The organism is Shimia sp. (assembly GCF_041624275.1).
Classification (GTDB): Bacteria; Pseudomonadota; Alphaproteobacteria; order Rhodobacterales; family Rhodobacteraceae; genus Shimia.
Genome location: NZ_JBFJVE010000002.1, coordinates 1 through 51,201, shown reverse-complemented (window position 1 = coordinate 51,201; position 51,201 = coordinate 1). Strand labels below are relative to the sequence as shown.

At 66.1% G+C, this 51,201-nt stretch carries 50 protein-coding genes; 32 read left to right on the top strand and 18 right to left on the bottom strand.

From position 1 onward, the window contains the following. The 6 genes from ABZD10_RS00525 to ABZD10_RS00500 all read left to right on the top strand — a co-directional run. Window positions 1-1,188, top strand: a 1,188-nt coding sequence (locus ABZD10_RS00525) for a glutamate synthase-related protein (protein ID WP_372884143.1), incomplete at its 5' end; no start/stop codon positions are given. Window positions 1,189-1,344: 156 nt separating this feature from the next. Further along, window positions 1,345-1,704, top strand: a complete 360-nt coding sequence (locus ABZD10_RS00520; protein ID WP_372884142.1) for a DUF4189 domain-containing protein — start codon at window positions 1,345-1,347, stop codon at window positions 1,702-1,704. A gap of 67 nt (window positions 1,705-1,771) precedes the next feature. Then, a complete protein-coding gene (gene mtgA, locus ABZD10_RS00515; RefSeq protein WP_372884141.1) occupies window positions 1,772-2,491 on the top strand; it encodes a monofunctional biosynthetic peptidoglycan transglycosylase in 720 nt (239 codons plus the stop codon). A 60-nt stretch (window positions 2,492-2,551) separates the two neighbouring features. Then, complete coding sequence (locus tag ABZD10_RS00510) at window positions 2,552-3,217, top strand: glutathione S-transferase family protein (protein ID WP_372884140.1); 666 nt, start codon at window positions 2,552-2,554, stop codon at window positions 3,215-3,217. A 101-nt stretch (window positions 3,218-3,318) separates the two neighbouring features. After that, window positions 3,319-4,371 (top strand): tRNA epoxyqueuosine(34) reductase QueG, encoded by a 1,053-nt coding sequence (gene queG, locus ABZD10_RS00505; RefSeq protein WP_372884139.1) that lies wholly within the window; start codon window positions 3,319-3,321, stop codon window positions 4,369-4,371. A 48-nt stretch (window positions 4,372-4,419) separates the two neighbouring features. After that, window positions 4,420-6,426 (top strand): hydantoinase/oxoprolinase N-terminal domain-containing protein, encoded by a 2,007-nt coding sequence (locus ABZD10_RS00500; protein ID WP_372884138.1) that lies wholly within the window; start codon window positions 4,420-4,422, stop codon window positions 6,424-6,426. Window positions 6,427-6,429: 3 nt separating this feature from the next. On the opposite strand, the gene msrA is transcribed toward ABZD10_RS00500, so the two are convergent. From msrA to ABZD10_RS00480, 4 genes are all read right to left on the bottom strand, one after another. Then, window positions 6,430-6,930 (bottom strand): peptide-methionine (S)-S-oxide reductase MsrA, encoded by a 501-nt coding sequence (gene msrA, locus ABZD10_RS00495; RefSeq protein WP_372884137.1) that lies wholly within the window; start codon window positions 6,928-6,930, stop codon window positions 6,430-6,432. Next, window positions 6,927-7,376, bottom strand: coding sequence for a peptide-methionine (R)-S-oxide reductase MsrB (gene msrB / locus ABZD10_RS00490; RefSeq protein WP_372884136.1), 450 nt, complete (start codon window positions 7,374-7,376; stop codon window positions 6,927-6,929). The genes msrA and msrB overlap by 4 nt, the downstream gene beginning before the upstream one ends. Window positions 7,377-7,460: 84 nt before the next feature. Then, window positions 7,461-8,474 (bottom strand): GlxA family transcriptional regulator, encoded by a 1,014-nt coding sequence (locus ABZD10_RS00485; RefSeq protein WP_372884135.1) that lies wholly within the window; start codon window positions 8,472-8,474, stop codon window positions 7,461-7,463. 20 nt (window positions 8,475-8,494) lie between these two features. Next, window positions 8,495-10,960, bottom strand: coding sequence for an FAD-dependent oxidoreductase (locus tag ABZD10_RS00480; RefSeq protein WP_372884134.1), 2,466 nt, complete (start codon window positions 10,958-10,960; stop codon window positions 8,495-8,497). A 152-nt stretch (window positions 10,961-11,112) separates the two neighbouring features. Here ABZD10_RS00480 and ABZD10_RS00475 point away from each other — a divergent pair, with 152 nt between their 5' ends. After that, window positions 11,113-12,039 (top strand): LysR substrate-binding domain-containing protein, encoded by a 927-nt coding sequence (locus ABZD10_RS00475; protein ID WP_372884133.1) that lies wholly within the window; start codon window positions 11,113-11,115, stop codon window positions 12,037-12,039. 2 nt (window positions 12,040-12,041) lie between these two features. Here the strand turns inward: ABZD10_RS00475 and ABZD10_RS00470 are convergent, their stop codons facing one another. The 6 genes from ABZD10_RS00470 to ade form a co-directional block, all read right to left on the bottom strand. Further along, window positions 12,042-12,452, bottom strand: a complete 411-nt coding sequence (locus ABZD10_RS00470) for a thioredoxin family protein (protein WP_372884132.1) — start codon at window positions 12,450-12,452, stop codon at window positions 12,042-12,044. 16 nt (window positions 12,453-12,468) lie between these two features. Further along, a complete protein-coding gene (locus ABZD10_RS00465) occupies window positions 12,469-13,182 on the bottom strand; it encodes a cytochrome c biogenesis CcdA family protein (RefSeq protein ID WP_372884131.1) in 714 nt (237 codons plus the stop codon). Between the two features lie 56 nt (window positions 13,183-13,238). Next, complete coding sequence (locus ABZD10_RS00460) at window positions 13,239-14,114, bottom strand: DMT family transporter (protein ID WP_372884130.1); 876 nt, start codon at window positions 14,112-14,114, stop codon at window positions 13,239-13,241. A gap of 131 nt (window positions 14,115-14,245) precedes the next feature. Then, the gene (locus ABZD10_RS00455) at window positions 14,246-14,533 is read right to left on the bottom strand and encodes an HU family DNA-binding protein (RefSeq protein ID WP_372884129.1); all 288 of its coding nucleotides are present in this window, start codon (window positions 14,531-14,533) and stop codon (window positions 14,246-14,248) included. Between the two features lie 165 nt (window positions 14,534-14,698). Then, window positions 14,699-16,177, bottom strand: a complete 1,479-nt coding sequence (locus ABZD10_RS00450) for an AMP nucleosidase (RefSeq protein WP_372884128.1) — start codon at window positions 16,175-16,177, stop codon at window positions 14,699-14,701. Further along, window positions 16,174-17,982 (bottom strand): adenine deaminase, encoded by a 1,809-nt coding sequence (gene ade / locus ABZD10_RS00445; RefSeq protein ID WP_372884127.1) that lies wholly within the window; start codon window positions 17,980-17,982, stop codon window positions 16,174-16,176. The genes ABZD10_RS00450 and ade overlap by 4 nt, the downstream gene beginning before the upstream one ends. A 104-nt stretch (window positions 17,983-18,086) precedes the next feature. On the opposite strand from ade, the gene ABZD10_RS00440 reads away from it, so the two are divergent. Continuing rightward, window positions 18,087-18,506, top strand: a complete 420-nt coding sequence (locus ABZD10_RS00440; RefSeq protein WP_372884126.1) for a glyoxalase — start codon at window positions 18,087-18,089, stop codon at window positions 18,504-18,506. Between the two features lie 183 nt (window positions 18,507-18,689). Beyond that, window positions 18,690-19,445, top strand: a complete 756-nt coding sequence (locus ABZD10_RS00435) for a class II aldolase and adducin N-terminal domain-containing protein (RefSeq protein WP_372884125.1) — start codon at window positions 18,690-18,692, stop codon at window positions 19,443-19,445. Between the two features lie 36 nt (window positions 19,446-19,481). Here the strand turns inward: ABZD10_RS00435 and ABZD10_RS00430 are convergent, their stop codons facing one another. Next, window positions 19,482-20,429 (bottom strand): GlxA family transcriptional regulator, encoded by a 948-nt coding sequence (locus ABZD10_RS00430; protein ID WP_372884124.1) that lies wholly within the window; start codon window positions 20,427-20,429, stop codon window positions 19,482-19,484. A 75-nt stretch (window positions 20,430-20,504) separates the two neighbouring features. On the opposite strand from ABZD10_RS00430, the gene ABZD10_RS00425 reads away from it, so the two are divergent. From ABZD10_RS00425 to ABZD10_RS00405, 5 genes are all read left to right on the top strand, one after another. Continuing rightward, complete coding sequence (locus tag ABZD10_RS00425; protein ID WP_372884123.1) at window positions 20,505-21,668, top strand: acyl-CoA dehydrogenase family protein; 1,164 nt, start codon at window positions 20,505-20,507, stop codon at window positions 21,666-21,668. A 3-nt stretch (window positions 21,669-21,671) separates the two neighbouring features. Beyond that, window positions 21,672-21,968: a SelT/SelW/SelH family protein gene (locus ABZD10_RS00420; protein WP_372884122.1), complete on the top strand. Its 297-nt coding sequence runs from the start codon at window positions 21,672-21,674 to the stop codon at window positions 21,966-21,968. Between the two features lie 226 nt (window positions 21,969-22,194). Beyond that, entirely contained in the window at window positions 22,195-24,234 is a 2,040-nt protein-coding gene (locus ABZD10_RS00415) for an acetate--CoA ligase family protein (protein ID WP_372884121.1), read from the top strand. Beyond that, entirely contained in the window at window positions 24,231-25,016 is a 786-nt protein-coding gene (locus ABZD10_RS00410) for a carnitinyl-CoA dehydratase (RefSeq protein WP_372884120.1), read from the top strand. The genes ABZD10_RS00415 and ABZD10_RS00410 overlap by 4 nt, the downstream gene beginning before the upstream one ends. Then, complete coding sequence (locus tag ABZD10_RS00405) at window positions 25,013-25,438, top strand: DUF1810 domain-containing protein (RefSeq protein WP_372884119.1); 426 nt, start codon at window positions 25,013-25,015, stop codon at window positions 25,436-25,438. Before ABZD10_RS00410 ends, ABZD10_RS00405 begins: the two co-directional genes overlap by 4 nt. On the opposite strand, the gene ABZD10_RS00400 is transcribed toward ABZD10_RS00405, so the two are convergent. Further along, the gene (locus ABZD10_RS00400; RefSeq protein ID WP_372884118.1) at window positions 25,428-26,072 is read right to left on the bottom strand and encodes a class I SAM-dependent methyltransferase; all 645 of its coding nucleotides are present in this window, start codon (window positions 26,070-26,072) and stop codon (window positions 25,428-25,430) included. The genes ABZD10_RS00405 and ABZD10_RS00400 overlap by 11 nt on opposite strands. A gap of 78 nt (window positions 26,073-26,150) precedes the next feature. Here ABZD10_RS00400 and ABZD10_RS00395 point away from each other — a divergent pair, with 78 nt between their 5' ends. The 7 genes from ABZD10_RS00395 to ABZD10_RS00365 all read left to right on the top strand — a co-directional run bounded on the left by ABZD10_RS00395 (window position 26,151) and on the right by ABZD10_RS00365 (window position 34,467). Further along, window positions 26,151-27,005, top strand: coding sequence for an SDR family oxidoreductase (locus tag ABZD10_RS00395; RefSeq protein WP_372884117.1), 855 nt, complete (start codon window positions 26,151-26,153; stop codon window positions 27,003-27,005). A gap of 232 nt (window positions 27,006-27,237) precedes the next feature. Continuing rightward, window positions 27,238-28,980, top strand: coding sequence for a heparinase II/III family protein (locus tag ABZD10_RS00390; RefSeq protein WP_372884116.1), 1,743 nt, complete (start codon window positions 27,238-27,240; stop codon window positions 28,978-28,980). A gap of 19 nt (window positions 28,981-28,999) precedes the next feature. After that, complete coding sequence (gene purH, locus ABZD10_RS00385) at window positions 29,000-30,589, top strand: bifunctional phosphoribosylaminoimidazolecarboxamide formyltransferase/IMP cyclohydrolase (RefSeq protein ID WP_372884115.1); 1,590 nt, start codon at window positions 29,000-29,002, stop codon at window positions 30,587-30,589. Window positions 30,590-30,696: 107 nt separating this feature from the next. Continuing rightward, complete coding sequence (gene lspA, locus ABZD10_RS00380; RefSeq protein ID WP_372884114.1) at window positions 30,697-31,167, top strand: signal peptidase II; 471 nt, start codon at window positions 30,697-30,699, stop codon at window positions 31,165-31,167. 52 nt (window positions 31,168-31,219) lie between these two features. Then, window positions 31,220-31,732 (top strand): DUF3035 domain-containing protein, encoded by a 513-nt coding sequence (locus ABZD10_RS00375; RefSeq protein ID WP_372884113.1) that lies wholly within the window; start codon window positions 31,220-31,222, stop codon window positions 31,730-31,732. Window positions 31,733-31,831: 99 nt separating this feature from the next. Beyond that, entirely contained in the window at window positions 31,832-33,172 is a 1,341-nt protein-coding gene (locus ABZD10_RS00370; RefSeq protein ID WP_372884112.1) for a M16 family metallopeptidase, read from the top strand. Continuing rightward, a complete protein-coding gene (locus ABZD10_RS00365) occupies window positions 33,169-34,467 on the top strand; it encodes a M16 family metallopeptidase (RefSeq protein WP_372884111.1) in 1,299 nt (432 codons plus the stop codon). Before ABZD10_RS00370 ends, ABZD10_RS00365 begins: the two co-directional genes overlap by 4 nt. Before the next feature lie 67 nt (window positions 34,468-34,534). Here the strand turns inward: ABZD10_RS00365 and ABZD10_RS00360 are convergent, their stop codons facing one another. Beyond that, window positions 34,535-35,803 carry an RsmB/NOP family class I SAM-dependent RNA methyltransferase gene (locus tag ABZD10_RS00360; RefSeq protein ID WP_372884110.1) on the bottom strand — a complete coding sequence of 423 codons (1,269 nt, stop codon included), beginning with the start codon at window positions 35,801-35,803 and terminating at the stop codon, window positions 34,535-34,537. A gap of 82 nt (window positions 35,804-35,885) precedes the next feature. Here ABZD10_RS00360 and ABZD10_RS00355 point away from each other — a divergent pair, with 82 nt between their 5' ends. Continuing rightward, window positions 35,886-36,074 carry a DUF1674 domain-containing protein gene (locus tag ABZD10_RS00355; protein WP_372884109.1) on the top strand — a complete coding sequence of 63 codons (189 nt, stop codon included), beginning with the start codon at window positions 35,886-35,888 and terminating at the stop codon, window positions 36,072-36,074. 108 nt (window positions 36,075-36,182) lie between these two features. On the opposite strand, the gene ABZD10_RS00350 is transcribed toward ABZD10_RS00355, so the two are convergent. The 4 genes from ABZD10_RS00350 to dapB all read right to left on the bottom strand — a co-directional run bounded on the left by ABZD10_RS00350 (window position 36,183) and on the right by dapB (window position 41,266). Then, complete coding sequence (locus tag ABZD10_RS00350; protein WP_372884108.1) at window positions 36,183-38,231, bottom strand: ABC transporter permease; 2,049 nt, start codon at window positions 38,229-38,231, stop codon at window positions 36,183-36,185. Beyond that, window positions 38,228-39,280: a glycine betaine/L-proline ABC transporter ATP-binding protein gene (locus ABZD10_RS00345; RefSeq protein ID WP_372884107.1), complete on the bottom strand. Its 1,053-nt coding sequence runs from the start codon at window positions 39,278-39,280 to the stop codon at window positions 38,228-38,230. The genes ABZD10_RS00350 and ABZD10_RS00345 overlap by 4 nt, the downstream gene beginning before the upstream one ends. 3 nt (window positions 39,281-39,283) lie before the next feature. Then, window positions 39,284-40,249, bottom strand: a complete 966-nt coding sequence (locus ABZD10_RS00340) for an ABC transporter substrate-binding protein (RefSeq protein ID WP_372884106.1) — start codon at window positions 40,247-40,249, stop codon at window positions 39,284-39,286. Between the two features lie 207 nt (window positions 40,250-40,456). Next, on the bottom strand, window positions 40,457-41,266 hold the full coding sequence (dapB, locus tag ABZD10_RS00335; RefSeq protein ID WP_372884105.1) for a 4-hydroxy-tetrahydrodipicolinate reductase: 810 nt from the start codon (window positions 41,264-41,266) through the stop codon (window positions 40,457-40,459). 93 nt (window positions 41,267-41,359) lie between these two features. On the opposite strand from dapB, the gene rbfA reads away from it, so the two are divergent. The 6 genes from rbfA (at window position 41,360) to rpsO (ending at window position 45,559) form a co-directional block, all read left to right on the top strand. Further along, window positions 41,360-41,761 (top strand): 30S ribosome-binding factor RbfA, encoded by a 402-nt coding sequence (rbfA, locus tag ABZD10_RS00330; protein ID WP_372884104.1) that lies wholly within the window; start codon window positions 41,360-41,362, stop codon window positions 41,759-41,761. Next, window positions 41,758-42,498 carry a phosphodiester glycosidase family protein gene (locus tag ABZD10_RS00325; RefSeq protein WP_372884103.1) on the top strand — a complete coding sequence of 247 codons (741 nt, stop codon included), beginning with the start codon at window positions 41,758-41,760 and terminating at the stop codon, window positions 42,496-42,498. Before rbfA ends, ABZD10_RS00325 begins: the two co-directional genes overlap by 4 nt. Before the next feature lie 100 nt (window positions 42,499-42,598). Beyond that, window positions 42,599-43,513, top strand: a complete 915-nt coding sequence (gene truB, locus ABZD10_RS00320) for a tRNA pseudouridine(55) synthase TruB (protein WP_372884102.1) — start codon at window positions 42,599-42,601, stop codon at window positions 43,511-43,513. Further along, a complete protein-coding gene (locus ABZD10_RS00315; protein ID WP_372884101.1) occupies window positions 43,510-44,025 on the top strand; it encodes a DUF1643 domain-containing protein in 516 nt (171 codons plus the stop codon). Before truB ends, ABZD10_RS00315 begins: the two co-directional genes overlap by 4 nt. A 92-nt stretch (window positions 44,026-44,117) precedes the next feature. Beyond that, window positions 44,118-45,131, top strand: a complete 1,014-nt coding sequence (locus ABZD10_RS00310; RefSeq protein ID WP_372884100.1) for a calcium-binding protein — start codon at window positions 44,118-44,120, stop codon at window positions 45,129-45,131. 158 nt (window positions 45,132-45,289) lie between these two features. After that, a complete protein-coding gene (gene rpsO / locus ABZD10_RS00305; RefSeq protein ID WP_372884099.1) occupies window positions 45,290-45,559 on the top strand; it encodes a 30S ribosomal protein S15 in 270 nt (89 codons plus the stop codon). 93 nt (window positions 45,560-45,652) lie between these two features. Here the strand turns inward: rpsO and ABZD10_RS00300 are convergent, their stop codons facing one another. Beyond that, window positions 45,653-46,333 carry an SGNH/GDSL hydrolase family protein gene (locus tag ABZD10_RS00300; RefSeq protein WP_372884098.1) on the bottom strand — a complete coding sequence of 227 codons (681 nt, stop codon included), beginning with the start codon at window positions 46,331-46,333 and terminating at the stop codon, window positions 45,653-45,655. Between ABZD10_RS00300 and ABZD10_RS00295 the strand changes: the two genes are divergently transcribed. The 4 genes from ABZD10_RS00295 to ABZD10_RS00280 all read left to right on the top strand — a co-directional run. Then, complete coding sequence (locus ABZD10_RS00295; protein WP_372884097.1) at window positions 46,332-46,514, top strand: hypothetical protein; 183 nt, start codon at window positions 46,332-46,334, stop codon at window positions 46,512-46,514. The two genes, ABZD10_RS00300 and ABZD10_RS00295, sit on opposite strands and share 2 nt — an antisense overlap. Before the next feature lie 121 nt (window positions 46,515-46,635). Then, the gene (gene pnp / locus ABZD10_RS00290; protein WP_372884096.1) at window positions 46,636-48,786 is read left to right on the top strand and encodes a polyribonucleotide nucleotidyltransferase; all 2,151 of its coding nucleotides are present in this window, start codon (window positions 46,636-46,638) and stop codon (window positions 48,784-48,786) included. Window positions 48,787-48,870: 84 nt separating this feature from the next. Beyond that, entirely contained in the window at window positions 48,871-49,584 is a 714-nt protein-coding gene (locus ABZD10_RS00285) for a glycosyltransferase family 25 protein (RefSeq protein ID WP_372884095.1), read from the top strand. A 203-nt stretch (window positions 49,585-49,787) separates the two neighbouring features. Then, on the top strand, window positions 49,788-51,201 hold a 1,414-nt coding region (locus ABZD10_RS00280; protein WP_372884094.1), incomplete at its 3' end, for an aldehyde dehydrogenase family protein.

Genomic DNA, 51,201 nt, shown 5'->3' with positions numbered 1-51,201 from the left:
GCCGAGGAATACGGCATCGGCACCGCCGCGCTGATCGCCATGGGCTGTATCATGGTGCGTCAGTGCCAGTCGAACACCTGCCCGGTGGGCGTCTGCACCCAGGATCCGGAACTGCGCGCCAAATACACCGGCTCGGCCGACAAGGTGGTGAACCTCATCACCTTCTACGCCCAGGAAGTGCGGGAGATTCTCGCCTCGATCGGCGCCCGGTCGCTGGACGAGGTGATCGGACGCGCCGACCTCTTGGCGCAGGTCTCGCGCGGGTCCGCGCATCTGGATGATCTCGACCTCAACCCGCTGCTGATCACCGTCGATGGCGCCTCGGAGATCGTCTACAACCGTGACAAGCCCCGCAACGCGGTGCCGGACACGCTGGACGCCGAGATCGTTCGCGATGCGGCGCGCTTCCTTGAGGAAGGCGAAAAGATGCAGCTGAGCTATGCGGTGCAGAACACGCACCGCACGGTCGGCACCCGCACCTCGTCGCATATCGTGCGCAACTTTGGCATGCGCAACGCGCTGCAAGAAGATCACCTGACGGTGAAGCTCACCGGCTCGGCCGGGCAGTCGTTGGGGGCCTTTGCCGCGCCGGGGCTGAAGATCGAGGTCTCGGGCGATGCCAACGACTATGTCGGCAAGGGGCTCTCGGGCGGCACCGTGGTGGTGCGCCCGCCGATGGCCTCGCCGCTGACCGCATCCGAGAACACCATCATCGGCAACACGGTGCTTTACGGCGCCACCGACGGGCATCTCTTTGCCGCCGGCCGCGCCGGCGAGCGTTTCGCGGTGCGCAACTCGGGCGCCAAGGTGGTGATCGAGGGCTGTGGCGCCTGTGGCTGTGAATACATGACCGGTGGTGTGGCGGTGATCCTCGGCAGCATCGGCGCCAACTTCGGCGCCGGCATGACCGGCGGCATGGCCTATCTCTATGACCCCGAGGGCAAGGCCGAAAGCCTGATGAACATGGAAACGCTGGTGACCTGCCCGGTCACGGTGGCGCATTGGGAAGACCAGCTGAAAACGCTGATCGAGCGCCACCTTGCCGAAACCGGCAGCCGCAAGGCCGCCGACCTTCTGCAACACTGGGACATCGAAAAGGGCAATTTCCTTCAGGTCTGCCCGAAGGAGATGCTGATCCATCTTCCGGCGCCGCTGGCACTGGAGGAGCAGGCCGTTCCGGCCGAGTAACCGGCGACGCAGCCAGAAAGACAGGGCCCCGCAGCATGATCCGCTGCGGGGCCTTTTTCGTTCCGGCCCCGCGCGGCCGGCGCCGGGTTTGGGAATTCGCCCGATTCGGCGCATAGTGAGGGGGTCAAACCGGAGGGTTAAGCGATGAGAACAGCAGTGAAAGCCAGCGTTCTGTCGGTCGGCGCCTTGGTTCTGGCCGGGGCGCTCAACGCCGGCCAGTGCGGCTATGAGCAATGCTGGGGCGCGGTCGGCATAGGGCCCGGTGGCGCCTATGGCTGGGCCCATAGCCACGCCTCGGAAGGCGCCGCCTACAATGCCGCGCAACGCGGCTGCCGGGGCAATTGCGACCAGATCCGCACCTTTTACAACACCTGCGGGGCGATCGCCCGCGCCAGCAACGGCGGCTGGGGCTGGGGCTGGGCCAGCAGCCGGCAGGCGGCCGAGAACACCGCCCTTGGCTATTGCCGGGAATATGGTGCGAACTGCCGCGTGGCGGTCTGGGCCTGCTCGCCCTGAGACAAGGCGGCCGGTTGCTTCGACGGCACCTTTGGATTACCCCCTTGCGCAGCGCAGGTAGGGTACGATGGCAAAGAAGAAGGCGGGCACAAGGCAGCAACCGGGGATGGTGCGACGGCAATGGCTGCGGCTGCGCCGCTGGCTGCGGCGCAGCCTGATCTGGATGCTGTCGCTGACCATTTTCGCGGTGCTGATCTATGCCATCATCAACCCGCCGATCACCTACACGATGTGGAGCGAGAAACGCCGCCTGGGCCAGATCGACCGGGAATGGGTGACGATCGAAGAAGTCGCCCCGGTCATGCTGCGCTCGGTGGTGGCGGCGGAAGACGCGAATTTCTGCCAGCACTGGGGGTTCGACATCAAGGCGATCCGCGCCTCGCTTGACGAGGGCGGCGTGCGGGGGGCCTCGACGATCAGCCAGCAGACGGTGAAGAACGTCTATCTCTGGCAGGGGCGCAGCTGGGCGCGCAAGGCGCTGGAGACGCTGTTCACACCCTTGATCGAGATCGCCTGGAGCAAGCGCAGGATCCTCGAGATCTATGTCAATGTCGCCGAGTTCGACGAGGGGGTGTTCGGCGTCGAGGCGGCGGCGCGCCATTACTTCGGGGTCGGGCCCGAGGCGCTGAGCCCGCGCCAGGCGGCGCGGCTGGCGGCGGTTCTGCCGGCCCCCAAGACCCGTTCGGCGGCCACCCCGGGTCCGGGGCTGCGCCAGCGCGCGGCGGCGATCCAGGACGGGGCCGAAACCCTGCGCAGGGACGGGCGCGCGAGCTGTTTCGAGGATTGAACATCTGCGACCGGCGGTGCATTGAGGGAAATAGGAAACCCAATTGCACGCGAAGCTGAGATGAATCGACTGTTCCATGTTCCCCTGTCGCCCTTTTGCCGCAAGGTCCGCCTGTCGCTGGCCGAAAAGCGCATCGAGGTCGAACTGGTCGAAGAACGCTACTGGGAGCAGAACCCGGATTTCCTGCGCCGCAACCCGGCGGCGAAGGTGCCGATCCTGAAGATGGGCGGCCGGATGATGACCGAAAGCGCCGCCATCTGCGAATACCTCGAAGAGACCCACCCCGAGCCGGCACTGATGCCGCGCAGCCCCGAGGGCCGCTTTGAAACCCGCCGCCTGGTCGCCTGGTTCGACGACAAGTTTCATCACGAGGTGACCTCGAAGCTGCTTTACGAGCGGGTCAACAAGAAGGTCATGGGACAGGGCTATCCCGACAGTTCCAACGTCAAGTCGGGCGCCAAGGCGATCAAGTATCACCTTGATTACATGGCCTGGCTGCTGGACCACCGGCGCTGGCTGGCCGGCGATGCGATGACGCTGGCAGATTTCGCCGCCGCCGCGCATCTGTCGGCGCTGGACTATATTTCCGACGTCGACTGGAACCGCTCGGAGGTGGTCAAGGACTGGTATGCCAAGATCAAGTCGCGCCCGGCCTTCCGCTCGATCCTGGCCGATCAGATTCCCGGCTTTCCGCCGCCGCAGCATTATGCCGATCTGGATTTCTGAAACCCGGTGGATTTGGGGGCGCTGCCCCCCGCACCACCCCTTGGCAGGGGCGGCACTCCCCCCGAAGTATTTTGGGCAAGATGAAGCCGGGGACGGGTGACATGGATCTAAAGGCACGGTTGCAACAAGAAGCCCTGGAGATGGGGTTCGACCTGTGTCGGGTCTGCCGGCCGGATGCGGTGGGGCATGTCTCGGCGGCGCTGGCGGAATACCTGGCAAAGGGGCATCACGGGCAGATGGGCTGGCTGGCCGAACGCAGCCATTGGCGCAGCGACCCTTCGGTGCTGTGGCCCGAGGCGCGGTCGGTGATCATGCTGGGCGAAAGCTATACCCCGGAACATGATCCGACCGAGGTTCTTCGGTGGCCGGAGCGGGCGGCGATCTCGGTCTATGCCCAGAACCGCGACTATCATGACATCGTGAAAAAGCGCCTGAAGCGGCTGGCGCGCTGGTTGATCGCCGAGGTCGGCGACGCGACCCAGGTCAAGGTTTTCGTCGACACCGCGCCGGTGCCGGAAAAACCATTGGGTCAGGCGGCGGGTCTTGGCTGGCAGGGCAAGCATACCAATCTGGTCAGCCGCGATCTCGGGTCCTGGTTCTTCATCGGCTCGGTGTTCACCACGGTGGAATTGGAGACTGATCCGGCGGAAATCGACCATTGCGGGTCGTGCCGGGCCTGCCTTGACGCCTGTCCGACCGATGCCTTTCCGGCGCCGCATCAGATCGATGCACGGCGCTGCATCTCTTATCTCACCATCGAACATCACGGGCCGGTGGATGTGGAGCTGCGCCCAAAGCTGGGCAACCGCATCTATGGCTGCGACGATTGTCTGGCGGCCTGCCCGTGGAACAAGTTCGCGGTCGAGGCCCGCGAGATCCGCTATCATGCGCGCGATGACCTGATGGCGCCGGCATTGGCCGATCTGGTCGGGCTGGACGACGCGGCCTTCCGGGCGCATTTCTCGGGCAGTCCGATCAAGCGCATCGGGCGCAACCGTTTCGTGCGCAACGTGCTTTATGCCATCGGCAACAGCGGCGACGCCTCGCTGCGCCGCCATGCGCTGGCGTTGCAGTCCGACCCGGACGCAACCGTGGCCGATGCCGCGCGATGGGCGGCAGAGCGGCTCGATGAGGTCGCAAACAGGCGGGACTGAGCCGTCGGGGGCTGGCAGAGACACAGGCGCGAACAGAAAGGAAATCTCATGGCCTTGTCATTGGGTGTCGATACCGGCGGAACCTATACCGATGCGGTGCTGATCCGCGACGAGCAGGAGGTGGTGGCCTCGGCAAAGTCGCTGACCACGCGCCATGACCTGGCCGAAGGGATCGGCAAAGCGGTGGGCAAGGTGTTGCAGGACGCGGCGGTGAGCCCCGGCGAGATCGCCCTTGCCTCGCTGTCGACCACCCTGGCCACCAACGCGCTGGTCGAGGGGCAAGGCGGGCGCGTGGCGCTGGTGCTGATCGGGTTTCGCGCCGGCGATCTGGAGCGCCACGGGCTGAGCGACGCCCTTGCCGGAGACCCGGCGCTGCTATTGGCGGGGGGGCACAACCACGCCGGAGACGAGGCGGCACCCTTTGAAGAGAGCACGCTGCGCGACTGGCTGGCGGCGCATGGCCGGCAGGTATCGGGCTATGCGGTGGCGGCCCAGTTTGCCACCCGCAATCCGGCGCATGAACAACGCGCGGCGGCGCTGATCCACGAGATGACAGGCCGGCCCGTCAGCTGTTCGCACCACCTGTCGTCCAAGCTGAACGGGCCGAAACGGGCGATGACGGCGGTGCTGAACGCGCGTCTGATCGGCATGATCGACCGGCTGATCCGCCGTGCGGAAGCGCGGTTGCAGGATCTGGGCGTGACGGCGCCGCTGATGGTGGTGCGCGGCGACGGGGCGCTGATCTCGGCGGAGTTTGCCCGCGAAAAGCCGATCGAAACCATTCTCAGCGGCCCCGCCGCCTCGATCGTCGGAGCGCGCTGGATGACCGGGGCGCAGGATGCGCTGGTCAGCGATATCGGCGGCACCACCACCGATGTCGCGGTGCTGCGCGACGGGCGGCCCGGAATCGACCCCGACGGCGCCCGCGTCGGCCCCTATCGCACCATGGTCGAGGCGGTGGCCATGCGCACCACCGGCCTTGGCGGCGACAGCGAAGTGCAGGTGGTGAGCGAGGGCCTGCAGGGCGGCGTCACGCTGGGGCCGCGCCGCGTGCTGCCGATTTCGCTGGTGGCCACCGAGGCGCCCGAGGTGGTGCACCGCGCGCTTGATGCACAGTTGCGCAGCGTCACGCCCGGCGAACATGACGGGCGGTTCCTGCGGGTGATGCCCGCGGCGGCACAGGACGGGCTCGGGGCGCGGGAAACCACGCTGCTGGAGCGGATCGGAGATCGGCTGTGCCCCTTGCAGGAGGTGCTGCGCAGCCGGATCGAGACCAAGGCGCTGCGCCGCCTCGTCGAACGCGGCATCGTGCAGGTCGCGGGCGTCACCCCGTCGGATGCCAGCCACGTGCTGGGCAATCTCGACAGCTGGGACCGGGAGGCGGCGGAAAAGGCGCTGACGCTGATGGGGCGGCGGCGCACCGGCAGCGGCAACATGCTGGCGCCCGACCCGGTGGTTCTGGCGCGGATGATCGTCGATCAGCTCACGCATCAGACGGTTTTGGCCCTGTTAGAGACGGGTTTTGCCGAGGAAGCCGAGGCTTTCGGCCTGCCGCCCGAGCAATTGGCGCGCCATGTGCTGATGCAAAAGGGTCTCGACCGGCATCGTGGATTGCTGCGGCTTGAGGCCGGGCTGAACCAGCCCCTGATCGGGCTCGGCGCCTCGGCCGCAACCTATTACCCGGCGGTGGCAGAGCGTCTGCACTGCCGCGTCGACCTGCCGACCCATGCCGGGGTCGCCAATGCCATCGGCGCCGTGGTCGGGCGGGTGACGATCCGCCGCTCGGGTGAGGTCAGCGCCCCGGCCGAGGGACGGTTCCGGGTGCATCTGGAGAGCGGCCCGCAGGATTTTTCGGATGCCGAGACCGCCTTGCAGACCCTTGAGCAGCACCTTTCGGCGGAGGCACGGCAAAGCGCGATGGCCGCCGGAGCCGAGGGCATCCGGGTGACGGTGGCGCGGGACATTCGCACCACCGAAGCCGAGGGGCGCGAGATCTTCCTGCAGGCGGTGCTGACGGTCGAAGCCTCGGGGCGGCCGCGAATCGCGGCGGAATAGACCCTATTGCGCGCGACGCGGCAGAACCCAGTCGGGCCGCGCGAAATGGCAGGTATAGCCGCCGCGGTTCTTTTCGAGGTAGTCCTGGTGATAATCCTCGGCCTGCCAGAAATCGCCCACGGGTTCGACCTCGGTCACCACCCTGCCCGGCCATAGACCCGAGGCCTCGACATCGGCGATGGTGTTCAGCGCCTCGGCCTTCTGCGCCTCGTCGGTGTAAAAGATCGCCGAACGATAGGACATTCCGACATCATTGCCCTGCCGGTTGGGCGTGGTCGGGTCGTGGATCTGGAAAAAGAACTCCAGCAGGCGGCGATAGCTGAGCCGCGCCGGGTCAAAGAGAATCTCGATCGCCTCGGCATGGGTGCCGTGGTCGCGATAGGTGGCGTTGGGGACATCGCCGCCCGAGTAGCCGACCCGCGTCATCAACACGCCATCCATGCGCCGGATCAGATCCTGCATGCCCCAGAAACAGCCCCCCGCCAGAACCGCGCGTTCGCTCATGTCACATCCTCCACCTGATCCAGAAATTCGCCGTAGCCCTCGGCCTCCATGTCGTCGCGGGGCACGAAGCGCAGGCTGGCCGAATTGATGCAGTAGCGCAGGCCGCCCCGGTCCACCGGTCCGTCGGGAAAGACATGCCCGAGATGGCTGTCGCCATGTTTCGAGCGTACCTCGGTGCGGATCATGCCATGGCTGGTGTCGTGGTGCTCGACGACATGCGCGCTTTCGATCGGTTTGGTGAAACTGGGCCAGCCGCAGCCAGATTCATACTTGTCGGCGCTGGCAAACAGGGGCTCGCCCGACACGACATCGACATAGATGCCCGGCGCCTTGTTGTTCAACAGCGCCCCGGTTCCCGGACGCTCGGTGCCGTTCTGCTGGGTGATCCGGAACTGTTCTTCGCTGAGGGCCCTGATCGCTTCCGGGTCTCTCCGATAACGGGTCATGGGTGGCTCCTGATTTCCTGTTCGCTCTTCCATTAAATGGGGCTCGGCGCGGGAAAGCAAAGGCCTTTTTCAGCGCGATGACCCTTACGTGATCGGAACGCTGCGCACGCGTCCGACATCGCGGCTGGGCGAAATGCCGTAATGGGTCCGGTAGCTCTTGGAAAAATGGGTCTGCGAATTGAAACCGCAGGCAAAGCAGATTTCCGACAGGCTCAGCTTGGTGTGGAACAACAGCTCGCGGGCCTTTTCCAGCCGCAGCCCGATATAGAAGCTCTTGGGCGTGGTATCGAGGTATTTGCGGAACAGGCGTTCAAGCTGGCGCCCGGAAATGCCGACCATCAGGGCGATTTCCGACGGCGGCAGCGGGTGTTCGATATGGTCGCCCATGATGTCGAGCGCCTCGGCGAACTTGGCGTGGCGGGTGCCGGCGCGCATTTGCAGCGACAGCCGCTGGCTTTGGGACTCGCTGCGCGGATTGGTATAGACCATCTGTTCCGACACGTGGTTGGCCAGCGCCCGGCCATGGTCCCGTTCGATCAGGTGCAGCATCATGTCGATCGACGAGGCGCCGCCGGCACAGGTTGGCCGGTCGTTGTCCAATGTATAAAGCGTGTCGCGCAGATCCACCGTCGGGAACAATTCGGCGAAGGTGCTGTGATAGATCCAGTGGGTGGTGGCGGGCCGGTCAGCAAGCAACCCGGCATTGGCCAGGGTATAGGCCCCCGAGCCGAGCGCGCCGCAGGCCACGCCAAGGCGGGTCTGGCGCCGCAGCCAGTTCATGATTTTCAGGGTGCTGTTGGCCCCGATATTGTCGCCGCCGACGACGATCAGCGTGTCCTGCCGGCGCAATTCGCAAAGCCCGCCGTCGACGCTTGTCGCCAGCCCGTTCGAGGCCAGCACCGGCGCCCCGGTTTCACCCAGCACCAGCCAGTCGAAAAAGGTCCTGTCCTCGTAACCGTTCGCCAACCGCAATGCTTCCACCGCACATGTGAAACTGAGCTGCGAGAACTCGTTCATCAACAGGAAGACATAGCGTTTCGGGGCAACCGGCGGAACCGGTTGCGCCGTGTTCGGGGACAGGGGCATGGCTTTGGTCACGTGGCTGTCCTCATCGACCTTCAGGCGCGCATATTGGCGCCATTGGCGTCATAGATCGGCCCCCCGAGAACCTCGGCGTCATAGAATTCTCCGAGGATCTCGACCTGCAATGCGGTGCCCGGCGCAGCATGTTCGGCCGCCACATAGCCCATCGCCATCGACTTGCCGACATGATGCGCATAGCCGCCGGACGACACATAGCCGACGGCCACACCGTCTTTCAGAATCGCCTCGTCATTGCTCACGTCGATACCCTCCACATCAATGGTCATTGTCACCAGTTTGCGGGCCGCACCCGCCACTTTCGCGGCGTAAGCGGACTCTTTTCCGACAAAATCCTTCTTCCAGTTGATGAAATCCTCCATCCCGCTTTCCGTGGCGTCAAAGTCGGGCCGGAAATCCAGCGTCCAGACGCCCCAGCCCTTTTCCAGCCGCAGCGACATCAGCGCGCGTGCGCCATACCAGCGATAGCCAAGATCGGCCCCGGCCGCTTCGATCGCTTCGGCAAGACGCAGCAGGTATTGCGGCCGGCAGTAGATCTCGTAGCCCAGTTCGCCCGAAAAGGAGATCCGGTTGAGGATCACCGGGACGCCGCCGACACAGGTCTGGCGCAGGTCGCGGAACCTGAAGGCCTCGGCCGAGACGTCGTCGCGGGTGATGCGCTGCAACAGCTCGCGCGAATTCGGACCGGACAGGGCGATGCCGTGCCAGTCGTCGCTGACATTGGCATAGGTGACATCCGCCGGCAGATCCTTTTCGAACCAGCGTCGATGCGCCTCCTGCATCGCGCCCGATCCGAACAGCATGAAATGGTCCTCGGCCAGACAGGCCACGGTGAGATCACCATAAAGCTTGCCCTTGGGGGTCAGCATCGGCGTGAGGGTCAGACGACCGGGCTTGGGCACATATCCGGCCAGCACGCGATCCAGATAGGCACGCGCTCCGGCGCCTTTGAACTCATGTTTAGCAAAGTTGGCAATCTCGATGCCCCCCACCGCCTCGCGCACCGCCCTGACCTCGCGCGCCACATAGTCATGGCTGCGGTTGCGCTCGAATGTGGGGTCTTCATGGGCATCTTCGGGCCCATCGGCAAACCACAGCGCGTTTTCCAGCCCGAACCCCTGCCCCATGCGCGCGCCCTTGGCGACCAGACGGTCATAAAGCGCGGTGGTCTTCTGCAAGCGGCCCTTGGGCAGGGTCTCGTTGGGGAAGGTCATCACGAAGCGGCGCTCGTAATTCTCGGTCGATTTCACGGTGCCCCAGTCGGGGGTCGCCCAGTCACCGAACCGCGCCACATCCATCGCCCAGACGTCGATCGAGGGTTCGCCGTCGATCATCCACTCGGCCATGGTCAGGCCGACGCCGCCGCCTTGGCAGAAACCCGCCATGACGCCCACGGCGACCCAGTAGTTCTTCATGCCCGGCACCGGCCCGATCATCGGGTTGCCGTCGGGACCGAAGGTGAAGGGTCCGTTGATCATGTCCTTGATGCCGGCATTGCCGATGGTAGGGATGCGCTCGAACGACATTTCCAGACGGTCGGCGATGCGATCCAGATCGGGCGGCAACAACTCGTGCCCGAAATCCCATGGCGTGCCGCCGACCTTCCAAGGGGTGCCCTTGGGCTCGTAAGTCCCGAGCAGCATGCCCTGGCGTTCCTGGCGGAAATAGATGTTCGCCTCATAGTCGATCCCGGCCGGCAGGCGCCCCGATCCGCCCTGCTTCATGCGCTCGACGATCTCGGGGATCGCCTCGGTGATGAGATAGTGGTGCTCCATCGGCTGCACCGGCAGGTTGATGCCCTGCATATGGCCCACCTCGCGCGCCCAGAGACCGCCGCAGTTGACGATATGCTCGGCATTGATGACGCCCTTGGGCGTGGTCACGTCCCAGCTGCCGTCGGCACGCTGGCGGGTGGCAGTGACCGGGGTGTGGGTGAAATACTGCGCCCCGTGCACCCGCGCTGCCTTGGCAAAGGCATAGGTGGCGCCCGAGGGGTCGAGATCACCGTCCTGATCGTCCCACAGGGCGGCATGATAGTGTTTGGGGTCGATCAGCGGGTGGCGCTCGGCGACCTCCCTGGGGCTGATGAACTCCTGGTTCAGCCCCATGTAGCGAGCCTTGGACCGCTCGCGTTTCAGGTAGTCGTACCAGGTCTTGTTCGACGCCAGGTAGAAACCGCCGGTGATGTGCAGACCCACCGAATGGCCCGAGAGCTCCTCGATCTCCTTGTAGAGGTCGATGGTATAGCTTTGCAGGCGGCTGATGTTGGGATCCGATGAAATCGTGTGGATCTGCCCTGCCGCATGCCAGCTCGACCCCGAGGTCAGCTCGTCGCGTTCCAGCAGCACCACGTCTTTCCACCCGAACTTGGCCAGGTGGAACAGGATCGAACAGCCGACCACGCCGCCGCCGATCACCACCACCTTGACATGGGACGGCAGGCTCTTGCCGTTGCTGGTCTCTTCTCTTTGAATCTCAGGCATCAGATCGCCCCCCTTGGTCTCTTGCCCAGTCTGGTCTCGCGCGGGGGGGGCGGCTCCGGTTGCGCCGCCCCTGACCGCGACCGGACCAAGCTAGGGCCCGGCGGCGCAGTTGTGATCCTTGAAAAATCTGATGATTTGGATAAACCACAGTTATGCAGGAACTCTGGAAATTGCTGACCTCGCCGCGGCATCTGATCTTCTTCGAGGCCGCCGCGAGGCTGGGCTCTTTCACCAAGGCGGCACGGGAGCTGAACGTGCAGCAACCGGCGGTCAGTGCCGCGATCCGGCAGATGGAGGAAAGCCTCGGGGTGCGGCTTTTCCTGCGCGCCCATCGCGCCGTCACCCTGACGCCGGCAGGAGAACGCCTGTTTTCAGACGTTTCCGTGGCTTTGGAGCGGGTTCTGAACTCGGCCCGCGCGGTGCATCAGCGGGGCCGAAGCGATCATGTGACCCTGTCGGTGTCCACCGCCTTCGCCAATTACTGGATGGTGCCCCGCCTGCAGATGTTCCACGCCCAGAACCCCGGCATCGATCTGCGCCTGCAAACCAGCGACCGCGAACCCGATCTCGAAGATGAGGGCATCAGCCTCGGCATAAGAAGAGGCTATGGAAAATGGCAGGATTGTCAGGCGGCGCTGATCGCCCCCGAGATCATCTATCCGATCGCCAGCCCGCCGGTCATGGACGCCGCCCGGTCACTGAAGTGCATTCCCGACCTGTTGTCCCAGAGGCTGATTCACCTCGAGGAACCGATCCGCGAACGCCCTGCCTGGGGCGACTGGTTCGCCCATCACGGCGTCACCGACCGGGCCCCGCGCGCCGGGCTGCGGCTGAACGATTACGCGCTGGTGCTGCAGGCCGCCATGGCCGGAGAGGGCTTTGCCTTCGGCTGGCAGCACGTGACGCGCAGGCTGATCGCCCAGGGCCTGCTGGCGGCGCGCACCGATTGGGCCTGGCACACCGGGGCCGGGTTCTGGCTGGTGTGGTCGCGACACCGGCCGCTGATTCAACAGGCCGAACAGGTGCGCGACTGGCTGATCGCCAATGCCGAACCCGCGTCGGCGCGTGGCGTGACCTGAGTTCAGCCCGCGCGGGCCGCTGCCAGCGCCGTGTCCATCAGCGCCTTGATGACCTTCGTCGAAGTTCCGGCCACCACCCGGCCCAGCTCCTGGTCGCCCTTCAGCACCACCAGGGTCGAGCGGCGCGGGATCTTCAGCTCGCGGGTCAGCGCCGCGTCGCCGTACCGGTCCCAGTCGACATTGATGAAGACCACGTGGTTTTCATAGGCCGGCTCGGCGGCCTTCAGCGCCTCGATCACCCGCTCCTGCGCGGCGCAGGTGCTGCACCAGTCGGCCTTGAAATCCAGAAACACCGTATCGCCGGCGGCAAGGTGTTTCCGGACCAGACCCGGCGTGTAGTCGGCGGCGGCGATGGCCAGCCCCGGCAGGGTCAGGGCGGCGGTGGACAAGAGGGCGAATTGACGGCGGTTCATAGGGGTCTCCTTTGAGTCAGACGGAAACGGACAGGTCGATCAGCCAGGCGGGCAGGACCGAAATCAGCCAGGCCTCGATTTGGTAGTGCAGCTTGAAGAACAGCATCAGGCCGACGGCGACGAAGACCAGCCCCATGATCGGGCGGGCCGAAACCGCGACGCGGCGCATCAGCGCCTGCCGCTTGATCAGGGCCGAGCGGGCGCCATATCCGAGGCCAAGGATGATCGTCGATACGCCAAAGGCAAAGAACAGCATGATCGCCGCCGCCCGGGCCAGATCCTGCCCCTGGCTGGCCAGCGAGATCGCCCCGCCAAGGGTGGGGCCGACGCAGGGGCTCCAGACCGCACCCAGCAGGGCCCCGGCCAGAAACTGGCCGCGCAGCGTGGCCCGGTCGACCCGCTCGAGCCCGGCATCGGCATTGGCCGCGACGCCGGCGATGGCAGCGGAAAAGACGGCCGCGAACCGGGGCACCAGCAGCACCAGCCCAAAGCCGACCATCAGCACCGCACCGGCGCGCGCGATGTCGTCGGCCCGCAACCCCAAGCCATGCCCGAAGGCGGTCACCGCGATGCCGAGCGCCACGAAAGACAGGCTCATCCCTGCCGCGAGCACCAGCGGCCCGTGGCGGCTGGCCTGAAGGGCGGTGGCCAGCACGATCGGCAGCACCGGCAGGACGCAGGGGTTGATGAGGGTCAAAAGCCCGGCGGCATAGGCAAGGATCAGTTCCATGCCCCGTGATGCCGCTTTTGCCGCCGCTTGTCAGCCCGGGCGGCGCTGACGTTTGTTCACTTGGCCGTGTGCGTCTGTTTCGACAGCTGCACTGCCAGAATGCCGGCGGCGATGATCGCCACGCCCAGAACATCCATGAGACCCAGTTTTTCGCCCAGAATCAGGGCCGCGATGGCGACGCCGAAAAACGGGTTGAGAAAGTGGAAGGTCGCCGCCTTGACGGCACCGATCCGGGCCACCAGCGCGAACCAAACCCAGGTCGCCAGCAGGCCGGGCGCGAGGATCGTGTAGGTCAGGGCAGTCAGCATCACCGGGTTCCAGTTGAAAACCCAGGTCTCGAGGAAAAGCGAGGCGATCAACAGCACACCGGCCCCGACGAACATCTGAAGGCCGACGATCATCATCATGTTGCCCCCCGACGAGGCACCGCGCACCATCAGCGTCGCCACCGCAAGGCCGACGGCGGCGATCACGCAATAGGCCAGCCCCATGGGGTCGACCCCGGTGCCCATGCGCGAGCCCATGATCAGCAGGACACCGCCAAAGCCCAGCACCAGGCCCAGCGCCGCCAGCGGGCCGAGGCCCTCGCGCAGGATGGCCCAGCCGATGAAGGCGACGATCAGCGGCATGGTCGAGGCCACGATCGAGGCCAGCGAGGCCTCGACCGTGGTCATGGCAAGGAAGTTCAGCCCCAGGTAAAGCGCGTTCTGGCACAGGCCGAAGATCAGCGTGGCGCGCCACTGCTCGCGGGTCAGATGCCATGTCTGGCCCAGCGCCCGCGCGATGGCGACCCCGATACAGCCGGCGATGGCAAAGCGGATCGCCGAAATCGCGAAGGGCGGCGCGTCGGCAACGATGATCCGCGCCGAGGTAAAGGCCGACGACCAGATCAGGGCAAACAGCAACCCCATGCCAATTGAGCGAATGTCCATCTGCCCTGCCCCGCTTGCTTTACCGGCGGATGTAAACGCATTCCGGAACCGGCCGCAATGGTGGCAAGGCGGCGGGCAAACAAAAAGGGCCGCCCGATGACGACCCTTTCAATACCCAGACAGGCGCCGGCTCAGCCGTTGACGCTGTCTTTCAGCGCCTTGGCGATGGTCATCTTGACCACCTTGTCGGCGTCCTTCTTGATCTGTTCACCGGTGGCCGGGTTGCGCACCATGCGCTCGGGGCGCTCGCGGCAGTAGATCTTGCCAACCCCGGGCAGGGTCACCGCACCGCCGCCCGATACCTCGCGGGTGATCAGCGAGCAGACCGCATCCAGGGCCGCGCCGGCGGATTTCTTGTCGGTGCCCATGTCCTCGGCCAAAGCGGCAACGAGTTGGGTCTTGGTCATCGGTTTTGCCATTCCAGGTCTCCATTATACTGCCCGGTATTTGGGCCTCATGGCGCGCATTTAACGGGATATGGGGGTTGAACACAATGAAATCTGGCCACGGAATCCCTGCTTTTTTGGGAATTACATCGAATTTTTGACCAATCGGGCCAGAATGCTCGCCATATGCGAAGCCGCTCAGAGAAAGGCGGTTTCGTCGAAGCTGCGCAGCTTGCGCGAGTGCAGCCTTTCCAGCGGCATTTCACGCAGGGATTCCATGGCCCTGATTCCGATCATCAGGTGGCGGGCCACCTGCGTCTGATAGAATTCCGACGCCATGCCGGGCAATTTCAACTCGCCATGAAGTGGCTTGTCACTGACGCAGAGCAGGGTTCCGAAGGGCACCCGGAACCGGAACCCGTTGGCGGCGATGGTGGCGCTTTCCATGTCCAGCGCAACGGCGCGCGACTGGTCGAGACGGCGCACCGGGCCGGATTGATCGCGCAACTCCCAGTTGCGGTTGTCGATGGTGGCGACGGTGCCGGTGCGCATCACCCGCTTCAGGTCGTAGCCGCGCAGCTCGGTAACATCGGCCACCGCCTGCTCGAGCGCGATCTGCACCTCGGCCAGCGCCGGGATCGGCACCCAGACCGGCAGGTCGTCATCCAGCACGTGATCCTCGCGCAGATAGGCATGGGCAAGCACGAAATCCCCGAGATTCTGCGAATTGCGCAGCCCGGCGCAATGGCCGACCATGATCCAGGCATGCGGGCGCAGCACGGCGATATGGTCGGTGGCGGTCTTGGCGTTCGACGGGCCGACGCCGATATTGACCAGCGTGATCCCCGAACCATCCGCGCGCTTCAAATGAAAGGTCGGCATCTGCGGCTGCTGGGCCAGCGGTTCGATCGGCGTGTCGCCATCGGTGATCTCGACATTGCCGGTGCCGACGAACGAGACATAGCCGCTGTCTGGATCCTTCAGCTGGGCGCGGGCATAGGCCTCGAATTCGGACACGTAGAACTGGTAGTTGGTGAACAGCACGTGGTTCTGGAAATGCTCGGGATCGGTGGCGGTGTAATGGCTGAGCCGGGCCAGCGAATAGTCGACACGCTGCGCGGTAAAGGGTGCCAGCGGCGCGCTGCCGTCTTCGCTGACGAAAGTGCCGTTGACGATGTCGTCATTGGTGGTGGACAGCACCGGAACGTCGAAGACGTCGCGCAGGGTGAAATCGGCGGCCCCTTCCTGCGGCACCGTGAGGCCGCTTTGCGAGGTGACCGCGAAATGCAACGGAATCGGTGTCGTCGAAGGGCCGATCACCACCGGCGCGCTGTGATTGGCGATCAACAGCTGGATCTGATGCTCGAGATAGTTGCGGAACAGATCGGGGCGGGTGATCGTGGTCACATGGGTGCCGGGCTCCGCGACATGGCCATAGCTGAGCCGCGAGTCGATCTGGCTGAAACTGGTCGTGGTCAGGCGGATCTCGGGATAAAAGGCGCGGAACCGTTCGTTGCCGGCCCCCTTGCTCACCACCTGGCGGAACCGCTCGCACAGGAAGGTGGTGGCCGCCTCGTAAAGCTCTTCCAGCCGGTCCACCGCCGCCTTGGGGTCGGTAAAGGAGTCGGCGCCCGGCACGGTCGCGGTGATCACCATGGCGTCTGGTTGCGGGGTCATTGGCTGGGTTCCAACAGGTCAATACGTTCAAACTTGCGCACATCGACAAGTCCAAGGTCGGAGATGCGCAGTTCCGGGATCACCACCAAGGCCAGCAGCGAATGCTGCATATAGGCGTTGTTGAGCTTGCAGCCGCATTGCTGCATCGCATCCACCATTGCTTGGGCCTTCACGGCCACCTCGGAGGCCGGGCTGTCGGACATCAGACCGGCAATGGGCAGTTCGACCATGGCGATCTCCTTGCCGTCCTGCCAGACCGTGATGCCACCGCCGACCTCGCCAAGCCGATTGGCGGCCAGCGCCATGTCGCTCCGACTGGTGCCGATGACGATCATGTGGTGGCTGTCATGGGCCACGGTCGAGGCCATGGCCATATTGCCAGTATAGCCGAACCCGGACACGAAACCGTTGGTCACGCCGCCCGTGGCGCGGTGGCGTTCGACCAGCGCGATCTGGGCGACATCGGCCTCGGTGTCGCCTTCGACGATGCCGCTGTGCACCGCCAGATCCGCTTTCAGCGCCCGTGTCGGGGCCTGGTTCTCGACCACGCCAATGACATTGGCCGTGACCCTGTTGGCCCCCTCGGGGGCGGCGATTTCGAAATCTCCGGCGGCAAGGGTTTTGCCCAGATGCACCGTGTTGCGGGCATGATCCGGCCAGTCGAAATGCGGGCAGTCGACAAGGCACTGCCCGTCCTTGGCGATGGTTCTGCCACGGGCAATCACATGTTCTATGGGCAGGGCGGTCAGATCAGAGGTCAGAATGACATCGGCCCGGCGCCCCGGCGTGATCGAGCCGATCTCGCGTTCCAGACCAAAATGGGTGGCGGTGTTGATGGTGGCCATCTGCAAGGCCACCACCGGATCGCAGCCGCAGGCGATGGCATGGCGCACCACCCGGTTCATATGGCCATCGTTGACCAGGGTGCCGGAATGGCTGTCGTCGGTGCAGAGGATGAAGCTGCGCGGATCAAGCCCCTTTTCGGTGACGGCGGTGATCTGGGTTTCGACGTCATACCAGGCCGAACCGAGCCGCATCATCGAGCGCATGCCCTGGCGCACCCGGGCGATGGCGTCGGCCTCGCAGGTGCCTTCGTGGTCATCCGCCGGGCCACCCGCCACATAGGCCGCGAAACGCGGACCCAGATCGGGCGAGGCAAAATGGCCGCCGACGGTCTTGCCGGCATCCTGCGTGGCGGCGATCTCGGCCAGCATCTGGGCATCACCGTTGATGACGCCGGGAAAATTCATCATCTCGCCCAGACCAATGATGCCGGGCCAGGTCATCGCCTCGGCGACATCCTCGGCCGAGATTTCAAAGCCGGTGGTTTCCAGCCCCGGCGCCGAAGGCGCGCAGGAGGGCATCTGGGTGAAGATGTTGACCGGCTGCATCAGGGCTTCGTCATGCATCATGCGCACGCCCGCAAGCCCCAGCACATTGGCGATCTCATGCGGGTCGGTGAACATCGAGGTGGTGCCATGCGGGATCACCGCGCGGGCGAATTCCGCCGGGGTCAGCATGCCGCTTTCGATATGCATATGCGCATCGCAGAGGCCGGGGATCATGTACCGGCCATTGGCTTCGATGACCTCAGTTTCGGGGCCGGTGCAATGGCCGGCGTCAGGACCGACAAAGGCGATGCGGCCCTCGGCAATGGCAATGTCATGGCCGGTCAGGATCTCGCGGGTGTGAACATTGACCCAGGCGCCCTGTCGGATCACCAGATCGGCGGCGTCACGACCGGCGGCCACCGCCACCAGGCGCGGGGCACATTGGGCCCAGGTCTTGAGATTTTTCTGCTCCATGCGGCAGGTTGACACGGGTTGCGGCGCGGTTCAAGGCTGGCTGTGATGAAGCTTTTGCGACAGGGGTCGGAACTGGGGACGACTGGGCGCGACAGGGGGGCGAGATGGATTTGGACAGTGTCGACGCGGCTGTTTTCGGGGCCTCGCTGAGGGGGGTCGGTCTCAATCTGGTGGTGCCGGACGTTCTGGCCAAATGCGCCCTGTTAGAGACTGTTTTCGAGATGAAGGCCCATCGGGCCAGCGCCGATTTCGCCATTCTCGCCTATGGCGACCAGCTGTTTCAGCTGCACAGCGACGCCACCTATCATTCGAACCCGCTTCTGGGGCTGTTGCCCGAGGCCGGGGCCCGCGGCGCCGGGATCGAAATCCGGCTGTTCGACAGCGACCCGGACCTTGCCGCGGCGCGGGGCGAGGCCGCCGGCATGCATCTCTTTCAGGCGCCGAGCGACAGGCCGCACGGGCTGCGTGAAGCCTATCTTCTGTGCCCCGACGGCTATGCCTGGGTGCCCTCACGCCCCTTGTGAGCGCCATGTGACCGCAATGAGGGGCGCTGCCCCTCTTGGCCTGCGGCCAATTCACCCCGGGATACTTGGGGCAAGAGAAATGGGCCGCACAAGACCGGGGCCCTGTGCGGCGGGGGGGCAGATTCCTGTTGCCCGGGGCGTTCGATGCGGTCGAGAGTGGCGTCAGCACAAGGAGACCCGACCATGGCAACAGCTCACCCGCGCCGCAACCTCGACCACTGGCAGGAGCGCGTCGATCTGGCGGCGGCATTTCGCTGGACCGCGCGGCTCGACATGCACGAGGGGGTGGCCAACCATTTCTCGCTGTCGGTGAACGACGACGGGACGCGGTTCCTGATGAACCCCAACCAGATGCATTTCAGCCGCATCCGCGCCAGCGACCTGCTGCTTCTCGACGCCAATGATCCCGATGCGCTCGCCGGTCCGGGGGCGCCGGACCCCACCGCCTGGGGCCTGCATGGCAGCCTGCACCGCCTGTGCCCCCATGCCCGCTGCGCCATGCATGTCCATTCGATCCACGCCACGGTCCTGGCGTCGCTGGCCGACAGCCGCCTGCCCCCGATCGACCAGAACACCGCGATGTTCTTCAACCGCCATGTCGTCGACGAGGGCTTTGGCGGGCTGGCCTTCGAGGACGAGGGGCGGCGCTGCGCGCGGCTGCTGAGCGACCCGGGCGTCAAGACCATGATCATGGGCAATCACGGGGTGATGGTGATCGGCGATACGGTGGCCGAGACCTTCAACCGGCTTTATTATTTCGAACGCGCCGCCGAGACCTATATCCGCGCCCTTCAGACCGGCCGCGCATTGCGGGTGCTGAACGACGAGATCGCCGAAAAGACCGCGCGCGAACTCGAGTGCTATCCCGAGCAGGACTGGCGCCACCTGGCCGAGATCAAGGCAATACTCGACGAAGAGGGGTCGACCTATGCCGGCTGAGGCCGCAAGAGGCACTGTCCACCGATCCGGTCCCGGTCAGCGGCCGGCGCGGCGCAGCCGGCGCGGCGTCGTCGCGAAGGTCTCGCGGAAGGCGCGGGTCATCGCCGCCGGGGTCTGGTAACCGCAGCGCAGCGCGATCTCGGCCACCGTCAGGTCGGTTTCCTGGGTCAGTTTGCGCGCCAGGTTGAGCCGCAGCCGCCTGTAGACCGTTTGCGGCGGCGCCCCGAGATCGGCCCGCATCCGTGCCTCGAGCGCCTTCTGGGTGCCACCGCAGCGGCGGGCGACCTCGGCGATCGGCAGCGGCTCTTCCAGGTTTTCCTGCATCAGCGCCAGCGCCCGGTTGACGACGCGGCTCGCCGGCCCCGCCCCGCCGGCATGGTTGCGCGCCGAGCCGCGGGTCATGAACAGCTGTGACACCTCCAGCGCCAGCGCCTCGCCATGGTCGCGGCCGATCATGTGCATGACCAGGTCAAAGGCCGCCATGGCCCCCGAACAGGTGATGCAGTTGCCGTCGATGACGAAACGCTCGCGCCGCACCTCGACCTCCGGGAAACGTTCGGCAAAGCCCGTCAGCTCCTCCCAGTGGATGGTGGCGCGATGCCCCTCAAGCAGGCCGGCCTCGGCCAGAAGCCAGCTGCCGGTATCAAAGCCGGCCAGCGCGCCGAAACGGCGCGCGGCGGCGCGCAACGCCTGCTGGGTGACCCAGCCGGCATGCCCCTCGAACCCGTAGGAGGGCATCACGGCGAGAAGGTCTCCGGCGGCGCGGCTGAGCGGCTGGTGCGGCGCCACGGTCAGACCGCTGGAACTTTGCGCAGCCTGCCCGTCCAAGGTCAGAAACTGCCAGCGATAAAGCGATCGGCCCGAAAGCATATTGGCCGCGCGCAGCGGTTCCACGGTGTTGGCAAGGCAGAAATTGGAAAACCCGTCGAAGAGGAGAATACCGAATTGCTGCGGGGCAGCGGAAGTTTTCGACCAGTTTCGCATCTTAAACTTCTAATTCTGCATGTTTCAGCCTGTCAACGCCGCGTAAGCAGAGTCCAAACCGATCAGGAACCCGTGATGCATTTTTCCATGACAGAAGAACAGTCGATGATCGTCGACACCACCCGCGCCTTCGTGGAACAGGAGCTTTATCCGCATGAGGCCGCGATCGAACGCAGCGGGCGGCTGGACATGGACCTCGTGCGCGAGATTCAGGCCAAGGCGATGGCCGCAGGTCTCTATGCTGCCAACATGCCCGAGGACGTCGGCGGCGCCGGTCTCGATACGCTGAGCTGGCTGATGTATGAAAAGGAGCTGGGGCGCAGCAACTATGCCCTGCATTGGACCTGTATCGCGCGGCCCTCGAACATCCTGCTCGCCGGTACGGATGAGCAGAAAGAGAAATACCTCTATCCCTGCATGCGCGGCGAAACCTGGGATTGCCTGGCGATGACCGAACCGGGGGCCGGGTCGGACCTGCGCGGCATGACCGCCAGCGCGCGCCGCGACGGCGACGACTGGGTTCTGAATGGCACCAAGCATTTCATCAGCCACGCCGACATCGCCGGCTTTGCGATCGTGTTCATGGCGACGGGCGAGGAAGAGACACCCCGCGGGCGCAAGAAGAAGATCACCGCCTTCTTCGTCGACAAGGGCACGCCCGGGTTTTCGGTACGCGACGGCTATCGCAACGTCAGCCATCGCGGCTATACCAACGCGGTGCTGGAATTCGACGACTGCCGCCTGCCGGCCTCGGCGGTTCTGGGCGAAGTCGACAGGGGGTTCGAGCTGGCCAACACCTGGCTGGGCGCCACCCGCCTGCAGGTCGCGGCCACCTGTCTGGGGCGCGCCGAACGGGCCATGCAGCATGCGGTGGAATATGCCGCCGAGCGCAGGCAGTTCGGCCAGCAGATCGGCAAGTTCCAGGGCGTGTCCTTCAAACTGGCCGACATGGCGCTCGCGTTGAAGGCGGCCAACCTTCTGACCTGGGAAGCGGGCTGGAAGTTCGACCAGGGCACGGTCACCGAAAGCGACATGGCGATGGCCAAGCTGAAAGCCACCGAGATGCTGGCCATGGTCGCCGATGAGGCGATCCAGATCCACGGCGGCATGGGGCTGATGGACGAACTGCCGCTCGAGCGCATCTGGCGCGACGCGCGGGTCGAACGCATCTGGGAAGGGACATCCGAGATCCAGCGCCATATCATCAGCCGCGAATTGCTGCGCCCTTACGGAGGCTGAAAAATGTCGAAACCGCTTGTCACCATAACCTATTGCACCGGATGCAACTGGATGCTGCGCGCCGCCTGGCTGGGTCAGGAACTGCTGCAAAGCTTTGGCACCGATCTTGGCGGGGTCACGCTGATCCCCGGAGAGATCGGGGGCGTCTTCGAGATCACCGTCGATGGCGAAGTGATCTGGGAGCGCAGGCGCGACGGCGGGTTTCCCTCCAGCAGAGACCTGAAAGCCCGGCTGCGCGACCGCATCGACCCCGAACGCGATCTCGGTCACATCGACCGCGACGCGACCGGCGCAGTTTAGATTTCATGCCTCCGGCGGGGATATTTGCAGCAAGAGAAAAAGGGAGGCCACGCAGAGCCCCCCTTTCGAAAGAAACATTCGCCTCTTTCCCTTGCACGGTCATCGGCGTCCCCGCCTGTACCGTGACCCAAGGCTCGCAAAAACCGGTTAAGACTTCGTGTCTTTCTCTTGCTGCAATTATCCCCGCCGGAGGCTCCCATGCTTTCCTCCCGCGAATAGGTGTCCGGTGAAACGCGACCTGTCGAGACTGTTCCGCCCCGAAACCATTGCCGTGATCGGCGGTGGTGCCTGGTGTGCCCTGGTGATCGCGCAATGCCGCAGCATGGGATTTGCCGGCGCGATCTGGCCCGTGCATCCGCACAAAGCGGAAGTGGCCGGGCTGCCCGCCTACCCGGATGTGGCCGCTCTTCCCGCCGCGCCGGATGCCAGTTTCATCGGTGTGAACCGGTTCCAGACCATCAACATCCTTGCCGCCCTTGCCGCGCGCGGGGCCGGGGGCGCGGTCTGTTTTGCCAGCGGCTTTCGCGAGGCCGAGGCCGAGGACGCCGAAGGCGCCACCCTGCAGGATCAGCTGCTGGACGCGGCGGGCGACATGTCGTTCTTGGGGCCGAATTGTTATGGTTTCGTCAATTACCTGGACGGCGCCCTGCTATGGCCGGACCAGCATGGCGGCAAGGCGGTCGAAAGCGGCGTGGCCATCGTCACGCAAAGCTCGAACATCGCCATCAACATGACCATGCAGATGCGCGGCCTGCCGCTGGCCTATGTGGTGACCGCCGGCAATCAGGCGCAATGCGGCATCGCGCAGATCGGCCAGGCGCTCTTGCAAGATCCGCGCGTGACCGCGCTGGGGCTGCATATCGAGGGCTTTGGCGATCTGCGCGCCTTCGAAGCGCTGGCCGAGACGGCGCGCAGGCTGGGCAAGCCGATCATCGCGCTGAAAGTGGGCAAATCCGATCAGGCGCGCGCCGCGACCGTGTCTCATACCGCCTCGCTTGCGGGCGGGGATGCGGGTGCCGGGGCCTTGCTCGCGCGCCTCGGCATTCCGCGACTGTCTTCGATCCCCGAGTTCATCGAGACCTTGAAACTGTTGCATGTGGTGGGCTGGCTGCCGTCGAGCCGCATCGCCTCGATCAGCTGTTCGGGGGGCGAGGCCAGTCTGGCGGCCGATACCGCACATGGGCGCGGGGTTTGGTTTCCGCCCCTGAACGACACCCAGAAAGTCGAACTGCGCGCGGCGCTGGGACCGATGGTGGCACTGGCCAATCCGCTGGATTATCACACCTATATCTGGCGCGACGCCAAAGCGATGACCGCCGCCTGGGCCGCCATGATGGACCCTTCGCTGGCCATTACCTTGTTGATCGTGGATTTCCCCCGCGACGACCGTTGCGATCCGCGCGACTGGGATTGTGCCGTGACCGCGGCGATCGGCGCCAAGCAGGCGCGCAATGCCAATGTGGCGATGGTCGCCACCCTGCCCGAGCTGATCAGCGAAGAAATCGCGGAAGTGCTGATCGAGGCCGGGGTGGTGCCATTGGCCGGCCTCAGCGAGGCGATCGCCGCATGCGAGGCGGCGTCGATGGTGCGGCCTGCAGAAATCCTGCCGCTTTGCCTGCCCAGTGACACCGTGACCCCAGAGCTGATCCCCGAAGCCGAAGCCAAGGCCCGATTGGCCAAGTTCGGATTGAGGGTGCCCCGGGCGCAAAGCGTCTCGGTGGCGGAAGAAGCCGGCACTGCGGCGGCGCAGATCGGCTTTCCTGTGGTGCTCAAGGGCGAGGGCATCGCCCATAAGACCGAGGCCGGCGCCGTGGCGCTGAACCTGGGCGATGCCGGGGCCGTGGTACGGGCAGCCCGCAGGATGCCTTGCACGGATTTACTTGTCGAAGAGATGGTGACCGGCGCCGTGGCTGAATTGCTGATCGGCGTGGTCAAGGATCCGGCGCATGGCTTCGTGCTCACCCTGGCCGCGGGCGGCACCCTGACCGAGCTGATGCAGGACAGCGCCAGCCTGCTGCTGCCGGCGAGCGACGCCATGATCGACGATGCGCTGTCGTCATTGCGCATGGCCAGGCTGCTCGACGGCTATCGCGGCGCGCCGGCCGCCGACCGCGCCGCGATCCTGCGCGCCATCCGCGCGGTCGAGGCCTACGTGCTTGCCAAGGCCGAAGGACTTGAGGAAATTGAAATCAACCCGCTGCTGTGCACCCCCGACGACGCCATAGCGGCAGACGCGTTGCTGCGACGGAAGGACCGACCCGAATGAGCACATCCCCTGTGAAGACCCGGCGCGAGGGCGCCATTCTCGAGGTGACGCTGGACCGCCCCAAGGCCAATGCGATCGACCTCGCCACCAGCCGCATCATGGGCGAGGTGTTCCGCGATTTCCGCGATGACCCCGAGTTGCGCGTCGCGATCCTGACCGGCGGCGGTGACAGGTTCTTCTGCCCCGGCTGGGATCTCAAGGCCGCCGCCGACGGCGATGCGGTCGACGGCGATTACGGCGTCGGCGGCTTTGGCGGCCTGCAAGAGCTGCGCGACATGAACAAACCGGTGATCGCCGCCGTCAACGGCATCGCCTGCGGTGGCGGGCTCGAGCTGATGATCTCGGCCGATATCATCATTGCCGCCGATCACGCCAGCTTCGCCCTGCCCGAGATCCGCTCGGGCACCGTGGCCGATGCCGCCAGCGTGAAACTGCCCAAGCGCATCCCCTATCACATCGCCATGGAACTGCTGCTGACCGGGCGCTGGTTCGACGCCGAAGAAGCGCACCGCTGGGGGCTGGTGAACGAGATCGTCGCCGGCGACCGGCTGATCGAGCGCGCATGGGAGCAGGCCCGGCTGCTGGCCAGCGGTCCGCCGCTGGTCTATGCCGCAATCAAGGAAATCGTCCGCGATGCCGAAGACCAGAAGTTTCAGGATGCCATGAACCACATTACCCAGCGCCAGCTGCGCAGCGTCGATGTGCTTTACGACAGCGAAGACCAGCTGGAAGGCGCCCGCGCCTTTGCCGAGAAACGCGATCCGGTCTGGAAGGGGCGGTGATCGACGCCGCCGATATCGAACGCTTCCTGCCCCGGCAGGAGGAAACCCATGCAGCGGCGCTGGCCGAGCTTGGCGCCGGGCGCAAGATCGGCCACTGGATCTGGTGGGAACTGCCGCAGCTCAGGGCGCTGGGGCGCTCGCAACGCGCGCATGACTACGGGCTGGCCGATCTCGACGAGGCGGCGCGCTATCTGGCGCATCCGGTTCTGGGCCCGCGGCTGATCGAACTGTGCCGGGCGCTGCTGTCCCATCCGGATCAGAGCGCCGCCGCCATCATGGGCCCGGTCGATGCGCTGAAACTGCGCAGCACCGCCACCCTCTTCGCCGCCCTGCCCCAGGCACCGGGAGAGTTCGGCCGGCTGCTCGAAGTCTTCTACGAAGGCCAGCCCTGCCCCCTCACGCGCAGCCGGATCACCCCCTGACCCGCCGGAACTGCGCAATATAGAGGGTGTCGTCCCTATGGGGTCCGGTGGCCTTGGCGCCATAGATGGGATGCTCGGTCAGGCGCAGATCGGTGATCCGGTGGCGCAGGGCGCGCAGCTTTGCTTCGAAGCCACGCGCGCGGTAGTGCGCGCGGTTGATCGACAGCACCAGCAAGCCGCCGGGATGGGTGATGCGCAGCAGTTCCTCCAGCGCCGCCGGGCCGACGTGGCCGCAGGTGAAGGTGCCCGAGCTGACCACGCCCTCATAGGCAGCGTCATCGACCGGCAGCCTCCCGTTGAGATCACCGGCGAACAGCTTGCGGTAGAGGCGCTTGCGTTCGGCCACGTTCAGCATTTCCCGGGAAATGTCGGTCGCATCCACCGGTCCGATGCCCAGTTTGACCAGCGCCTGGCCGCAGAGCCCGGTGCCGGCGCCCACATCCAGAACCGGCCCGATGCCCCCGGCCGCCTTGTAGGCCGCCGCCACATGGCTCGGCGCCTGGTAATCATGCGCCCGGGCAAAGCTCTGGTCATAGGTCTCCGCCCAATCGGCATAAAGGCGGCGTGAATCCGCCGGGGTCTCCAACGCATAGGCGCGGTCCAGAATCGAAATCTTGGGATGGGTCTCTTGCATGACCCAGTGAACCGCGTGCGGGCGCGCCGATCAAGGGTTTTGCTTGAATGCCGGCGCGCATGAGGGCAGGTTGCGGCCATGAAGAACACATTGCTTTCACTCGGACACGGGTTCTCGGCGCGCGAACTGGGGCGCCAGCTGGCGGCGCAGGGCTGGCGCGTCATCGGCACCACGCGCAAACCGGAAAAATTCACTGAATTCAGGGCCGAAGGCGTTGAGCCCCTGCTCTGGCCCTGCGATCTCGAGGCGGCGCTCGAGGGGGTGACCCACCTGCTGACCTCGATCGCGCCGGATGCCGAGGGCGACCCGGTGCTGCGCCGCCATCGCGCGGTGATCGAAAGCGCCGCCCCCCGGCTGCAATGGGTCGGCTACCTGTCGACCACGGGGGTCTACGGCGATCACGACGGCGGCTGGGTCGACGAGGATTCGCCCACCGAGCCGGCAACGCTGCGTGGCCGGCGCCGGGTTCTGGCCGAAGGCGAATGGCTGGAAATACCCGGCCTGCCGGTGCATGTCTTCCGCCTCGCCGGCATCTACGGCCCGGGGCGCGGCCCCTTTGCCAAGCTGCGCAAGGGCGTGGCCCAGCGGGTGATCAAGAAGAACCAGGTCTTCAGCCGCGCCCATATCGAGGACATCGCCCAGGTGCTCGCGGCCTCGATCGCCCGGCCCGATCCGGGGCGCATCTACAACGTCTGCGACGACGACCCGGCCCCGCCCCAGGAGGTGATCGAATACGCGGCCCGCTTGCTGGGCATGGAGCCCCCGCCCGCCGTGCCCTTCGAAGAGGCCGAGATGAGCCCGATGGCGCGCAGCTTCTATTCCGACAGCAAGCGGGTCCGCAACGACCGCATCAAGGACGAACTGGGCGTGACTCTGAAACACCCCACCTACAAGGCCGCCCTGCGCGCCATGCTGGCCGCCGAACGGGGCTGAACCGCCCACAGCCCCCGGGCTTCATCTCTTCGACAATACTCAGGGGTGAGACCGGGGCTTGCCCCGCAGGCGCCGGGCGAGGGGCAGCGCCCCTCTGCGTGGGCAGCGGCGGACCGCGCTGCGGCTCCGCTCTTCGGGCCCTCACTTCGCACAGGCACGATTCAATCGGTGACTTTGCGCTGGCTCGGCTCTATTGTGGCCCAAAAAGCCACCAAGGCGCAGAGGCAGAGAGATGAGCCACCCGAACGGGGTTTCGGCGCGCTGGACGCGTTTCATGCACCGTGTGCACGCACGGCTGAGCACGCGCGCGCGCCCGGCGACGGCCTTCACCTCGATGCCCGAACCGCGCACCATCGGCAGTTTCGCCCGCGGCCGCCAGCTGATCGCCGGCAACTACCTGTTCGCCGGCCACCTGGTGACCGCCCCCGAACAATCGCTCTGGGAGATCCGGGTCGCCGACCCGGTCTACGCGCAGGAGCTGCAGGGCTTTGCCTGGCTCGACGATCTCGCGGCGGTCGGCGACCCCTCCGCGCAGGCCAGGGCCCAGGACTGGGTCTGGGCCTGGATCGCCCTTTACGGGCGCGGCAGCGGCCCCGGCTGGACCCCGGACCTGACCGGCCGCCGGCTGATCCGCTGGATCAACCACGCGCTGTTCCTTTTGCGCGGCCGCGATGCCGCCCAGTCGCAGGCCTTCTACCGATCGCTCGGCCAGCAGACGATCTTCCTGTCGCGGCGCTGGCAGAAATCGGCCTCGGGCCTGCCCCGTTTCGAGGCGCTGACCGGGCTGATCTATGCCGGTCTCGCGCTCGAGGGGATGGGCAGCCACGTGGCGCTGGCGGTCCGGGCGCTGGACCGCGAATGCCGCGATCAGGTCGACGAACAGGGCGGCATCCCGACCCGCAACCCCGAAGAGCTGCTGGAAGTGTTCACGCTGCTGACCTGGGCCGCGGCGGCGCTGAGCGGGGCCGGCCAGAGCCCGGGCGCGGCCCATGTCGAGGCGATTTCCAGAATCGCGCCGACCCTGAGAACACTGCGCCATTCCGACGGCGGGCTGGCCCGCTTCCACTGCGGCGGCCGCGGCCTCGAGGGGCGGCTCGACCACGCATTGGCGGAAAGCCAGGTCAAGACGCGGCAGTCGGACGGGCTTTCGATGGGCTATGCCCGCCTGTCGGCCGGGCGCACCAGCATCATCGTCGATGCCAGCCCGCCGCCGGCCGGGCGCGCCTCGGTGAACGCCCATGCCTCGACCCTTGCCTTCGAGCTGACCAGCGGCCGCCGGCCGGTGATCGTCAACTGCGGCTCCGGGGTCAGCTTCGGCCCGGACTGGCGCCGCGCCGGCCGCGCCACCCCCAGCCATTCGACCCTGTCGCTGGACGGCTATTCCAGCGCCCGGCTCGGCGATGCCGGGCGCGGATGGCGCGAGGAACAGCTCGTCGATGCGCCGCGCAAGGTGCCGATCCAGATGAGCCAGGCACCGGACGGTCAGCGCTTTCAGGGCGGCCACGACGGGTTTCTGCGCACCCACGGTCTGACCCATGCGCGCACCCTCGAGCTGACCTTCGACGGGCGCGGGGTGGTGGGCGAAGATCTTCTGGTGGCGCTGGACGATCCGGCCAAGCGCCGCTTCGACCGGGCGATGGACGCCAAGTCGCTTCAGGGCATTCCGCTCCAGATTCGCTTTCACCTCCACCCCGAGGCCGACGCCACGCTCGATCTTGGCGGCACCGCGGTCTCGGTGGCGCTGAAAAGCGGCGAGATCTGGATATTCCGCCATGGGAAAGGCGCCCGGATGACCCTTGAGCCCAGTGTTTTTCTCGAAAAAACACGTCTAAAACCCCGCGCGACAAAACAGGTCGTTCTCTCTGGCGTCGCAATGGAGTATGCGACGCGCATCCGGTGGTCTCTGACCAAAGCCCAGGATTCCTCCGTGGCGATCCGAGACCTCAACCGGGACGAGCTGGATATGACAACCTGACCTTGGAACTTGTGAACCTATGACCGAACCGACCCCCATCCGCCGCGCCCTGATTTCCGTTTCAGACAAGACCGGCCTGATCGAGCTGGGACAGGCGCTGTCCCAGCGTGGCGTGGAACTGCTTTCGACCGGCGGCAGCGCCAAGGCCATGCGCGAGGCCGGTCTCGCGGTCAAGGACGTGTCCGAGGTGACCGGCTTTCCGGAAATGATGGACGGCCGCGTCAAGACCCTGCACCCGATGGTGCATGGCGGGCTTCTGGCGCTGCGCGACAATGCCGACCACGTGGCGGCGATGGAAGAACACGGCATCGGCCCGATCGACCTTCTGGTGGTCAACCTCTACCCCTTCGAGGCCACGGTTGCCGCCGGCGCCGACTATGAGACCTGCATCGAGAACATCGACATCGGTGGCCCGGCGATGATCCGCGCGGCGGCCAAGAACCACGGCGACGTGACGGTGATCGTCGACGTCGAGGACTACGACAAGCTGCTTGGCGACATGGACAAGCACAACGGCGGCACCTGCTCGAAGTTCCGCAAGCGCCGGGCCCAGATCGCCTATGCCCGCACCGCCGCCTATGATGCCGCGGTGTCGAACTGGATGGCCGAGGCCGTCGGCTACGAGACGCCGCGCCGTCGCGCCGTCGCCGGGACCGTCAAGCAAACGCTGCGCTACGGCGAGAACAGCCATCAGAAAGCGGTGTTCTACACCGATGGCTCGAACCGTCCCGGCGTCGCCACGGCGGTTCAGCTGCAGGGCAAGGAACTGAGCTACAACAACATCAACGACACCGATGCCGCGTTCGAACTGGTGGCCGAGTTCGACCCCGCCGACGGCCCGGCCTGCGCGATCATCAAACACGCCAACCCCTGCGGCGTCGCTGTCGGCGCGACCCTGGCCGAAGCCTATCAGAAGGCCTTTGACTGCGACCGCACCAGCGCCTTTGGCGGCATCGTGGCGCTGAACCAGCCGCTGGACGCCGACACCGCCAGCAAGATCGTCGAGATCTTTACCGAGGTGGTGATCGCCCCCGGCGCCTCGGAAGACGCCAAGGAAATCTTTGCCGGCAAGAAGAACCTGCGCCTGCTGCTGACCGAAGCCCTGCCCGACCCGCGCCAGCCGATCATGGCCTACAAACAGGTCGCCGGCGGCATGCTGATCCAGGACAAGGATGTCGGCCATGTCGGGCGCGACGACCTGAAGGTGGTGACCAAGAAGGCCCCGAGCGACGCGGAAATGGCCGACCTGCTGTTCGCCTGGAAAGTCGCGAAACACGTCAAGTCGAACGCCATCGTCTATGTCCGGGACGGCGCCACCGTCGGCGTCGGCGCCGGCCAGATGAGCCGGCTCGACAGCGCCAATGTCGCCGCCGCCAAGGCCGAGCGCATGGCGGCCGAACTGGGCATGGACGAAAGCCCGGCCAAGGGCTGCGCGGTGGCCTCGGATGCTTTCTTCCCCTTTGCCGACGGTCTTCTGGAAGCCGCCGCCGCCGGTGGCAAATGCGTCATCCAGCCGGGCGGATCGATGCGCGACAACGAAGTGATCGCGGCAGCGGACGAAGCCGGGCTGGCCATGGTGTTCACCGGCATGCGCCATTTCCGCCACTGAGGGCGGCCATATTGTCGCGGCCCGGGGGCCGGAAACCCCGGACCGCGACGCAAACGGCGCAAGCCCCGCCAAGAAGGGCGCGCGCATGAGCAGAAAGGAGGCGCGCGATGCGTCTGGTATTCTGGGCAGGGTTTTGGGCCTTTCTTTCCGATCAGGCAGTGAAATATCTCGTGGTGCATGTGCTCGATCTGGCCTCGCGCGGGCAGATCGACGTCATGGCGCCCTATCTGCGCCTGCTGATGGCATGGAATCGCGGCGCCAATTTCGGGCTTTTCTCCAGCGACACCGATGCCGGGCGCTGGGCGCTGATCGGCATCGCCATTGCGATTTCGGTCTTCGTCCTGCTCTGGGTGCGGCGTGATCCGCCCGGCCGCTGGGGGCTGCTTTGCGCCGGGGTTCTGGTCGGCGGGGCGCTGGGCAACGTGGTGGACCGCCTGCTTTACGGCGCCGTCGCCGATTTCATCAACATGTCCTGCTGCGGCATCAACAACCCCTTTGCCTTCAATCTGGCAGACGTTTGGATTTTTGTCGGCGCTTTCGGGCTGATCCTGCTGGGCGGGACGAAAAAGGCCGCGTGACCTCGGCCCCGGGATGCGCTAAAAGCGGAGCCGTCGAAGCAGGAGTTTTGCCATGCGTCTGTCGCGTGCGTTGATTTTGGGAGCCAGCCTGTTGCTTGCCGCGTGCAGCAACGACAAGGGCGTGCGCCACCTGAGCTCGAACGGGGACGGCCCGGACGAGTTTCGCATCCTGCCCAACAAGCCGCTGGAAGCACCGCCCAATTACACCTCGCTGCCGGCGCCGACGCCGGGCGAAGGCAATCGCACCGATCTCGACCCCTTGGGCGACGCGGTGGTTGCCCTTGGCGGGTCGCGCAGTGCGAAACACGCGACCGCGATCCCGGGCCGGGATTCCTCGCTGGTGAACTATGCCAGCCGGCAGGGCCTGTCGCCGGACATCCGCGCCAGCCTGGCCAGCGACGACGAAGCCTTCCGCCAAAGCCGCGGCCGGTTCACCAATATCCGGCTGGTCAAGCAGGACCGCTACAACGAGGTCTACAAACGCTACCACCTCGACCAGTATCGCGAACTGTACCGCTGGCGCGGCGCCGGGGTGGCAACGCCGACCGCACCGCCGACGCGATAAGCGCCGGAAAACGATTTCGTGACCGCCCCGCTTGCCCCTTGAAGCCGGCGGCCTGGGCCGTAACTATCCCTCATGTCCGGGAACAACAGGGAGACACCCATGACACGCTTCTTGGCGCTGGTCGCGGTGGCGGTTCTGGCGGCGATGCCGGTTGCGGCCACGGAACGGGTCAGTGATTTCCGGCTCGACAACGGCCTGCAACTGGTGGTGATCGAGGATCACCGCGCGCCGGTGGTCATCCACATGGTCTGGTATCGTGCCGGGTCGGCCGATGAGCAGGCCGGCGTTTCGGGGGTGGCACATTTCCTCGAGCACCTCTTGTTCAAGGGCACCGACACCCTGGAGTCGGGCGCGTTTTCGGCCACTGTCGCGGCCAATGGCGGGCGCGACAATGCCTTTACCAGCAATGATTATACCGCCTATTACCAGCGGGTGGCCGCCGACCGGCTGGCGCTGATGATGCAGATGGAAAGCGACCGCATGGTCAATCTGCGCCTCGGCGAGGCCGAGATCCTGACCGAGCGCGATGTCATCATCGAGGAACGCAACCAGCGGGTCGAGAACAGCCCCGGAGCGCTGATGCGCGAACAGATGGACGCGGCCCAGTATTTCAACCACCGCTACGGGGTGCCGATCATCGGCTGGCGCCACGAGATGGAAAGCCTGTCGCTGGCCGACGCGCTGGCCTACTACCGGCAGTATTACGCGCCCAACAACGCGATTGTCGTGGTGGCGGGTGACGTCGACCCGCAACAGGTGCTGGCGCTGGCCCAAACCCATTACGGCGACCTGCCCGCCAACCCCGCCCTGATGCCGCGTGAGCGGCCGCAGGAACCGCAGCAAACGGCGCCGCGCCGGCTGGTGTTCGAGGATGCGCGGGTTTCGCAGCCCTATCTGGCGCGGACCTATCTTGCCCCCGAACGCGACCCCGGCAAGCAGCGGACCGCCGCCGCGCTGACCATTCTGGCCGAGATTCTCGGCGGTGGCACCACCTCGATCCTGACCGAGAAACTGCAATTCGACCGCCAGCTGGCGGTCTATACCAGCGCCCATTACCGGGGGGTTTCTCTGGACCGGACGGTATTCGGCCTGACCGTCGTGCCGGCAGAGGGCGTGTCGCTGCAAGAAGCCGAGACCGCCATGGACGAAGTGCTGGCCGACTTTCTGGCAACCGGGGTGGACCCGGCGCAGCTGGAACGTATCCGCCGCCAGGTGCGGGCGGCACAGATCTACGCCCGCGACAGCGTCGAGTCGCTGGCCAACCGCTATGGTCAGGCGCTGGCTTCGGGGCTGACGGTAAGGGATGTGCAGGACTGGCCGGACCTGCTGCAATCGGTGACCGAGGCAGAGATTCTTGCCGCGGCCCGGCAGGTGCTTGACCGGCGCCGTTCGGTGACCGGCTGGCTCGCCGCGCCCGGCGCCAAGGAGGGGCTGCAATGAAATACTGGATGATCGTGGTCCTGTCGCTGCTTCTGGCCCTGCCCGCAAGGGCCGGGGTGGAGGTCAGGGAAGTGACATCGCCGGGGGGCGTGTCGGCCTGGCTGGTCGAAGAGCCGTCGATCCCCTTCGTCGCCCTCGAGATCCGCTTTCGCGGCGGCGCGTCGCTGGATGCTCCGGGCAAACGCGGTGCCACCAACCTGATGATGGGCCTGCTCGAGGAAGGAGCCGGTTCCCTCGATTCTCAGGGGTTCGCACGGGCCGCCGAAGCGCTGGCGGCACAGTTCGACTATGACGTCAGCGACGACACGGCCTCGGTGTCGGCCCGCTTCCTGAGCGAAAACAAGGACCAGGCGATCGCGCTTTTGCGCCTGTCGCTGGTGGCCCCCACCATCGACGAAACCGCGCTGGAACGGGTGCGCGGGCAGGTTCTGGCCGGCATCCGCTCGGACGCGCAGGATCCGAACGCGATTGCCGGTCGCGCCTTCGACGCGCTGGCCTTTGGCGACCACCCCTACGGTTCGCCGCTCGAGGGCAGCGCCGAGACGGTGCAGGCCTTGTCGCGCGACGACATCGTCGCCGCCTACCGGGGGCTTCTGGCCCGCGACCGGGTCCATGTTGCGGCGGTGGGCGACATCACCGAGGCCGAGCTTGGCACCCTGCTCGATCACCTTCTGGGCGATCTGCCCGCCGCCGGCGCCCCGATGCCCGCCCCGGTGCAGCCGATGCTGAGCGGCGGCACGACCTTGATCGATTACGACACCCCGCAGGCGGTGGCCCTGTTCGGACATCAGGGCATGGCCCGGGACGACGAGGATTTCTTTGCCGCCTATGTGCTCAACACCATTCTTGGCGGCGGCGGTTTCGAAAGCCGGCTGATGGAAGAGGTGCGCGTCAAGCGCGGCCTGACCTACGGCGTCTATTCCTACCTGGTGCCCAAGGATCTCGCGGCGCTCTATCTCGGCAGCGTGTCCTCGGCCAACGACCGGATTTTCGAGGCGGTCGAGGTCATCCGGGCGGAATGGGCACGCATGGCGGCCCATGGCGTCACCGAAGAAGAGCTGACGCGGGCCAAGGCGCTGCTGACCGGTGCCTATCCGCTGCGTTTCGACGGCAACGGTGCGATCGCGCGGATTCTCGTCGGCATGCAGATCGAAGGGCTCGGGACCGACTATATCGCCACCCGCAACGCGCGGGTGAACGCGGTGACGCGCGCCGATGTGAACAGGGTGGCGGCGGAACTGCTGCGCCCCGAGGGGTTGCACTTCGTCATCGTCGGCAAGCCCGGAAAGGGCTGAGCGGGGCGCCGGTGCGATCCCGGCGGCGGCGCGGCAGCGCTCCGGCTTTCTCTCGGGCCTTCTTCTCTCAGGCCTTCTCCAGACAGGCGATGTAAAAACCGTCCATCCCGCCCCTGTCGGCCCAGTAATCGGGGCGCAGACGCAGCCCGCCCTCCTCGGTGATCCAAGCCGGATCCACGCCGGGGATGTTCAGCGCCTCGCGATTGGCGCGCAGCTCCTTGTGCCGCGCCAGGGCGTCCTCGACCTGGCATTCGCCTTCGTCCGGCAGAAGTGAGCAGGTACAGAACACCAGCCGCCCACCGGGCTTCAGCAGCGACAGCGCGTGGTCCAGCATCACCGCCTGCATCTCGATCAGCGCCGCGAACTCGCCGCCGTCCTTGGCATGGGGCAGGTCCGGATGGCGGCGGATGGTGCCCGTCGCCGAACAGGGCGCATCCAGCAGGATGGCATCCCACTGCCCGCCCTGTTCCATCACGTCGCCGACCACGCATTCGGCCCCGAGGCCGGTGCGTTTCAGGTTCTGCTTCAGCCGCGCCATGCGGGTCTCGGAATCATCCACTGCCGTCACCTCGGCGCCCCGCGCCGCGATCTGCATGGTCTTGCCGCCCGGCGCCGCGCAGAGATCCAGCACCCGTTCGCCCGGCTGCGGCGCCAGGATCTGCACCGGCAGCGCCGCCGCCGCGTCCTGCACCCACCAGCTGCCCTTCTTGAACCCCGGCAGGGTCGACACCTGCCCGGCGCTCTCAAGCCGCACGCTGCCCGTGGGCAGCAGGGTTCCGCCCAGCGAGCGATGCAGCGCCCCCCGGTCGCCCTTGGCGGTCAGATCCAGCGGCGCACCGGCGAAATGCGCCGCCTCCATCGCCGCCACGGCCTCGGCGCCATAGGCCTCGACCAGCGGCCCGCGCAGCCATTTCGGCAGGCGCGGCACGCGCAGGATGTCCCAGGCCTCGGGGCCGGCCGCCGCGACCTTGCGCAGCACCGCGTTGACCAGACCCTTCATCGAGGCGGTGCGCTTGTTGCGCCCGACAATCTCCACGGCCGCGTTCACCACCCCGTGCGCCGCGCCGCCGCTGCACAATTCGACCGTCGCCAGACGCAGCACGTTGCGCACCGTCAGCGGCGGGTATTTGGCAAGGTGCTTCTGTAGCATCCGGTCGGCCCGCTCGAGACCGCGCAGGGTCTCGCTCGCCAGCCGCTGCGCCCGCGCGCGATCCTCGGGCTGCAACTTGTCGAGGGCGCCGCCGCCGATCAGTTCGGACAAAAGCCGACCCTCGCCCAATACCTGATCCAAGAGATATACCGCGCTGCGACGGGCTTGAACTCCGCTCTGGGACATGAAGACGCTCCTTACACCATTGGGCTTGCCGACAGGGGACGCGCGCATATATCAGGGGCGTGGCCCGAAAGGAACCCTGCCCATGACCGATACGCCCGACCAGCCCCGATCCGACCTGCCCGCCGCCGCACAGCGCGCCCTGGCCGAGGCGGAAGAGCGCCGCCGCAAGGCCAAGGCACTCGAGATGCCGACCGAGCTGGGCGGCCGCGACGGGCCCGAGCCGGTGCGCTACGGCGACTGGGAGAAAAAGGGCATCGCCATCGACTTCTGAGGCCCTGCCGCTTCATCTCTTGAACAATACTCCGGGGTGAACTGGCCACAGGCCAGGAGGGGCAGCGCCCCTCCCGCGCCAAATTCACAATCCCAGCGCCCGGCGCCGCTATTCGGCGAAACCCTGCACCAGCCGGTCCGCGACCAGCGCCAGGATCGCCATCGCCGCCCCGGCCGTCAGCCCCAGCCCGACATCCGCCTGACCAAGCGCAAGATAGATCGACTGGCCGAGCCCGGTGGTGCCGATCAGCGCCGCGATCACCAGCATGGCAAAGGCATAAAGGATGGTCTGGTTCAGGCCCAAGAGGATGGTCGGCGCCGCATAGGGGGCCCGCACCTCGACCATCTCGGCCCAGCGGCCCGCACCCGAGGCCCGTGCCGCCTCGATCATCTCGTCGGGCGTGGTGACCAGCCCGTGGCGGGTATAGCGGATCATCGGCACCACCGCGTAAAGGCAGATCGCCAGAAAGGCCGAGAACTCGCCGATCTGAAAGAACATCAGCACCGGGATCAGGAACACGAACAGGGGGATGGTCTGCAACAGGTCGCAGATCGGCTGGATCACCGCCCAGGCCGTGCGGCTAACCGAAGCCCAGAGGCCCAGCGCACCGCCGATCACGGCGCAGGCCAGGACCGAGGCTCCCGACAGATAAAGCGACAACAGCGCCCGGGACCAGAGCCCGCTGACCAGGATCAACAGCAGCAGGATCACCGCGAAGCGCGCCAATTTCCAGCCCGACGACACCCAGCCCAGCGCCGCCGCGCCCGCCAGCACGAAGACCCAGGGCAGTTGCGCCACGCCGACCTCGAGCATGCCGGTCAGGATAATCGCCAAGAAGCCGATCACCAGCTGGCCGCGCCAGGCGAGAAACGCCGCCAGCACCACCGCGACCCCGTAAAGCATCAGCGAATGCGTCGCGGTCCACTTGAACCCCCAGGTGAAGGGCAGCACCGCATCCGCCAGCCCGATGCGCAGCGGCAAGAGGCCATAGAACATGGCACCGTTCTTGACGCCGTCCAGCGTGGCGCCGTTGCGGGCGGTAAAGCTGCCGACACCCCGGTCGACGGCCTCTGCCAGCCCGTCGAAGGCGGCGAAGGCCGCCACATCGCCGCCACGGAAGAACACCACGGCCGCCAGCAGCACCGAAACACCCGCAATCGCCGCGACGACCTTCGGGTTGCGCGGCACATGCGGCTGCGCCAGCCGCGCCGACAGGCGGTCGATCACGATGGCAAATGCCACGATCACCAGCCCGGCAAGGAACGCCTGTCCGAACTGCGCCTTGCGCATGGTCAACAGCACCTCCCAGCCGATGTCCTCGAAACCGCCGATCACGGCGGCGATGATGACCATGGACAAAGCCGCCATCAGGCATTGGTTGACGCCGACCATGATCTGGGACGCGGCGGCCGGCAGCTCCACCAGAAACAACTGCTGACGCCGGGTGCCCCCCGACATCACCGCCGCTTCGCGAATCTCGCTGTCCACCCGCTCCAGCCCCAGCAGCACGTTGCGTGCCATCGGCGGGGCGGCATAGATCGCCGAAGCAATCAGGCCCACCACCGGGCCAAATCCGAACAGGATCAGCAGCGGGGTCAGATAGGCAAAGGTCGGCACCGTCTGCATGACGTCCAGCGTCGCGTTCACCGCGCCTTTGATCCGGGGCACTTCATAGGCCAGAATTCCGATCGCCGTTCCCGCGAGAAGGGCCAGCGGCACCGATACCGTGACCAGCGCCAGCGTGTTCATGCCTTCGACCCAATAGCCCGAGAGCAGGACCAGACCAAGGCCGATCGCGCCCAGCAAGGCCATCCGCAGCCCGCCGAGATACCAGCCCAGCGCCGCGGTGCCGCCAATGATAAGGGGCCAGGGCGCGCCGCCCAGAACCGCGCTGGTCCAGGCCATCGGGTAGCCCAGCAATCCGGCCAGCCCGCGCGCCGCCGGTTTCAGCAGCGCAAGCAGCCAGCCAACCCCGGTTCCGACCCATTCGGTGACCGGAAGAACCAGCACCTCGGGCCAGGCAACCAGCCAGGGAAACACATCACCGAAAAGGCGGCAGGCAGCTCCGACCACAAGCACCAGAAGGGCGGCCCGTGCCCCCGGCCCCAGCCCCGAGGCTCGACCGGGGCGGCCGGCGGCTTCAGACGACAGGCTCACGTCTCTTCCGCCTGCAAGGCGGCAGCAAGGTCGCTTGGGTTGACCGCGCCGATCACTGTCCCATCCGCGCCGCGAACCGGAACCGGCTGATAGAGCGACATGCAGCGCGCCAGCGCGGTGTCGAGGGTCATGTCCGCGCGCAGACCCGGATCATCGGGCATGTGATCGGGCAGATCCGCGCGCATCACCGATTCGACCCGCGCATGGCGCCCCTTGGCCACATCCTTGGAAAACTCGGCGACATAGTCGTCGACCGGGTGCAGCACGATCTCTTCCGGTGTGCCGATCTGTACCACTTCGCCGTCTTTCATGATGGCGATCCGATCCGCCAGTTTCAGCGCCTCGGTAATGTCATGGGTAATGAAGACGATGGATTTCTTCAGCGTCGCCTGAATGTTGAGGAATTCGTCCTGCAACTGGCGCCGGATCAGCGGATCGAGCGCCGAAAAAGGCTCGTCCAGGAACCAGATATCGGGGTTGACCGCCAGCGACCGGGCAATGCCGACGCGTTGCCGCTGGCCACCGGACAATTCGCGCACATAGGCGCTTTCGCGCCCCTCGAGACCGACCATCTGCAACACTTCGGCAGCGCGGGCCCGGCGCTCGGCCCGGCCTGCACCCTGCATCTTCAGCGGGAAGGCCACATTGTCGATCACCGTCATATGCGGAAACAGGCCGAAATGCTGGAACACCATGCCCAGCTTGTGGCGGCGCAATTCGATCAGCCGCTTTTCGCTGGCTTTCAGAATGTCCTCGCCGTCGATCCTGACCGCGCCGCCCGTGGGCTCGATCAGCCGCGAAATGCAGCGGATCAGGGTCGATTTTCCAGACCCAGAAAGGCCCATGATGACGAACAGCTCGCCGGAACCGACCTCGAAGCTGGCATCACGCACGGCCGGGATCAGGCCCCGCGACTTCAGCTCCTCGGCGATGGCGCGCGAACCGCCGGCCGGGCGCGCGGCGTCAAGTGCAGACCGCGCGTCGGTGCCGAAGACCTGCCACAGGCCTTCGACCGCGATCGCCGGGGCGGTTCCGGAAGGTGCAGCCATGGTTCAGCGGGTGGCCGCTTCGACAACCGGCTTCCACTTTGTCGGGTTGGCGCGCATCCATTCCGCGACCACGTCCTCGACCTTCATCCCGCTGACGTCGACCGCACCCATCATCGGCTGCTGATCCTCGACCGCCAGCTGGTAGTTGACCAGAATCTCATGCGCGGCGGGCCACTTGTCCTTCATTCCGACCCAGCCGGCCTTGAAGATACGGCTCGGGGCAAAGTCGCAGTCGTTGACCGCGTTCGGGTTCGGACCCCAGGCCGGATCGCTGAAACAGGCCTCTTCACCGGCCGGAAGATCGACGAATTTCACGTCATAGGCGGACATCGCCCAATGCGGCTGCCAGAAGGTCACCAGCAGCGGCGATTTCTTCTCGGTGGAGGCGCGCAGCTCGGCGATCAGGGCCCCTTCGGATCCCGCCGGCACCGCCTTGAACGGCAATTCCAGCCCCGCCATGCGATCCGCCCCCGGAGTGCCCCAGTCGGCCGGGTAATCCACCAGCCGGCCCATCGGCAGGGTCTCGGCGGTGGCGAAATTCATCGCGCAGTCCTTCAGCGCCTCCCAGGCCGGCAGGCCGGGGCAGATCTCGGCGACATGGGCCGGATAGGCGATGCCCTCGCGTGCGTTCAGCCCGAGATCGGACAGCTCTTCGAGCTGACCGGCCTCTTTCAGCAGCGCATATTGGTCCGAGACGTTCGACGACCAGATTTCCAGCGTCGCGTGGATGTCGCCGTCGGCAATGGCCTGAAACTGGTTGAGCATGCCGGCGGTGACGAACTCGACCTTATAGCCGGCCGCTCGCAGCATTTCCGCCGCGACATGGGTGGTGACATGCTGGCCGGTCCACTCGTTGATCGCCAGCCGGATCGGCTCGTCCGTGGCGCCAAGGTCGGCGGCAACGGCAGCGCCCGAAAGGGCGGCGGTCAGCGTCAGTGCGGACAGTCCCGACAAGATCGGATTGGTCATGGTGTTCTCCCTGTTTTGACGTCATCCAGTTTCTTGAATGACTGTTCAATTTTTTGTCTAGGCACATAAAACCACATGTCCTGCAATCTGCCAACAGGAATGTTCCGGCCCCTTCCGCAGCGGCGGCTCGCTGCGCAACGGACCTTCCGCCAAACCGCAACCAGGGGCCTTCGCGCCCACTCGCATGGGGCGCGGGCCGGAGTCTTCCTACAGGCCCAGAACGTCGATCATGTCGTACTCGCCGGGCTTCTTGTCCTGCCCCCAGAGCGCCGCCTTCAGCGCGCCGCGGGCAAAGATCGCCCTGTCGGTCGCCAGGTGGCGCAGCACGATGCGTTCGCCCGGCGCGGCGAACATCACATCATGTTCACCGACGATGTCGCCACCGCGGATTGCCACGAAGCCGATATCGCCCTTGCGGCGGGCGCCGGTGATGCCGTCACGGCCCCGGTCGGCCACGTCCGACAGCGAGACGCCACGCCCCTCGGCCGCCGCCTCGCCCAGCATCAGCGCAGTGCCCGAGGGCGCATCGACCTTCTGGTTGTGATGCGATTCGATCACCTCGATGTCGAAATCCTCGTCCAGTGCGGCAGCCACTTTCCGGGTCAGCTGGGTCAGCAGGTTGACCCCCAGCGACATGTTGCCGGCACGCACGATCACCGCGTGGCGGGCGCAGGGCTCGAGCAGGGCGATCTCCTCCTCGCTCATGCCGGTGGTGCCGATCACATGCACGGCCCGCGCCTGGGCTGCCAGCCGGGCAAATTGCAGCGTCGCCTGGGGCGCGGTGAAGTCGATCACCGCCTGCGCCTTGGCAAAGGCCTCGAGCGGCTCGTCGGTCACCGCAACGCCCAGCGGTTGCCCGCCCATCGCTTCGCCGATGTCCCGGCCGATCCAGGGGTGGCCGGCGCGCTCGACGGCTCCGACCAGCCGCGCCTTGTCGCTGGCACTCACGGTCTCGATCAGCATCCGGCCCATGCGGCCCGAAGCGCCGGTAATCACGATCCCTGGCAGGTCTTGCATGCTGTTTTTCCTTGTCGGCTGTTGTGGGTTGGCTCCGGTGTACCCTGTGCGGCGACGCTTGGCAAAGCCTTGCGAAAGCCCTAAGTGGAACCCATGGCAAAGAACAAGTTTCATGACGGCCCCGGCCCTTCGCAACGTCAGCTCCGCGTCGGCGAGCTGATCCGGCGTTCGCTGTCCGAGGTTCTGGCGCGCGGCGACGTGCACGATCCCGACCTCAACCGCATGTCGATCACCGTGGGCGAGGTGCGCACCTCGCCCGATCTCAAGATCGCCACCGCCTATGTGCTGCCGCTGGGCGGCAAGGGGCAGGACGAGGTGCTGAAGCTTCTGGCCCAGAACCGCGGCGAGCTGCGCCGCGCGATCGGCAAGAAGACCGGGCTGAAATATACCCCCGACCTGCGCTTTCAGCTGGATCAGACCTTCGACCAGATGGACGAGACCCGCCGGATGCTCAGCCAGGATCACGTGCGCCGGGACATCGAAGACGACGGATGATGCGCCTGGCCGCCCCCCTCGCCGCCCTTGCCGCCCTGTGCGTGGCCCAGGCTGCGGCGGCGGTCGACTGCCGGGACATCACCTTCGACGACAGCCCCTATACGATTTGCGAGGTCGACGCGCAGCAGGAAGACCTGCGCCTGTTCCTGCGTGACACCAAGGGCGCCCCCTTGGGGCAGTTCTCGATCATCGACCGCAGCCTGCCCGAGGGGCAGAGGCTGGCCTTTGCGATGAATGCCGGCATGTATCACATGGACCGCAGCCCGGTCGGCTTCTATGTCGAGGGCGATCACCGCGAAGGGCGGCTGCTGACCGGGGCCAGCGCCGGCAATTTCGGACTGTTGCCCAATGGCGTGTTCTGCATCAGGTCCGGGCGCGCCGACGTCATCGAAACCCTCGGCTTTCAGGCGCGGCAGCCGGCCTGCGCCTATGCCAGCCAGTCGGGCCCGATGCTGGTCATCGATGGCGCCCTGCATCCGCGCTTTCTTGCCGACGGCACCTCGCGCTTTCTGCGCAACGGCGTCGGCACCAGCGCCGACGGGCGCCGCGCGGTGTTCGCGATCTCGAACGCCCCGGTCACCTTCCACGCCTTTGGCCGCCTGTTCCGCGACCACCTGAAGCTGCCCAGCGCGCTCTACTTCGACGGCAAGATCAGCCGCCTGCACGCGCCGCAGCTCGGGCGTTCGGACCCAGGCTTCTGGATGGGGCCCGTGGTCGGCGTGGTGGCGCGGGACTGAGCCACTGCCACCGGCGCCCTGCGGTGCGGGCCCTGCCGGTTTGACACGCGCCATGGCTTGGGCTACCTGCGCGCCTTCAACAGTCGGGAACGGACAGCACATGGGACGCAAGCGCAAGGGACGCGACATTTCGGGATGGCTGGTGGTCGACAAGCCCGCCGGCATGACCTCGACCGCCGTGGTCAACAAGGTCCGCTGGGCGATGGACGCCAGGAAGGCCGGTCACGCCGGCACGCTGGACCCCGAGGCCACCGGCGTTCTCGCGGTGGCGCTGGGCGAGGCGACCAAGACCGTTCCCTACGTGACCGACGACCTGAAATGCTATGAGTTCACCGTGCGCCTGGGCCAGGCCACCAACACCGATGACGCCGAGGGCGAAGTGATCGCCTCATCCGATCTGCGCCCCGAGGACGATCAGATCAAGGACGCGCTGGGCCGGTTCGTCGGCGACATCATGCAGGTGCCGCCCAAGTTCTCGGCGGTCAAGATCGACGGCCAGCGCGCCTATAAACTGGCCCGCGACGGCGCGGATGTCGAGATCGCGGCGCGGCCGCTCTGGGTCGAGGAACTGGTGATGACCGGCCGCCCCGACTCCGATCACGTGACGCTCGAGATGACCTGCGGCAAGGGCGGCTACGTGCGCTCGATCGCCCGCGATCTGGGCGAGGCGCTGGGCTGTCACGGCCATGTGCTGTGCCTGCGCCGCATCTGGTCGGGCCCCTTCGAGGCCAAGGATGGGGTGAGCGTCGAAGAGATCGACAGACTGGCGAAAACCGGGCAGCTGGACGCCTATCTGCGCCCGCTTGAAGAGGCCCTCTCGGATCTGCCCGAGGTGAAATGCACGGCCGAGGGCGCGACCCGCCTGCGCAACGGCAACCCCGGCATGGTGATCGCCCAGGACGTGGAGTATGGCGAGGAAGCCTGGGCATCCTTCGAGGGCCGGGCGCTGGCGGTCGGTGTGTTCAAGGCCGGGGAACTGCACCCCAACAGGGTGTTTGTCTGGGCAGACGCGTGATCGTCCGGCAGCACCAGAAGGGCGACGCCGCCTCGGTGGCCGAATACTCGGATTGCGAGACCTACCGCTATGCGCTGACCCGGGTCTGGGATCCCGAAGGCCGGCGCGCGACCTTTATCATGCTGAACCCCTCGCAGGCGACCGAGGTGCAGAACGATCCGACCATCGAACGCTGCGAGCGCCGGGCGCGGGCGCTGGGGTTTGGCGGCTTCTGCGCGGTCAACATCTTCGCCCTGCGCGAAACCGACCCGCAGAAAATGCGCCGGCACAAGGCGCCCGAAGGTCCGGAAAACGATCAGGCCATCCGGCGCGCCTGCCACTGGGCGGACGTCATCATCGCCGGCTGGGGCGCGCATGGGGCGCATCTCGGGCGCGGCGCGGCCATGCGCGAGGTGCTGCGGGCCACCGGACGCGAGGTGCATTGCCTCGGCCTGACCAAGGCCGGCCATCCGCGGCACCCGCTTTACATCGCCTATGCGCAGCAACCGCAGCCTTGGTCACTGGCCGATTAGACGGCTTGGATTAACCACGCCCCCAGCCTGCCGTTTACAGCCACGGGCCCTTGCCCGAAACTGAGGCGGGGCTTGAAATGGGTTGGTGACAGATGCTGTTCTTCACGGGTCTTTTCGGATTGTTGGCCGCAGGTGCGGCGGCGGTGGTCTCTTTCGACTTCGGTGCCGTCGACGAAGACGACAGCGATGCCGACCCGGCAGAAGACGATCGCCCGCCAACGCCTGAAGATGCGCCGGACCTGTTGGACATGGCAGGGCCCGGCCCCGGCTTCGGGGTCGGCCCGCCCGCCAGCAGCGAGCCGGATCAGATCATTTCCGGCAGCGCCAGCGCCGATGCGCTGAGCGGCGGCACCGGCGACGATCAGATCAACGGCTATGGCAGTCACGACGCGATCTTCGGCGGGCCGGGCGACGATCATCTTTATGGCAGCACCGGCAATGACCACCTGTCGGGACAGGCGGGCGACGACCTGCTGCATGGCGAAGATGGCCGCGACAGCCTGTTCGGCGGTGCGGGCGACGACAGCCTGTTCGGCCATGTCGGCGACGACCTGCTGCGCGGACAGGCGGGCGACGATTCCCTGACCGGGGGCACCGGCGACGACAGCCTGTTCGGCGGCGAGGGCGGCGACGCGCTGCATGGCGGCGAGGGCGACGACCTGCTCGACGGCGACTCCGGCGGCGACACGCTGTTCGGAGGTGATGGCGCCGACCTGATCCTCGGCGGCGGCGATGCGCCCGGATCGGCGCCCGATTTTCTCAACGGCGGAGACGGCGACGACACCATTCTGGCCGGGCAGGGCGACTGGATCTCGGGCGGGCAGGGTCACGACCACATGCTGCTGGAGGATTGGGCCGACGGCGGCGAGGCGATCACGATCACCGATTTCGCCGCGGATGAAGACAGCCTGATCCTGCTCTACGACGATGACGGCACGCCCCCGGAAATCGTGCTTCGCCCCGGCACCGGCGCCAGCGCCACGACAGAGGTGCTGGTCGACGGCAAGTTGGTGGCCACGGTTCAGGGCGGCGCCGAACTGACGGCGGCGGATATCGCGCTGGTACCGCTCGACAGCCCCGAGGCGCGGGCGCTGTTGCAGCCCTGACCCCTCGCGGCGGCGGCATCACGCCCGGGCTTTCCTTTCGCCGCGAAATCCCTTATACGCGCGCATCCGCTTGGGAAACCCAAGGGGATTCTCTCCACGGACCCTGCTGGACGACATCCCGGCTTGCGCCCTCAACCCTTTGACCACAGGAGACCCCGATGTCGATCACTGTTGAAGAAAAAGCCCGCGTCATGAAGGAATACGCAACCAAGGACGGCGACACCGGTTCGCCCGAGGTCCAGGTTGCCATCCTGTCGTCGCGCATCGCGACCCTGACCGAGCATTTCAAGACCCACAAGAAAGACAACCACGGCCGCCGTGGTCTGCTGAAGATGGTTGCCCAGCGCCGCAAGCTGCTGGACTACCTGAAAGGCAAGGACGAGGCCCGTTATCTGGACCTCATCAAACGTCTGGGCCTGCGCCGCTAAGGCTTGGATCCGAACGGACGATCAGCGCCTGCTCCTCGGAGCAGGCGTTTTTTGTTTCCGCATCAGGGCAGGTGGCGGGCAGGTGTCCAAAGCTCAGTCGTGGCGGCGAATCACCTCTGCCACCATGCCGGCGATCTCGCGGCTGGCCTTGTAGGACGGGTGCACCATGTCGAGCCCGTGATACGAGCGGTCGCCATGTGGCACCAGATCGGCGAGCGACAGGAAATGCATGTCCGGCAGCAGCTTTGACAGCGCCGCCAGCCGGGCCTCGAACTCTTCCCCCTCGTCGCGGCAGGCCTCGATCGGCGACCAGGCCCCGGGGCTGCGCAGATAGCCGACATAGATCACCTTGGCACCGGAACCGAGCAGGGTGCTCACCAGATGCGGGATCGCCCCCCTGCGCCCGTCCTCAGAGATCATCCGCCCCATGCGACGCTCGCATTTGTGGCAGCCGCAGCCCATCCACAGGTCGTTGCCGCCACCATTGAGCACGATCCAGTCCCAGTCGCCGGGCCGGTACTGCTTGGCGATCTTGAGGCCGATGGCGCCGGAGATCGGCAGCGCGTAAAGAATGCGCGCGCCACTCACCGCATGGGTGGCGACCGGCTCGCCCAGCTCCTTGGCCAGCACATGGCCGACCGAGCGCCCGGTCACGCTGTGCCAGGCCATCAGACTGTCGCCCATCGCCAGGATGCGCGGCGCCTGTTCCTGGCTCTGGGCCGGGACTGCGATCAGGATCAGGGTCGAAATCAGGGTTGCCAGAAACGCTTTCATGAAACTCACTTTTCTATATGCCGTTTTGCCGCGTCAAGACGGGCCCGCGCCGGCAATCTGGCCCCGCGACATGGCGACAATCGGCAGAGGGCGCGGCAAATTCGGGGCCGGCGTCAAACCGCTGGGTTTCGAGATTTCAGTTTTCAAAGCACCGGTTTTGTTATATGGCGCCAGCATCTGAGACGTGGTGCCCGGATCCCGGCACCCGAAACAAGGATGAATAGGGATCGGCGGCAATGCGGCCGCCATTGAAACGGGAGACCCGGGAACGCCCGGGAGCGCTTCCAACCAGGATATGATACATGTTTGACGTAACGACGAAAACGATGCAGTGGGGCGAAGAGACCCTCACGCTGGAAACCGGCAAGGTTGCCCGCCAGGCCGACGGCTGTGTGATTGCAACGCTGGGCGAAACCTCGGTGATGGCCGCCGTGACCTTCGCCAAGGCCCCCAAGCCCGGTCAGGACTTTTTCCCGCTGACCGTTCACTACCAGGAAAAATACTATGCTGCGGGCAAGGTGCCCGGCGGCTTCTTCAAGCGCGAAGCGCGTCCGACCGAGAAAGAAACCCTGACCGCGCGCCTGATCGACCGCCCGATCCGCCCGCTGTTCGTGCCCGGCTTCAAGAACGAAGTTCTGGTGATGTGCACCGTGCTGAGCCACGATCTGGTCAATGACCCCGACATCGTGGCGATGATCGCGGCCTCGGCGGCCCTGACGCTGTCGGGCGCCCCCTTCATGGGCCCGATCGCCGCCGCCCGCGTCGGCTTCGAAGATGGCGAATACGTTCTGAACCCGACCGTCGACGACATGCACATGCTGCGCAACAACCCCGATCAGCGTCTTGATCTGGTCGTCGCCGGCACCAAAGACGCCGTGATGATGGTGGAATCCGAAGCCTACGAGCTGAGCGAAGCCGAGATGCTGGGCGCGGTGAAATTCGCCCATGACTCCTTCCAGCCGGTGATCGACCTGATCATCCAACTGGCCGAAGAAGCCGCCAAAGAGCCCTTCGACTTCCAGCCGCCGGAATACTCGGACCTCTACGAGGCGGTGAAAGCCGCTGGCGAGACCGAGATGCGCGCCGCATTTGCCCTGACCGACAAGCAGGAGCGCACCGCCGCTGTTGCCGCCGCCCGCGAGGCGATCAAGGCAGCGCTCAGCGAAGAGCAGCTGGAAGACGCCAACCTCGGCTCGGCGATGAAGAAGCTCGAGGCCGGCATCCTGCGCGGCGACGTCGTCAAAACCGGCAAGCGGATCGACGGTCGTTCGACCACCGATATCCGTGCCATCGAATGCCAGACCGGCTTGTTGCCCCGGACCCACGGTTCGGCCCTGTTCACCCGTGGCGAAACCCAAGGTCTGGTTGTCACCACGCTGGGCACCGGCGACGACGAGCAGATGATCGACGCGCTGAACGGCACCTACCGCTCGAACTTCCTGCTGCACTATAACTTCCCGCCCTATTCGGTCGGCGAAGTTGGCCGTGTGATGGGCCCGGGCCGTCGCGAGATCGGTCACGGCAAGCTGGCGTGGCGCGCGTTGCAGGCGGTTCTGCCGGCGGCGACCGACTTCCCCTATACCATCCGCGTGGTGTCGGAAATCACCGAATCCAACGGTTCGTCCTCGATGGCCTCGGTCTGCGGTGGCTCGCTGTCGATGATGGACGCCGGCGTGCCGCTGACCTCGGCCGTGGCCGGTGTCGCGATGGGTCTGATCCTCGAAGACGACGGCTCCTACGCGATCCTGTCGGACATCCTGGGCGACGAAGACCACCTCGGCGACATGGACTTCAAGGTGGCCGGCACCGAAAACGGCATCACCTCGCTGCAAATGGACATCAAGGTCGCCGGCATTACCCCGGAGATCATGGAGAAAGCCCTGGCCCAGGCCAAGGAAGGCCGCATGCATATCCTCGGCGAGATGAGCAAGGCGCTGACCGGCGCCGCCGAATTCTCGGTGCACGCGCCGCGCATCGAGACCATGCAGGTGCCCACCGACAAGATCCGCGAAGTGATCGGTTCGGGTGGCAAGGTGATCCGCGAGATCGTCGAAGTGTCGGGCGCCAAGGTCGACATCAACGACGACGGCATCATCAAGATCGCCTCGCCCAACGGTGACTCGATCCAGAAGGCCTATGACATGATCCACGCCATCGTGGCCGAGCCCGAAGTGGGCGAGATCTACAACGGCAAGGTGGTGAAGATCGTCGATTTCGGCGCCTTCGTGAACTTCTTCGGCAAGCGCGACGGGCTGGTGCACGTCAGCCAGATCGAAAACCGCCGCCTGAACCATCCTTCGGACGTGCTGAAGGAAGGCCAGGACGTGAAGGTCAAGCTCCTGGGCTTTGACGATCGCGGCAAGGTCCGCCTGTCGATGAAGATCGTCGATCAGGAAACCGGCGAAGAGATCCCGCAGCAGCCGCGCGAAAAGCGTGAAAAGCAGGACGGCTGAGCCTGAACGCCAAGCGAACAACGAAAAGCCCCGGTCAACGCGCCGGGGCTTTTTCTTTTGCCCCATCGCGGCTATGCCTGCCCCATGCACAGCCTGATCATCCATATGTCCTCAAGCACTGCCCGGCGCGGCAATGTCGACCGGCTGCTGGCCGACCTGCCGCAGGCGCAGCTGATCGAGGCCGTCGACGGGCGCCGACCCGAGGTACTGGCGGGTGTCGACCTGCGCCCCGGCACCCTGCATCAGCCGCGCTACCCCTTTCCGATCAGGGGCGGCGAGGTGGGCTGTTTTCTCAGCCACCGCGCCTGCTGGCAGAAAATAATCGATATGGGCTGGGAGGCGGCGATCATCGCCGAAGACGACCTCGAGATCGCGCCGGACAGACTGGCACCGCTCCTGGCGCTTATCGCGCGCAACGCCACCCCCGACAGCTTCATCCGCATCCCGCCGAAAGACCGCGAACCCCTGACCACAGCCGAAGATCGGGAACAGGGTCTGACCCTGTTCACCCCGCGCATCATCGGCCTTCAGACCACGGCGCAGGTGGTCGGCCGCAAGGCCGCCGCGCGGCTGTTGAAAGCCACTGAAACGCTGGACCGCCCGGTCGACACCTTGCTGCAGATGCACTGGGTGACCGGCCAGAAGGTTCAAACCATCCTGCCCAACGGCGCCGCTGAAAAAAGCTTCGGTGCCGGGTCCACCGTGCAGCAGAAAGACCCCGGCCTGATGGCAAAACTGCGCCGAGAATTCGCCCGCGCCCGCTATCGCGCCGCGGTCAGGCGCCGCCCCCAAAGCTGATCGCCCGACCCCGCAGCTTTCTCTTGCCCGAAATATCCTCGCCGAAGGCATCCCGACCCGGCCGCCGGGCCCCGACCCGTCGGGTCGCGGTGGCTCTTCCGGCATCAGCAAGAATTTGATCAAATTTTTGCGACGCAGCGGCACTAGGTCTTGCGGGGGGGCAGGCGCCCTGCCACAGTGCGGCAAATTCTCGGAGGATTACCATGATTGAGAAACGTCAGTTCTATATCGACGGCAGCTGGGTCGATCCGGTGGCACCGCGCGACCTCGAGGTCATCGACCCGGCGACGGAAGAGGTCTGCGCGGTGATCTCGCTCGGCGACCAGGCCGACACCGATGCCGCCGTGGCCGCCGCCCGGGCCGCCTTCCCGGCCTGGGCAGCCAGGCCGCTCGACGAGCGGATCGCCCTGATCCGCCGGCTCGGAGAGATCTACAACCAGCGTCGCAACGACATGGCCGAGGCGATGCGCATGGAAATGGGCGCACCGGTCGATCTCGCGCGCGGCGGCCAATGGGGGTCGGGCAGCTGGCATCTCGACGGGTTTCTCGACGCGCTGGATGGCTTCGAGTTCGAAAGGTCCTACAAGGATGTCGACCGCATCCGCCTTGAACCGATCGGCGTCTGCGGCATGATCACCCCCTGGAACTGGCCGATGAACCAGGTCTTCCTCAAGGCGATCCCGGCCATGGCGGTGGGCTGCACCATGGTGCTGAAACCCTCGGAAATCGCACCGCTGTCGTCGATCGTCTTTGCCGAGATCGTCGATGCGGTGGGCTTCCCGGCCGGGGTCTTCAACATGGTCAACGGGGACGGCATCGGGGTCGGCTCGCAGCTCTCGGCGCACCCGGATGTCGACATGATCTCCTTCACCGGATCGACCCGCGCCGGCATCGCCATCTCCAAGGCCGCCGCCGACAGTCTGAAGCGGGTCAGTCTCGAACTGGGCGGCAAGGGCGCCAATATCATCTTTGCCGATGCCGACGACAAGGCGGTCAAGCGCGGCGTGATCCACTGCATGGCCAACACCGGACAGTCCTGCAACGCCCCGACCCGCATGCTGGTGGAACGCAGCCGCTACGACGAAGCGGTGGAACAGGCCCGGGCGGCGGCCGAGGCGACCTCGGTCGGGCCCACCGACCAAAGCGGCCGTCATATCGGCCCGGTGGTCTCCGAGTTGCAGTTCAACAAGATCCAGAGCCTGATCGAGGTCGGCATCAAGGAGGGCGCCACCCTGGTCGCCGGCGGCCTCGGCCGTCCCGAAGGCGTCAACAAGGGCTATTACGTGCGCCCGACGGTCTTTGCCGATGTCACCCCCGAGATGACCATCTACCGCGAGGAAATCTTCGGCCCGGTGCTGGCGATGACCCCCTTCGACGATGAGGCCGAGGCGATCGAGATGGCCAATGACACGGTCTACGGCCTGACCAACTACATCCAGACCCAGGATGCCGAAAAACGCCTGCGCGTCGCCCGCTCGGTGCGTTCGGGCATGGTCGAGACCAATGGCGTCGGCCGCCAGCTCGGCTCGCCCTTCGGCGGCTACGGCCAGTCCGGCAACGGCCGCGAAGGCGGTGTCTGGGGCATCGAGGAGTTCTGCGAGGTCAAGGCGATCTCGG

Bases quoted from the DNA above. Each gene is read 5' to 3' on its own strand.
- mtgA (WP_372884141.1), top strand. From the start codon at position 1,772: ATGGCAAAGAAGAAGGCGGGCACAAGGCAGCAACCGGGGATGGTGCGA.
- ABZD10_RS00510 (WP_372884140.1), top strand. From the start codon at position 2,552: ATGAATCGACTGTTCCATGTTCCCCTGTCGCCCTTTTGCCGCAAGGTC.
- queG (WP_372884139.1), top strand. From the start codon at position 3,319: ATGGATCTAAAGGCACGGTTGCAACAAGAAGCCCTGGAGATGGGGTTC.
- ABZD10_RS00500 (WP_372884138.1), top strand. From the start codon at position 4,420: ATGGCCTTGTCATTGGGTGTCGATACCGGCGGAACCTATACCGATGCG.
- msrA (WP_372884137.1), bottom strand. From the start codon at position 6,930: ATGAGCGAACGCGCGGTTCTGGCGGGGGGCTGTTTCTGGGGCATGCAG.
- msrB (WP_372884136.1), bottom strand. From the start codon at position 7,376: ATGACCCGTTATCGGAGAGACCCGGAAGCGATCAGGGCCCTCAGCGAA.
- ABZD10_RS00480 (WP_372884134.1), bottom strand. From the start codon at position 10,960: ATGCCTGAGATTCAAAGAGAAGAGACCAGCAACGGCAAGAGCCTGCCG.
- ABZD10_RS00475 (WP_372884133.1), top strand. From the start codon at position 11,113: ATGCAGGAACTCTGGAAATTGCTGACCTCGCCGCGGCATCTGATCTTC.
- ABZD10_RS00470 (WP_372884132.1), bottom strand. From the start codon at position 12,452: ATGAACCGCCGTCAATTCGCCCTCTTGTCCACCGCCGCCCTGACCCTG.
- ABZD10_RS00465 (WP_372884131.1), bottom strand. From the start codon at position 13,182: ATGGAACTGATCCTTGCCTATGCCGCCGGGCTTTTGACCCTCATCAAC.
- ABZD10_RS00460 (WP_372884130.1), bottom strand. From the start codon at position 14,114: ATGGACATTCGCTCAATTGGCATGGGGTTGCTGTTTGCCCTGATCTGG.
- ABZD10_RS00455 (WP_372884129.1), bottom strand. From the start codon at position 14,533: ATGGCAAAACCGATGACCAAGACCCAACTCGTTGCCGCTTTGGCCGAG.
- ABZD10_RS00450 (WP_372884128.1), bottom strand. From the start codon at position 16,177: ATGACCCCGCAACCAGACGCCATGGTGATCACCGCGACCGTGCCGGGC.
- ade (WP_372884127.1), bottom strand. From the start codon at position 17,982: ATGGAGCAGAAAAATCTCAAGACCTGGGCCCAATGTGCCCCGCGCCTG.
- ABZD10_RS00440 (WP_372884126.1), top strand. From the start codon at position 18,087: ATGGATTTGGACAGTGTCGACGCGGCTGTTTTCGGGGCCTCGCTGAGG.
- ABZD10_RS00435 (WP_372884125.1), top strand. From the start codon at position 18,690: ATGGCAACAGCTCACCCGCGCCGCAACCTCGACCACTGGCAGGAGCGC.
- ABZD10_RS00430 (WP_372884124.1), bottom strand. From the start codon at position 20,429: ATGCGAAACTGGTCGAAAACTTCCGCTGCCCCGCAGCAATTCGGTATT.
- ABZD10_RS00425 (WP_372884123.1), top strand. From the start codon at position 20,505: ATGCATTTTTCCATGACAGAAGAACAGTCGATGATCGTCGACACCACC.
- ABZD10_RS00420 (WP_372884122.1), top strand. From the start codon at position 21,672: ATGTCGAAACCGCTTGTCACCATAACCTATTGCACCGGATGCAACTGG.
- ABZD10_RS00410 (WP_372884120.1), top strand. From the start codon at position 24,231: ATGAGCACATCCCCTGTGAAGACCCGGCGCGAGGGCGCCATTCTCGAG.
- ABZD10_RS00400 (WP_372884118.1), bottom strand. From the start codon at position 26,072: ATGCAAGAGACCCATCCCAAGATTTCGATTCTGGACCGCGCCTATGCG.
- ABZD10_RS00395 (WP_372884117.1), top strand. From the start codon at position 26,151: ATGAAGAACACATTGCTTTCACTCGGACACGGGTTCTCGGCGCGCGAA.
- ABZD10_RS00390 (WP_372884116.1), top strand. From the start codon at position 27,238: ATGAGCCACCCGAACGGGGTTTCGGCGCGCTGGACGCGTTTCATGCAC.
- purH (WP_372884115.1), top strand. From the start codon at position 29,000: ATGACCGAACCGACCCCCATCCGCCGCGCCCTGATTTCCGTTTCAGAC.
- lspA (WP_372884114.1), top strand. From the start codon at position 30,697: ATGCGTCTGGTATTCTGGGCAGGGTTTTGGGCCTTTCTTTCCGATCAG.
- ABZD10_RS00375 (WP_372884113.1), top strand. From the start codon at position 31,220: ATGCGTCTGTCGCGTGCGTTGATTTTGGGAGCCAGCCTGTTGCTTGCC.
- ABZD10_RS00370 (WP_372884112.1), top strand. From the start codon at position 31,832: ATGACACGCTTCTTGGCGCTGGTCGCGGTGGCGGTTCTGGCGGCGATG.
- ABZD10_RS00365 (WP_372884111.1), top strand. From the start codon at position 33,169: ATGAAATACTGGATGATCGTGGTCCTGTCGCTGCTTCTGGCCCTGCCC.
- ABZD10_RS00360 (WP_372884110.1), bottom strand. From the start codon at position 35,803: ATGTCCCAGAGCGGAGTTCAAGCCCGTCGCAGCGCGGTATATCTCTTG.
- ABZD10_RS00355 (WP_372884109.1), top strand. From the start codon at position 35,886: ATGACCGATACGCCCGACCAGCCCCGATCCGACCTGCCCGCCGCCGCA.
- ABZD10_RS00345 (WP_372884107.1), bottom strand. From the start codon at position 39,280: ATGGCTGCACCTTCCGGAACCGCCCCGGCGATCGCGGTCGAAGGCCTG.
- ABZD10_RS00340 (WP_372884106.1), bottom strand. From the start codon at position 40,249: ATGACCAATCCGATCTTGTCGGGACTGTCCGCACTGACGCTGACCGCC.
- dapB (WP_372884105.1), bottom strand. From the start codon at position 41,266: ATGCAAGACCTGCCAGGGATCGTGATTACCGGCGCTTCGGGCCGCATG.
- rbfA (WP_372884104.1), top strand. From the start codon at position 41,360: ATGGCAAAGAACAAGTTTCATGACGGCCCCGGCCCTTCGCAACGTCAG.
- ABZD10_RS00325 (WP_372884103.1), top strand. From the start codon at position 41,758: ATGATGCGCCTGGCCGCCCCCCTCGCCGCCCTTGCCGCCCTGTGCGTG.
- truB (WP_372884102.1), top strand. From the start codon at position 42,599: ATGGGACGCAAGCGCAAGGGACGCGACATTTCGGGATGGCTGGTGGTC.
- ABZD10_RS00310 (WP_372884100.1), top strand. From the start codon at position 44,118: ATGCTGTTCTTCACGGGTCTTTTCGGATTGTTGGCCGCAGGTGCGGCG.
- rpsO (WP_372884099.1), top strand. From the start codon at position 45,290: ATGTCGATCACTGTTGAAGAAAAAGCCCGCGTCATGAAGGAATACGCA.
- ABZD10_RS00295 (WP_372884097.1), top strand. From the start codon at position 46,332: ATGAAACTCACTTTTCTATATGCCGTTTTGCCGCGTCAAGACGGGCCC.
- ABZD10_RS00300 (WP_372884098.1), bottom strand. From the start codon at position 46,333: ATGAAAGCGTTTCTGGCAACCCTGATTTCGACCCTGATCCTGATCGCA.
- pnp (WP_372884096.1), top strand. From the start codon at position 46,636: ATGTTTGACGTAACGACGAAAACGATGCAGTGGGGCGAAGAGACCCTC.
- ABZD10_RS00285 (WP_372884095.1), top strand. From the start codon at position 48,871: ATGCACAGCCTGATCATCCATATGTCCTCAAGCACTGCCCGGCGCGGC.